Genomic DNA, 48,897 nt, shown 5'->3' with positions numbered 1-48,897 from the left:
TGTTTTACCGTGGTCAACGTGGCCGATAGTACCAACGTTAACGTGCGGTTTCGTACGTTCAAATTTTTCTTTAGACACGATCGTGTTCCTTCCTAGTTATGATTCGTCGTGATCATTATTGATCGACGACGCGCCAGAAATTGTTATTTTATGCGCCAACGCCCGTTAGCGCAATATTTGGACGCCCTGATCTCGCAAAAAGTCGTAAACTTTTTGCAGTTCAATCGTCAATTAGTAACCACGCTCTGCAATAATTTTATCTGCGAAGTTTTTCGGCACTTCAGCGTACTCGTGAAACTCCATAGAGTAAGACGCACGGCCTTGAGTTGCAGAACGTAGATCAGTTGCGTAACCGAACATTTCGGATAGTGGTACTTGAGCACGGATGATCTTAAGACCAGCCACACCTTCGTCCATGCCTTCAATGATACCGCGACGACGGTTTAGGTCACCAACAACGTCACCCATCCAGTCTTCCGGAGTGGTTACTTCGACATTCATCATAGGTTCTAGAATCACAGGTTGTGCTTCTAGTGCACCTTTCTTGAATGCCATCGAGCCAGCGATCTTAAACGCCATCTCGCTTGAGTCTACATCGTGGTAAGAACCATCAAATAGTGTAGCTTTAATATCTAGTACAGGGTAACCCGCTAGAACACCACTATTCATTTGCTCTTCGATACCTTTCGATACCGAACTGATGTATTCCTTAGGAATCACACCGCCCACGATTTCGTCTACGAATACGAAACCTTCACCAGGCTCAGAAGGCTCAAGTTTGACCCAAACATGACCGTATTGACCACGACCACCTGATTGACGAACAAACTTACCTTCAACTTCCGCTTTACCACGAATGGTTTCACGGTAAGCAACCTGAGGTTTACCAACGTTACAATCAACGCTGAATTCACGCTTCATACGATCAACGATAATGTCTAGGTGAAGTTCACCCATACCTGAGATCAGAGTCTGACCTGATTCGTCGTCCGTTTCCACGCGGAATGATGGATCTTCCGCTGCTAGTTTACCTAGCGCGATAGCCATTTTCTCTTGGTCTGCCTTAGAACGAGGCTCTACAGCAATCTGAATAACTGGTTCAGGGAACTCCATGCGCTCTAGAATCACTTTGTGGTTCTGATCACACAGCGTGTCACCTGTGGTTACGTCTTTCAGACCGATAGCAGCTGCAATATCACCAGCGCGAACTTCTTTCACTTCTTCACGCTTATTCGCATGCATCTGAACGATACGACCGAAACGCTCTTTCTTCTCTTTTACTGAGTTGTAAACAGCGTCACCCGAGTTTACAACACCGGAGTAAACACGCATGAAAGTTAACGTGCCCACGAATGGGTCAGTCGCAATCTTAAACGCTAGCGCAGAGAAAGGTTCGTTGTCGTCAGCATGACGCTCAACTTCATTTTCTCTTTCGTCGACACCTTTAATTGCAGGTACGTCAACTGGCGATGGCAAGAACTCAACTACTGCATCCAGTACCGCTTGAACACCTTTGTTCTTAAACGCACTACCACAAGTAGCCAGTACGATTTCGTTATTTAGTGTGCGAGTACGTAAAGCTTGTTTGAGCTCAGCTTCAGTCAATTCACCTTCTTCAAGGTACTTGTCCATCAGCTCTTCGCTAGCTTCAGCAGCGGATTCAACCATGTGGTTGCGCCACTCTTCAGCAAGTTCAATCATGTCAGCTGGGATGTCTTCGTAAGTAAACGAAGTGCCTTGATCGGCATCATTCCAGTTGATCATTTTCATCTTGATAAGGTCGATGACACCTCTGAACTCATCTTCCGCACCAACGTTCAGCTGGATTGGAACAGGAGTCGCACCAAGACGATTCTTAATTTGGTTCACAACGCGTAGGAAGTCTGCGCCCGCACGGTCCATCTTGTTTACAAATACCAAACGTGGAACGTGGTATTTGTCTGCTTGACGCCATACAGTTTCAGACTGAGGTTCAACACCAGATGAGCCACAGAACACAACCACAGCACCATCAAGTACACGAAGAGAACGCTCTACTTCGATAGTAAAGTCAACGTGTCCAGGGGTATCAATGATGTTTACGCGATGCTCAGGGAACTGTGCTTCCATACCACGCCAGAATGTAGTAGTCGCAGCGGATGTGATAGTGATACCACGCTCCTGCTCCTGCTCCATCCAGTCCATGGTTGCTGCACCATCGTGAACTTCGCCGATTTTGTGAGAAAGGCCAGTGTAGAACAGAATACGCTCAGTTGTGGTTGTTTTTCCTGCATCTACGTGAGCACAGATACCGATATTACGGTAGAGCTCAATAGGAGTTTTACGAGCCACGATTGTATCCTCTTACTAAGGTGTACCTTAGAGTATAGAAAAGTGCTGCGAGAGAACCTCGCAGCACAGAAGGTATTACCAACGGTAATGAGCGAACGCTTTGTTTGCGTCAGCCATGCGGTGAACGTCTTCACGTTTCTTAACCGCAGTACCTTTGTTCTCAGACGCGTCTAGCATTTCAGCAGCTAGGCGTTGAGCCATAGATTTTTCACCACGCTTGCGCGCAGCTTCAACCAACCAACGCATAGCAAGTGCGTTACGGCGAACCGGACGTACTTCTACAGGTACTTGGTAAGTTGAACCACCAACACGGCGAGATTTAACCTCTACCGCTGGGCGAACGTTTTCAAGAGCTTCTTCAAAAATAGCTAAGTGGTCTTTACCAGACTTTTCAGCCATAGCATCTAGTGCAGTGTAAACGATTTTCTCTGCAGTAGATTTTTTACCGTCAACCATTAGGATGTTAACGAATTTTGCCAGCAATTCAGATTTGAATTTTGGATCTGGAAGGATCTTACGCTGACCAATGACGCGACGACGTGGCATGGATTTATCTCCGTTGTCTTCTTCAGGTTTTATCCAAAACTTTTCAGTTTTTTCAAAAAATTAAAAATAATTTAGTGTTTGGCCTTACTTAACGGAATCCATTAAGACTTAGGACGCTTCACACCGTACTTAGAACGACCTTGTTTACGGTCATTTACGCCAGCACAGTCTAGTGCGCCGCGAACAGTGTGGTAACGCACACCTGGAAGGTCTTTAACACGACCACCACGGATTAGAACAACTGAGTGCTCTTGAAGGTTGTGACCTTCACCGCCGATGTACGATGTAACTTCGAAGCCGTTTGTCAGACGTACACGACAAACTTTACGAAGTGCTGAGTTAGGTTTTTTAGGTGTAGTAGTGTAAACACGAGTACATACACCACGTTTTTGTGGGCACGCTTCTAGTGCAGGCACGTTGCTTTTAACAACTTGCTTTGCACGTGGCTTACGTACCAACTGGTTAATAGTTGCCATTAACTAGCTCCTGATTTACTTGAAAGTAAGCTTTGTGAAAAATCTATCCCCAACTGCCAATGCAGTTAGGGACGCAAAATTCTATGCAGCAGTGAGAGGTGTGTCAAGAAATATACGGATCTTTTTTGTTCAATTAGAACAATTCATCCGTAAAGCTTTGTCGACAGCAAATCTTGTTCAATCCCAAGTTAGGGATTTATCCTGTTTTGCTGTTAGTTCAACGAAGCCTGAGTAATTCACAATCGTCAGCGATGGACTGATACGATTTGCAATACCGCGAGCTTGCGCATCGCTCTCTAACACAAATACGCTGCGGTTTTTTAGATGGGAAAATGCTTTATGTTGCGAGTTAGCAGCGTACACTGCATCTTCTATAAGTAAGATGTCATCCTGTTCACTGCATAAGGGCATGGCGTCTTCTAGAGCAGAGACTGTTTTTATGATGTGTAACATAACTTCCTCAAAAAGACAGTAGCTTGCCAGCGTGTTGTAACTTATCTTTGAGCTGTTCTGAGCTTAACGCTTGGGCTTCAATGACTAAATCCGCTTGCGCCAAACCTCGCTGGGTTAACGACTCTGAACACACAAAGACTTGTTCGATGTCGTATAAATCGAAAAGCTTTAACATCGGCGCGTAATCTTTACTCAAAATATTGTTGGGGTCTTGTCCGAGTAGAAGCTGGTATACCCCGTCACCCATGAAAATGACGCTGATATCTTCACAGTAAGCCGACGCGGCTAACAGTGCATCCACACCTTCACGACCAGCTGCACTGCCATGTGGCGCACTACGAAATAGATAAGTTAACTGACTCAAAACTGTACCACTCTGTCTTGGGTTAACATCGCTTCAGCTAGGCTACCTAAGCCTGCTTGTTCAAAACCATCGGCTAGATTGTTCTGAACCAAACCATGTTGATTCGCTTCTTCTTCACTTACAATCCCGCGACGCAAAGCGGCCGCGACACAAGTTTCTAGGCGAACACCATGCTCTTTAGCCAAAGACTGCCACGCCTTATTGAGATCAAATTCATCGTTGGCTGGCACACTCAAAGCAGTACCATTAGTCACACCATCTTGATAAAAGAAGACGCTCACTAGCTGATGGCCTTGCTCTATCAACGCTTTGGCGAACTGATAAGCACTGCGCGCTGACTGGCTGCCATAAACGGGACCATTCACCACTAACGTGTAAGTCAGTTTACTCACCTTTCATCATCCTCGGTTTTACGTTGACGAATGTACAAGTAAACGGTGTGTTTTGAAATATTAAGGCGATCCGCAACACGGTTGATGGCATCTTTAATATCGAAGATACCTTTGTCGTACAACTCCATCACGATCTGGCGATTTTTGGTGTTGTTAGACACGGACTTATCCGCATTGATCTCTTCGATGGTGCGTTCAACAGTTTGGTCCACCAGCTCTTCTACATCACTAGCAAAGTTGACCGAGGAAGCCGCTTCTTTCGCTTCTTGCGTCGGCATGAAAGACTGAAGGACTTGCGAGAAAGGCGCATCCAAGTTGACGTTGATACACAACAAACCAATCACGCGATTTTCGCCATTACGAATGGCGACAGTAATCGACTTCATCAACACGCCACCTTTTGCACGGGTAAAGTACGAACGTGAGAAGTTGCGCTCCGAGCCTTCGATGTCTTTTAGCATCTTAAGCGCTAAATCGGTGATTGGTGAGCCGACTTGGCGCCCCGTGTTTTCACCGTTAGCGATTTTAATTGCAGAGGTATTTAAGTCTTCTAGAGAGTGAAGAACGATTTCACAAAATGGACCTATCAGGCTGGCGATACCATCCACGACCGCCTCATAAGATCTTAAAATGATTTTGTCGTGCTCGGTAAACGGCATCACGTTAACGGATTCCATTTCGAGCAACATCTCCGCGTTTATTGTTTCTGTAGTTGTCATAAGCCTTCGAGCGAAAAATCAACAAATTGGTGTAAGTTTATCAGAAAATTTGAAAAGCAACCTAGCAAACTCACCAACTAGTGACCTAGAACAAAAAAGGCCCGTTAAACGGACCTTTTTCAATAACTTATCGCAGCTTATTGTTATTGCTCTGCGTTGTCGTTCTCAACTTTTAGCAGCTCAACTTCAAATACTAGCGTTGAGTTAGCAGGAATGCTTGGTGTGTCTTGGTCACCGTATGCTAGCTCTGGCGGGATAACGAATTTGAATTTAGAACCCACAGGCATTAGCTGAACACCCTCTGTCCAACCTGGGATTACACGGTTAAGTGGGAACGTTGCAGGTTCACCACGATCGTATGAGCTGTCGAACTGAGTACCGTCGATCAGAGTACCTTTGTAGTGTACTTGAACCGTATCAGTGTCTTTTGGCTTCTCACCTTCAGCTGGTGTCATTACTTGGTATAGAAGACCTGTATCTGTCTTCACTACGCCTTCTTGCTTCTCAAACTCAGCTCGGAAATCATCGCCAGCTTTTTTCGCTTCAGCTGCTTTCTCAGCCGCTTGTGCTTGCATCTTTTCTGCAACGCGCTTGTCTAGAGATTCTAGTGCTGCACGTGTTTCTTCTTCATTCAATTCAGCATTGCCTTTGAAGACGTCTTCGATACCTTTTAGTACCAAATCTTTGTTAAGATTAATGCCGATTTCGCTTGGCTTGTCGATGCTTGTGCTTAGGTAGTTAGCAAATGAAACACCGATTGCGTATGCCGCTTTGTCGTCGTCGGTTTTAAAGTGAACCGCTTTACCGGTTTCTGCTTGAACTTGTTCTGCTTGAGGTGCGGTTTCTGTTTTAGTTTCTTCTTTCTGACAACCTACCGCTAGCATAACTGTTGCAGCAAGTAGCGACACTTTTAAAACTGATTTCATTAAATTCTCCCAATAATGGCTCTGCCATTGGTTGTTGTGCACAAATCTTCTATGAGACTAGTGAAGACAATCGTTATACCAATATACTAGCTATATGTCTTAAGACACAAACCGGATTATTAGATGTGATGCAAAGAATTTTTCATTTATTCCTATATTTAATTGTCATCACCACGTTAAATGGTTGCTTTTTCGCCGAGCGTGAAGTGCAGCGTTGGCCGATAGAACCTCAAGGTGCGACGAGCTTCGCACTTAGCAGAGATGGACGGTTTGCTCTGCTCTATTCTCAACAACGTCATTTGATGTTGTGGGACCTAGAGCAAAATGAACAACTAGCCAACCTGGGTGAACTCGATGCCGATGCCAATGTGGTTTCCCATATCCGCATATCTGACAATGGTCGCTACGCAATTACAGCAAGCCAAATGAACTTCGCAGTTTGGGACCTAGGCTGGACGCAATCCGAAGGCCTTTGGTCTATTTCTGATGCGCTCATTCGCGACGTTGATATCACCAGTAATGGTGAACAAGTTCTGCTTGGGTTATCCAACGGTAAAGCAATTTATGTCAACTTAGTCACCGGGCGTCGCATGGAGTTCCTTGCGCATCGTGAAAAAGTCAATTCCGTGGCCATTTCTCCTAATGGGCGCTTCGCCCTAACCGGAGGTAATGACTATAAAGCGTATCTGTGGGATACCGAAACCGGACAAGTACTACGAACCTTCGAACATGAACAACGAATTGTTCGCGTGGCCCTGCAAAGAGATGGAAAATTAGCAATGACATCTGATGGCGGAAACCAAGCGATTGTTTGGAATTTAAAAACTGGACAAGAAGTCACACAGTTGAGCAGTTGGTCACGCCAATTAATTTTCTCTACCGCACGATTTTCTGACGACGGGACTCAACTAGTCACAGGAAGCCCTTCTGGCCGTGTGTCGATATGGGATACTCAAACCGGAAAACGAATGAGTGGATTTGAAGTGGAGCCCAAAAAAGACACTCGCCCTCCCCGTGCGGTCGTGTATGATGCAGCCTTTGATTCAAAACAACGCGTAATTACTGCTACTTCAGCAGGTATTGCCCAAGCTTGGCAGTTAGAGAACGGATCATGACAGAAAAAATCATTCAGCAATTGGAAGCACGCATTAATGACTTAGAATGTCAGCTTGCGTTCCAAGAACAGACTATTGAAGATCTGAACGGAGCTTTATCGCAGCAACAACTGCAAATTACCAAGATGCTCGATCAGATGAAATATGTGGTAGGTAAAGTAAAAAATATGGACTCGTCGAATTTAGCCGATCCGTCAGAAGAAACCCCACCACCGCATTATTAAAATGCAGGCTCAAATAGCATAAAGCCCAGAACATGTTCTGGGCTTTGTTGTATTAATTACTTAAGAAGGTACTCAAGAGGAAGCTATTCGTCGGCGTAGATTTTAACGCTCAGCTCGCCTTGCGTATTAATGCCTGCTCGGTACATGCCAGAACTGTTCATCGCAAAGTGCATCTCACCTTTAGCATCAATGGCAATCAAACCGCCCTCTCCGCCCATCTGTTTGAGATCACCTTGGATAATGTGTTCACAAGCCGTATGAATATCTTCTTGTAAGTAACGCATACGTGCTGCAACGTCTTCCGCAACACGTTTACGAATAAAGAACTCGCCGACACCCGTAGTGGAAACTGCCACGACGCCATTTTCGGCCACCGTACCACAACCAATAAGAGCCGAATCTCCGACTCGGTTGTATTTCTTATTCGTCACGCCACCCGTACTGGTGGCAGCGGCTAAGTTGCCTTGTTGATCTAACGCTACCGCACCAACCGTACCGTGCTTACGGTCATCTGGGTAACGAGATTCCGACAAAGCAAACAGTCCTTTCTCACGCATAGACAGCAACTGCTCATAACGGCGATCAGTAAAGAAGTAATCTTGCTCGGTATACTCATGGCCTTGCTCAAAAGCAAACTTCTCTGCGCCCTCACCCACCAACAGCACATGATTGCTGTTTCGCATCACGTCACGAGCGAGCTCAATTGGGTTTCTGATATGACGAACCCCAGCGACCGCGCCTGCTGCAAGGTTTCGCCCATCCATCACAGAAGCGTCCATTTCAACCATTTCGTTGTTGGTCAGCACTGAGCCTTTACCCGCATTAAAGTTAGGAGAGTCTTCCAATACTTTCACTGCCGCTACGACGGCATCTAAGGCTTCACCGCCCGTGTCTAGAATTTGATGTCCCGCTTTTACCGCAGCTTCTAAATCCGCCAAGATGGATTGTTGCAGCTCATCGCTCATCTGTTCACGCAAGATGGTGCCCGCACCACCATGAATGGCAATCGAGAAAGGTTTCGTCATCACTTTGTCCAACTGTTATTCCTTGTATGGTTGGCACTACACCTTAGATAAACAAAAAGCGCAAGTTGAAAACTCAACTTGCGCTTTTCAAAGCTTTGCTAGATAAGATTATCTAGTGAAGGCGCTTATGATTAGTGAGAACCACAGCTACCGCCGCCACAGCAGCCGCCTTCTTCTTCGTGATCGTGGTCATGATCGTGACCACCACAACAGCCACCACCTTGGTGGATGTGACCGTGTTCGATCTCTTCTGCTGTTGCTTCACGTGTAGACATAACTTCTACTTCGAAAGTTAGTGTTTGACCAGCTAACATATGGTTACCGTCAACAACCACTTCGTTGCCGTCAACTTCTGTTACTTCAACAGGGATTGGACCTTGGTCAGTGTCAGCTAGGAAGCGCATGCCCACTTCGATTTGCTCAACGCCTTGGAACACGTCCGCAGGAACGCGCTGTACTAGCGCATCGTTGTGCTCACCGTAAGCTTCTTCAGGAGCTACCGTTACTGAGAACTTGTCGCCAGCCACTTTACCTTCAAGTTCTTTTTCAAGACCTGTGATTAGGTTGTTGTGACCGTGAAGGTAATCTAGAGGTGCTTCTGCTGTTGATTGATCAACAACGACACCGTCTTCCATCATTACTTTGTATGCAAGGCTTGCAACAACGTTCTTTTCAATTTTCATACTAACTCCAGGGAGATTAATTGACTTAACCTGAATGGGGTTAAGTACTGAGATATCTGGGTGTATTATGGGGATCAATTATCGAAGTTCAATTACTCCGGCTTAAAAATTCCGATCATTTCCTGATCTGAGTGTTTATTTTTCTCTACAGATTGTGGTTTACGCTGCTCTGTAAACTCACACTCGACACACTCAACTAATTCGATGTTATTTTCAATCCACCAGCGCAGGGTATCTTGCTGGCTGCAATTTGGGCAGCTAGCGCCGGCAATAAAACGTTTCTTGATTTTCACGCTATTTCCTTAGCTTGAGTCTTGGCTCAAGTACTACTTCCAATGATTAGGTGACTGATGGTCGCTCTCCATTTCACGACCAAATATTTCTTCTAGCTCTTTGCGGGCCTCTTTCGCTCTTTGAGCTAATTTCTTATCTTCATTGTGTTGAGGCAATAAGTCCTTAAGCATAGCATTATCTAACTTGCGAAAATGTGCTTCTGCCCGCTTTGCTTGATAAGGATGCATACCCAGTTCTACGAGCGCTTGGCGACCGAGATCTAGCGCCCCTAAAAATGTTTCACGAGAGTAATTCTCTACACCATGACTCATTAACTGGTAAGCCTCGACACGGCTTCTTGCTCGGGCTAACAACTTAAGTTTCGGGAAGTGCACGCGACAAATGTCCACGATGGCCATCACCTCATCAGGTGAATCAGTACAAATAATCAATGCTTCCGCTTTATCAGCGCCAGCAGCCCTCAATAGGTCAATTTGTGTAGCATCGCCATAAAACACTTTGTAACCATACTTACGTAATAGGTGGATTTGGCTGGCATCACTTTCTAATACTGTCACTTTGATTTTATTGGCATACATTAAACGTCCGACGATCTGACCGAAACGTCCAAAGCCTGCAATGATAACGCGTGGTCGGCGATCCACGACTTTCGTGGTCATGCCCTCTTCTTCTTGATTCAGGGTATGAGCAAACCACTTCTTTTGTCCCATCAGCAAAAGAGGAGTCGTCACCATGGATAGACTGACCACCACCAACAGAAACGCCACTTGCTCTTTGGACAAAATGCCCTCTTGGCTCGCCGCGGTAAATATGACAAAGGCAAACTCACCGCCTTGGCTCAAAATTGCAGCCATACGGCTTCTCGCTTTGGCTCCGACACGGGCAGCTCTCGCCAATGCATACAAAACCAAACCCTTAACCACGACCAAAGCCACCACCGCACCGAGAATCTCTAAAGGGTGTAATGCCAATAACCCCAAGTTTACCGCCATGCCCACCGCAATAAAGAATAACCCCAACAACAGACCTTTAAATGGCTCGATAGCGATTTCCAGCTCATGGCGATACTCACTCTCTGCCAGCAAAACGCCTGCTAAAAAAGTCCCCAATGCCATCGAAAGGCCGAGCTTTTGCATCACGACCGAAATGCCAAGCACGACTAAAAGTGCAGCAACGGTAAAGAGCTCACGAACGCCGCTCATCACGACAAAACGAAATAGCGGACGTAGTAAAAAGTGACCACCAATCAACAGTGCTACCACACTGCCTAAAATAGTGAAGACATCCAACCAACTTCCACCACTATGCCCGCCTGCTAGCAAGGGCAACATCGCCAGCATCGGGATCACTGCAATATCTTGAAAGAGCAGCACCGCAAAACCAGATTGCCCCGTTTCGGTACCATTAAGCCCTTGCTCTTCAATGACTTTAAGCGCAATCGCCGTCGAGGACAGCGCCAACCCCATCCCGATCACCAAACTCACTTGCATGCTTACGCCAAACATACTGACGACACTACCAATCACGGCGGTCGTGACCACAACCTGCGCACCGCCTAAACCTAAAATCGGCCCTCGCATCTGCCACAATTTTTTAGGGTTTAATTCCAGCCCTATCAAAAACAGTAACAACACAACCCCAAGCTCGGCAAAATGCAAAATGGCATCAACGTCGCTAATTAAGCCAAGCCCCCATGGGCCAATCAACACACCAGCGAGTAAATAACCTAAAACCGAGCCAAGCCCAAGGCGCTGAGCAATCGGCACCGCAATAACCGCAGCCGAAAGAAAGACCACACTGCTTTGAAGAAACTCACTGGTGATCGCCATACTGACCTCCTCGCTCTGCCGCTTGCCAGTTTTCAAGTGGGTTACTCAGCCATCCACGGTACAACTCGGCATGTTCGTAGCGTTCAATATCTGAAACATTTCTTGACCAATACAACACCAGTGGTTCAATCCAGTGCATTTGACATAGGGCTGCCGTCAGTTCAAACGGTTGCAAGATTTGCTCAAGTGGGTATTTGTTGTACCCCTTCGCGCTGAAGGCTTCTTCTTTACCACCTGTTGTAATGACACTGCGCCAGTATTTTCCTTCTAGCGCCGCACCTCCGCCAAACGCAAAGCCTTTACCTAACACTCGGTCTAGCCACTCTTTTAATAGGGCTGGACATGAATACATATAAAGTGGGTGGTGAAATACAATCACATCGTGAGCGAGCAACAACTCATGTTCGTAATTCACATCAATAAAGAAATCGGGGTAAACACCGTAAAGATCGTGCACAGTGACGTGATCAAGCGACTGAGCTTTTTTTATCATCACTTGATTGGCAATCGAGTTATGTGGCTCTGGATGAGCATAAATGACCAGAACTTTTGGGAGAATAGACGGTGCAACAGCCAAATGGTCGTCCTTGTGGTTATTTTTATCCGTTATCAAATTGTTATACTTTTTTGTACAGCATAATGCAATTAAAGCGAATCAATCGACTTTTCCGGCCAATACCCCTACTATTCACCGCTAGATATATACCCAAGTGGCTTTAAAAACGATTGAAACCACTTCGCTATGTAACCAAGCAACGCGCACTGCGCAAAGTGAATGAAAACTTTATGATTACCTTCTCTGATATTCAGTTACTGCGTGGCGGTAAACCTCTTTTAGACCAAGCTTCTGCGACTATTCACCCTGGCGATAAAGTCGGTCTTGTGGGCAAAAACGGCTGCGGTAAATCAACGCTGTTTGCCCTACTGAAAGATGAACTGTCAATTGATGCTGGCTCATTTAGCCAACCTCAACACTGGGAGTTGGCCTGGGTCGCACAGGAAACGCCTGCGCTAGAGCGCACTGCACTGGAATACGTCATTGATGGTGATCGCGAGTACCGCGCTCTCGAAAAGCAGTTAGCTGAAGCAGAAACACAAGACAACGGAACCCTAGTTGCCGAGATACACGGTAAAATTGAAACCATTGGTGGTTACAGCATTCGCGCTCGCGCTGCCGAACTGCTTGATGGTCTAGGCTTTAGTCAAGAGCAAATGAGTTGGAACCTGACTCAGTTCTCGGGTGGTTGGCGTATGCGCCTTAACTTGGCTCAAGCGCTATTATGTCGTTCTGATCTACTGCTACTCGACGAACCAACCAACCACTTGGATTTGGACGCGGTAATGTGGTTAGAGCGTTGGCTACAAAACTACCCTGGCACGCTGATTCTGATCTCGCACGACCGTGACTTCTTGGATCCGATCGTTGGTCGCATCATTCACATCGAGAATCAGCAGCTGAACGAATACACGGGTAACTACTCGTCATTCGAAAACCAACGCGCACAAAAGATGGTGTTACAACAAGCGATGTTTGAAAAGCAACAGAAGCAGATGTCTCACATGCAAAGCTACATCGACCGCTTCCGTTACAAAGCCTCTAAAGCACGCCAGGCTCAAAGCCGTATTAAAGCTTTGGAGCGCATGGAGAAAGTGTTACCAGCTCAATTCGATAACCCATTTAGCTTCCAATTCCGTGAGCCAGCTGCGCTGCCAAACCCAATCATGATGATGGATGAAGTATCTGCAGGTTACGGTGACAACCTCATCTTAGAGAAGATCCGCTTGAACTTGGTTCCTGGCAGTCGTATTGGTCTACTCGGCCGTAATGGTGCGGGTAAATCGACATTAATCAAGCTGCTCTCTGGTGAACTTAACGCGCAAGGTGGTGACCTAACTTACTCACAAGGCGTGAAAATTGGTTACTTCGCTCAGCACCAGTTAGAAACGCTTCACCCTGAAGAAACGCCGCTGCAACACATGATGCAAATCGCACCCGATCAAACCGAACAGCAGCTACGTGATTACCTAGGTAGCTTTGGCTTCCAAGGTGACAAAGCACTAGAAAAAGTTGCGCCGTTTTCTGGTGGCGAAAAAGCCCGTTTGGTATTGGCTTTAATTGTGTGGCAAAAGCCAAACCTATTGCTACTTGATGAACCGACCAACCACTTAGACTTGGACATGCGCCAAGCACTTACGATGGCACTGCAAACATTCGAAGGTGCGATGGTGATTGTTTCGCACGACCGCTATTTACTGCGCGCTACGACCGATGACTTGTATTTAGTGCATGATCGACAAGTTGCTCCGTTCGACGGTGATTTAAATGACTATTATAAATGGTTAACCGAACAACAAAGAGCGGAACGCAAAGAAGCGCAGGCTGCGCAGCCAAGCAAAGATACGGCCAACAGCGCAGCTGCGAAGAAAGAGCAAAAACGTCGCGATGCAGAGTTTCGAAAACAGACAGCGCCAATTCGCAAAACGCTGACACAACTAGAAAATAAAATGGATAAGTTAGGTGCTGCACTGGCCGAAGCTGAAGAACAATTGGCGGACAACTCACTGTATGCGGCCGAAAATAAAGCTAAACTTAACCAAGTGCTGGCACTTCAAGCTTCCAGTAAAGCTGAGCTCGAAGAAATTGAAATGGAATGGATGTCTGCTCAAGAAACGTTGGAGCAGATGGAGCTAGAGTTTAATCAATGAGTAATCAACACGCTGAATACACACTCACCCTAGAACACCTTTGGCAGTTTAGTCTGCAATTTTATGGTGTGCGAGAAGTGAAAGAGGCGTGTTTATCATTACAGAACAACTACCACGGTAACGTGAACCTACTCCTGCTGCTCAGATGGCTCGATGAGCAGCAACTCATTTTCCAAGAAAAAGACTGGCCCTTGGTGCAAGACTGTCTAGGTAGGAGCGAAACTTTACTTCACTCCTTTCGCGACCTTCGTCGCCACCTTAAGTCTCAAGTCAATGACGCTTTGTATCGTGAGACCTTGCAGTTTGAGCTGCAACTAGAAAAGCAGCAACAAGCGGATTTGGTGGACTGCATTAACTCACTTGCACTACTCAAAAATGATGGTGACCCATTGACGTTGAGATACTGTCGTCAACTCGGTGGGGAGCATTTGCAGCAAGCCTTTGCTATGCCGGTGCCAAACATTCAACCACCAAAACGCCCATAAATCTGTAGAATACCTATAATCTTTATAAAGGATTATATTAATAAGTTCTTCAACGGACACCGAAGGACCGCATAAGAGCAGTTAGGTATGACACAATTTTTCGCAGCCGCCGGGATCAAAAACCCGCATCTCCAAACGCTTTTGCCGCGTTTTATTCGCAAAAAAGCGTTGTTTACGCCGATTTGGCAAACCCTCGATACATCCGATGGCGACTTTCTCGATCTCGCGTGGAGCGAGGACCCAACCCAAGAGCCTGCACAAAAAAAGCCGATTTTTGTTTTATTTCATGGATTAGAGGGGTGCTTCTATAGCCCTTATGCCAATGGGCTAATGAATGCATTTGCTCAATCTGGATGGCTGTCGGTGATGATGCATTTTCGTGGCTGCAGCGGTAAACCAAACAAAAAAGCACGAGCTTATCACTCGGGAGAAGTGACGGATGCTCGTTACTTCCTAGAGCACCTTGAACAACGCTTTCCTGATAACCCCAAGGTTGCGGTTGGTATTTCTCTTGGCGGTAACATGTTGGCGAATTATTTAGCCCAATATAAAGACCACCCTATTTTGAATGCAGCGACTATTATCTCAGCGCCTTTAGACCTAGCGGCGTGTGCGAACCGTATAGAACAAGGCTTTTCAAAAGTGTATCGCCGTTATCTGCTTTCTTCACTGAAACGTAACGCGTTACAAAAGCATCATCTACTGCATGGCGAGCTGGCGCTGTCCTACAACTCAATCAAACGTGTCACACGGCTGTATGAATTCGATGATTTGATTACCGCACCATTGCATGGCTTTAAAGACGCACAAGATTATTACGACCAATGCTCTGGCTTAAGTAAACTACAGCAAATCACGCTACCCACACTGATCATCCATGCCAAAGACGATCCGTTCATGACCGATGATGTGATACCGAAGTTTGTTCTGCCAGATAACATTGATTACCGTCTCTTTGAGCACGGTGGCCATGTTGGCTTCCTGACAGGAACGGCGTTAAAACCTAAGTTTTGGTTGGAGGAAGCGCTGCCCGCGTATTACGAAAGTATCGCCGCAGATTACCTTTCTGCTGTATCCAAGCAACGAACGCAGTAAACTAGCCGCTCATCATAAAAGTTAGAGGTATTTATGATCATTCCATGGCAAGACATTGCGCCGGAAACATTGGAAAACTTAATTCGTGAATTCGTCTTACGCGAAGGAACGGATTACGGAACCGTCGAGGTTTCTTTGCATGACAAAATTGATCAAGTTAAAGCTCAATTGGAAAAAGGTGAAGCGGTTATCGTGTTCTCTGAGCTACACGAAACCGTCGATATTCAGCATAAAACAAAATTTTAGACCCTTCACATTTTACCGTATCCCACTCGATGACAAGGTATTGTTACGTGCTATAGTGGGATATCGACCGTGCAGTAGTAACTCTACTGCACATTACAGGTAAGTAATTTTCGACAAGGTTTGTCATGTCAGCTAAACACCCAATTATTGCGGTTACTGGTTCGTCCGGTGCCGGCACGACCACTACATCTGAAGCCTTCCGTAAAATGTTCAATATGATGAACGTTAAACCCGCATGGGTTGAAGGCGATAGCTTCCATCGCTTTACTCGCCCAGAAATGGACATCGAAATTCGCAAAGCCCGCGAGCAAGGTCGACACATTAGCTACTTTGGCCCACAAGCTAATGACTTCCCGGGACTAGAAGAGTTTTTCCGTAAGTTCGGGCATGATGGCACTGGCAGCGTGCGCCGTTATCTGCACACGTTTGACGAAGCGGTTCCCTACAATCAAATGCCAGGCACGTTTACGCCGTGGCAAGACTTACCCGAAAACAGCGACGTGCTGTTTTATGAAGGGTTACATGGTGGCGTGGTGGATGGTGATGTTAATGTTGCTCAACATGTGGATTTCTTAATTGGCATGGTGCCGATTGTGAACTTAGAGTGGATACAAAAATTCGTACGCGACACTCGCGATCGCGGCCATTCGCGTGAAGCGGTAATGGACTCAATCGTGCGATCCATGGACGATTACCTCAACTATATCACTCCTCAGTTTTCTCGTACTCACATCAACTTCCAGCGCGTACCGACCGTTGATACTTCCAACCCACTTAATGCAAAAGGCATCCCTAGTTTGGATGAGAGTTTTGTGGTGATTCGCCTACGCGGTATCAAGAATGTCGACTTCCCATATCTGCTGGCCATGATTGATGGCTCATTCATGTCACGCCACAACACGATTGTCGTACCCGGCGGTAAGATGAGCTTTGCAATGGAGCTCATAGTTCGGCCTATCCTACAACAGCTCATCGAAACAGGGAAAATTGGCTAAAAACCTGCCTGCGAAGATGTTTACTTTTCATACCGTGATCATGTGCACAGTTTTGCTTACAAAATCTCAATCATGGCACGATTAAAATCAAGAAATCGTTTTCGAAAAAGGATACTATTTCTTACCGAAACACAAGAGAGCTTGCAGCATATAAAAAGTGCTCTTATTCTAGTAGGCCTAATTCAGGCTTAGCTAAAATATGGATAGCGCAAGCGTACCCTGCAGAGGAAGTGAGATATTATGGTTCTAGGTAAACCTCAAACCGACCCAACATTAGAGTGGTTTCTTTCACACTGTCATATTCATAAGTACCCTTCAAAGAGCACGCTAATTCACGCGGGCGAAAAGGCAGAAACTTTGTACTACATCGTTAAAGGTTCTGTTGCGGTTCTTATCAAAGACGAAGAAGGTAAGGAGATGATCCTTTCTTACCTAAACCAAGGAGACTTTATTGGTGAACTTGGTCTATTCGAGGAAGACCAAGAGCGCACAGCTTGGGTTCGTGCTAAATCTCCTTGTGAAGTTGCTGAAATTTCTTTCAAGAAGTTCCGTCAGCTTATCCAAGTAAACCCAGACATCCTAATGCGTCTTTCTGCGCAGATGGCTCGTCGTCTTCAAGTAACTAGCCAAAAAGTGGGTGACCTGGCGTTCCTAGACGTAACTGGTCGTATCGCTCAGACGCTTCTGAACCTTGCAAAACAACCAGACGCAATGACTCACCCAGACGGCATGCAAATCAAGATCACTCGTCAAGAAATCGGTCAAATTGTTGGCTGTTCTCGTGAGACAGTAGGTCGTATTTTGAAGATGCTAGAAGAGCAGAACCTAATCTCTGCTCACGGTAAAACCATCGTGGTTTACGGTACTCGTTAATCTCAAACTAGAGTGACACGAACAAAATTATAAAAGCCACCAATGGCAACATTGGTGGCTTTTTATTTGCTCATGACCAAATGAGATAGGGTGCAGCGAACACTAATGAGTAAGCTTAACAGGTTAACCCTAAAACTTAGCCATTCGTACTTTCAAAGATTTTGTCAGCTGAAGCGGCCACGAAACCTGGGTACAAATCACCATTTTCCATCGGATAGCGCTTAGCAAATTCATAAAACCCGCCAGGGATAATTTCAGTGCCTTCGCTAAAACGAACCGCTACTTTATCTGCCATGGTCGATGACTGCTCTAGCAACACCTCAGGAGTGCCCTTCACTTCACCACCATTTTCATTAATGGTAAACCCAGCGGTACGCAGATGATCGTTTACCTGCTTCACTTCTTCATATTCATTGAGCTGGTTAACGCTCACCGTGAAGTGGTTTGCTCCGTAACCATGCGCCGCAAGCCAAGATGCGTACTCACTTTCTTTAGCCAACGTTTGGTAATCAGCAAAGCTTAAATCCCACAAGCGTCCACCATGTAAGAATGCGCTATCGTTCAGCTTGTCAGCATCGACTTGTGCCACCAAATTTTTCACAATCTCTTGTAGCTCAGACGAGCACTCTTCAACTTTTAGCTCACTAATAAATACTTTAGGTTGCTTCGGATCTGGGTGCTCATAGTGCTTAGCAACCAGCTTTTTGCTTTCGAAAACGTAATCACCACACGCCTTGTAACCAATAGCTACAAATGGCTTAGCTAGAGTTTCAATACCAAGAGGCGCGATATTGAAGGTACGTAAAGCTATATGATCATTAATCAGAGGCTCATCTTCTTGAAGCAGCTGATGCACTTTAGCAGCCGAAGGGCAAAGACGTTGAATGTAATCTTGCCATAGCGATTCAAATAACACATCGGGCGTCATAACGACTCCTTGTTACGAGATGTAGAGTTTAAAGGTAAGCGGAAGTTGGCTGCTCGTTCACAACAAAAGTTGTCCAGAACAATGAACGAGCAACCATCAACCTGTGACGGTAAATGCCAGTCAGTCAACACGCTTTTCCGAGTCTTTGCTCACTTTTCGTGTTCTGCCAACGATCACTACAACCCATACCTAAATGATGCGCCGGCAAGGTGAGCCGCAATGCATAGTTGCGACTCTATTATTAAAACTTATAGCGCTACACCTGGACTCAATGTTGCAGGCAAGACAGTCTCTTGACCTTCCATTGATGCCATTGGGTACGCACAGTAATCTGCTGCGTAGTAAGCGCTTGGGCGCAAGTTACCCGACGCCCCCGGACCACCAAATGGCGCATCACCGCTTGCACCAGTGAGCTGGCGGTTACGGTTCACGATACCTGCACGAATGTGGTCAACGAAGTATTCCCATTCTTGGTCGTCGGTTGAGACCAAACCAGCAGATAAGCCAAAGCGCGTATCGTTTGCTAGCGCCACGGCTTTGTCTAACCCTTCGTAACGCACCACTTGCAGAAGTGGGCCGAAGTATTCTTCATCTGGTAACTCAGCAATGTTGGTTACATCAATGATGCCAGGAGAAACAAACGCCGCCTCTCCTGCTTTCGCTTCAATCAAGCTTTCACCGCCAAGAGACTGTAGATTAGCTTGTGCATCAAGAATAAACTTGGCTGCCGCGACCGAAATTTGCGGTCCCATAAATGGCGCAGGTTCTGCAAATGGTTGGTCTACGCGAATATTGCGTGTCGCTTCAACGAGCTTGGTGATAAGCGCATCGCCTTTTTCACCCAATGGCACATACAAACGACGAGCACACGTACAACGCTGCCCAGCACTGATAAACGCTGACTGGATGATGGTATAAACCGTGGCATCCAAATCACCGTATTTATCAGAGATCACCATCGGGTTATTACCCCCCATTTCTAGTGCGAGCATCTTGCCCGGTTGACCAGCAAATTGACGGTGTAATACATGTCCCGTATTCGCGCTACCCGTAAACAGTACGCCATCAATGCCTTTAGCGTCAGCGAGGGCGATACCAGTTTCTTTCGCGCCTTGAACAAGGTTAATCACGCCTTTCGGCAGACCGGCTTCTTCCCATAGCTTCATTGCCAATTCACCCGTCCATGGCGTTTGCTCAGACGGTTTGAAGACTACCGTGTTACCAGCCAGTAGCGCAGGCACAATGTGACCATTTGGTAGGTGGCCTGGGAAGTTGTAAGGACCAAACACCGCCATCACGCCCAATGGGCGGTGGCGCAATACGATTTGGTTGCCTGCTGCTTCACGGCTCGCCTCACCAGTGCGGTCATGATAAGCGCGAATCGAAATGGCAATTTTACCTGCCATTGCCACTGCTTCAGTGCGCGTTTCCCAAATTGGCTTACCAGTTTCTTTGGCAATGACTTCGGCGATTTTTTCGCTGTTCTCTTTTACTTTCTCCGCAAAAGCCAACACGATTGCCTCACGCTCTGAAAATGGACGCTTTTTCCAGTCAATAAACGCTTCACGCGCTGAAGATACCGCCTGGTTCACCTGCTCTGCCGTTGCACCTTTGCCTTGCCAGATCACTTCTTGGTTGTACGGCGACAGAGACGTAAATGCTTCACCCTGACCTTGTACCCATTCACCTGCAATCCAATGTGTCATTGTTTCTATCCTTAAATTCTGTCGTCTGTTACTGCGGAAGAAGGCGAACGAAATCCCCTTCCTCAACCGAAATTGCATCCGCAACGTCTGGTGCAATCATCACGCTTTGTGTTTCTGCGTCATACGCCGCTTTAGTGACTGTCGCACGGAAGTTCTCGAAAGATGAATTACACATCAAGAAGTCTTGTGTGCTGGAATGTTCAGAGATTTTGACTTGCGCACGGAATGAATGACGTACCGACTCAATATTACGCAGATCACACTCAACCGTTGGGCCACCGTCGAAGATGTCGACGTAGCCTCGGTTGGTAAAACCTTCACGCTCAAGCAGCTTCAGCGCTGGACGCGTGTTGTCATGTACTTGACCAATCACGGCTTGCGCTTCTGGGCTGAGCAGGTTGATGTAAATAGGCAGTTTCGGCATCAAGTCGGCGATAAAGCCTTTCTTGCCGATACCTGTTAGGTAATCTGCAAGCGTAAAATCGATAGAGAAGAAATGCTCTTGGAGCCATTGCCAGAATGGTGAATTACCCTCGTCGTCTGAAACGCCACGCATCTCCGCAAAGATCGTTTCAGAGAAGCGCTCTGGGTGCTCTGCCATCATTAGGAAACGACACTTCGACATTAGACGACCATTCAGACCTTGGCGGAATTTCTCACGCAAGAACAAGGTACAAATTTCGCTGTTACCCGTGTAGTTATTACCAAAAGTAAGCAGTTTAACGACGTTGTTAACGCCAAGCTTTGGCGACGAGTGCACGACTTTACTAATGTGATATGAGTAAAATGGGACATCCCAGCCGATAGATGCTTCGATTCCGGTGGTACCCGCAACCTCACCCGTTTCAGAGTCAAAGCCAACCATCAGGTAGCCTTCATCGCCTGGTTCTGCCACATCAGGCTTACCAAAGCTGTACTCTGAATGTTTGATTCGATTGGTTAACAGTTCTTCGTTAACCGGTAGAGATGTAAATCCGTGACCAGACTCCACCGCACAAGTGTGCAGTGCGTCGTAATCCGACATCGCGATAGGGCGAACTACTAGCATCAATACTCCCTCCAGATGCAAGAAGATCCTAACTATATTGTAGGAACAATTCCCCCATCAGAGATCCTTGACGGGGGTGTCTGCGTTGACGTTTAAACTGATATCGCGCTTAAACTAAAGTCGCGATCGCTTTATCCAGTTTCGCCAAGCCTTCTTCAATTTCTTGTTGTGTGATAACGAGTGATGGTGTGAAACGTACGACATTGGCACCCGCAACCAATACCATGAGACCTTGTTTACCTGCAGCAACCAGCACGTCACGCGCACGGCCTTGCCATTCTTCATTTAGTGCAGCGCCAAGTAATAGGCCTTGACCGCGCACTTCTGAGAAGATGTTGTACTTCGCGTTGATCTTCTCTAGACCTTCACGGAACATTGCTTCGCGTTCTAGTACACCAGCCAACAACTCTGGCTTAGTAACTTCATTTACAACCGCTTCTGCAACCGCACACGCTAGTGGGTTACCGCCATATGTAGAACCGTGAGTGCCCACTTTCATGTGCTCTGCCAATTTTGCTGTCGTTAGCATTGCACCGATTGGGAAACCGCCACCAAGTGATTTCGCAGTACTTAGAATATCTGGCGTGATACCTAAACCTTGGTAAGCGTAGAAGTTACCTGTTCGGCCATTACCAGTTTGCACTTCATCGAAGACCAGTAAGGCGTTGTGTTTGTCACACAGCTCGCGAACCGCTTGAGCGAACTCAGGCGTTGGTGGCACGATGCCGCCTTCACCTTGTAGTGGCTCCATCATGACCGCACAAGTACGATCAGACATGTGTGCTTGTAAAGCTTCGATATCGTTGTAAGGAAGGTGTGTCACGTCGCCTGGCTTAGGACCGAAGCCGTCAGAGTATGCCGCTTGGCCACCAACCGTTACGGTAAAGAATGTACGACCGTGGAAACCTTGTTTGAATGCAATGATTTCAGATTTCTCAGTGCCATGAACGTCTGCTGCATAACGACGTGCCAGCTTCAAAGCGGCTTCGTTTGCTTCTGCGCCAGAGTTAGCAAAGAACACTCGCTCAGCAAAACTCACTTCTGTTAGCTTTTTCGCCAGACGAAGGGCTGGTTCGTTCGTCATAACGTTACTTAAGTGCCAAAGCTTGTTAGCTTGCTCTGTTAGCGCGTTTACCATTACTGGATGACAATGGCCAAGACAGCTCACTGCAATACCACCAGCAAAGTCGATGTATTCATTACCTTCCTGATCCCAAACACGTGAACCTTCACCTTTAACAGGGATCATTTCCATCGGGTTATAGCAAGGTACCATTACCTCATCGAATAAACCGCGCTCTACTTTAATTTCCGTTGTCATTGCACATTCCTTCTTGATACCGCATGCGTAGCAGATAAGCGAATTTAACCGGCTCTCTTTGCCAGCAAATAATGTTTTGCATTTAAGCTATTGCGGCATTGTATTTACATTTAATTAACCATTTCAATAGTGATTTATTCTTTTCGTTCTCGAAAGCAACTTCCATTAATCACTGCTTGTGACTATTTATGCATCAAGAAAGTAAAATAGAGAAGCGATTTTTTATAAATGTTATGTAATACAGGGGATAGAAGGTTTAAAAAGACATGAATAGACAAAGAGACTCGAGAGAACCGCATAGTTTTGCAATCCGCTCACCTCAGCAAAAAGATGAATGATTTGTTAAGAAAAGTGATCGCGATCAGATCGCTTTGCGTGCTAAAAAGTTCGCAAGCAACTCGTGACCTTGCTCAGTTTTGATTGATTCTGGGTGAAACTGCACCGCATCAATTGGCAAGGTTTTATGTTGGTAACCCATTATTTCATCCATGCTTCCGTCTGGCAGTTCTGTCCATGCAGTCAGTTCAAACACGTCGGGTAAAGTACCGTTTTTCACCACAAGAGAGTGATAACGGGTTACCGTGAGTGGGTTATTCAGATTTTTAAACACACTACGACCGTTGTGATGAATCGGCGAGGTCTTACCGTGCATCACTTGTCGTGCACGTACCACTTCGCCCCCAAACACTTGCGCTATCGCTTGATGGCCAAGGCAAACACCCAATATTGGAAGCTTACCAACGAAGTGTTCTATCGCTTTCAGTGAAATACCTGCTTCGTTCGGCGTACATGGCCCTGGCGAGATCACCAAATGAGTTGGGTTGAGCGCCTCAATGCCTTGGATATCGATTTCATCGTTACGCACCACCTTTACGTCTGCACCAAGCTCGCAGAAGTATTGGTAAAGGTTGTAGGTAAAAGAGTCGTAGTTATCGATGATCAACAACATAAAGGGTCGGTTGCTCCAATCCGTTTTGGCAATGCTTACGTAGTGAATCGCCACGTTCGTGACAATCAAGGGCGGTATTTTGCTATACCAAGCAAGAAAGGCAAGTTTTTGCTGAATAAAAAGGCCAGCATAGGCTGGCCTTTGGTCTTTACAGCTATTTAGGAACTGTTTGTCAGAAAGTAAATTCGCTTAGCGGCGACGACGGAATAAGCCGAGACCTAGCAGCGCAAATAGCGCGCCAAAACCAAACGAACCACCATCTGAATCCTTCGACCCTTCTGTTCCAGTTTCAGTTTGCGTCATTGAAACATCACGAACAGAGCTAAACTTCACGATATTACCTGTCGAGTCAGTCACTTTCTCTTCTAACTGATAATTACCTTGCTCTGGCGTTTGTTCAAACTCAATATTCACGCTACGCGCATCAATATCAGCTTGAACTAAGGTTTGGCTAGCCGAGTAAGCTTTCGTATCGCTGCTTGCCGCAGCCGCTTGTGTGGATGGCGTTAAGTTCACCGTAACAATATCACCTACAACCGCCGTTGGTGGTAAACGGACATCGACGGCTAAGTTGTCACCTGCTTTCGGTAAATCGATGTCATCATCTGGTAAATCAATCGCGATGATCACTGGATCGTGGTCAGAGGCAGAGAACGCATCTTTGTACTTCGGCATATCACCTGTGTACTTGCTGCTGTATTCGAACAAGTTACTCTCTAGTGAGTTGATGTGCCAATCTTCAATTGCTACCACTTTTTGCGCTAGGCTACTGCTTGCCAATGCGTGGTCCAAATTACCCAGCTCGCCCGAATAGGTGTAAGAAAACGTATCAGTGCCGTGCAGCAACGTGTTTAAGTTGTGCAGACCGTAACCTTTTTCAATTTTGGTCTTCTCTACTTGAAGTTCACCATCACCAATGGTTGTGTAAGCAGCAGTATAAATGTCACGGCCGTATTTCTCTTTCGAGTAATCAGTCAGTGTCAGAAGTGGGTCTTCCATGCCATAAGCATTGAGGTCGCCCATGAGCAATACATCGCCTTTCACCTCTTTCAACGCTTCACCCACTGCGTGCGCAGCAGAAACGCGGAAGTTGTTACAGTTGCCTTGCAGATCCTCTGGCTCAGAATCTTCTACACCAGCAATCCACTCTTCAATACACTCAGAGCCTTTCGACTTAAAGTGGTTTACGACAATAGACAAATCTTCACCCGTCTCTTTCACCGTAAAGGTCTGAAGTAGACTGTGGCGTTGGTACTTATCGTAAGCAGGGTTACTTTCTGTGCCCTCTTTACGAGTAATTGTGTTTTCTGCAATGTGCTGCTCTGGCGTGATGATCACTTTTGCAGCGTCTTTTGGCGTTACTGCGTTAGCACGATATAAAATCGCCACCATGATCGCATCACTGCCAAAGTATTCGTCTTGGTATTTGTCTTGCTCTTCGATTTCGACATACGTGTAATGATCTTCAGCGTCATCAATCTCAGCATTTAGGGCATCAACTAAGTTTTGGATAGCACTGCCATCACCAAAGCCGTTGTTTTCCACTTCCATCAAACCAATAACGTCTGCGTCCATCTTGTTCATCGCCGCAACGATTTTCGCTTGCTGGATCAGGAATTCGTCTAGATTAGTCGCACCACGGTTTTGTCCGGTTGGGTTTTCATGACCACTGTCAGCCACGGAGTTGAAGTAGTTCAGTACGTTGAAGCTTGCAATACGCAAATCTGAGTCCGCAATCGCTGGGGCATCTTTACGAGCCACGTCGAAGCCTTCACCTGAAGTCACGAAGTTGGTGTTATCAACTTCATTGGTCGCAATCAGGCGGTATTCGTTGTAGCTGTAAGCCACGACGCCCTGCAGACCCTCTACTCGCGAACCAAGGCGAATGTGCTGCTCAGAAGAGCCATCTTGGTCTGCATCTTTTGCAAAATCTGGGTAGTAAGGGATTTGGCCGTTTGGTGCTTTGCCATCAGATTCTAGGTATACGCGGTTCGCTGCGTTGTCTTTTGCTAGCTCAAAGGCTGCATCGCTCTCTGCTGCGTGCAATTGAGTCGGCTTAAACAATGGCGCTTCATGAGACAACATCATGTTGTTACGACGTGAATCGTAGTCGTAAGAGAAGTTGCGAGTTACAAACAAGTCACTTGCCGAAGTTAGTTCAACTTGCATGCCTTCATGACGCTCTAGCGCATCACGTAGTGTTTCACCTTCTTTGATAACAAGATCGGTAACTCGAGGAATATCCGATGTGCCTGTTTTCACATAGCTGTTAGCATCAGAAGCTAGCTGAGTATTGCTGTAGTACTCTTGAACTTTACCTTTCACACAAACAACGTCACCAGCTTTCAGCGCCATGTCTGCCGCGTCAGTATGAATGAACAAACCTTCTGAGGTCTTGTCGTTGTTGTCGCTTTCTAATGCTTGTAGGTAGAAACCTTTGGTTAGGCCAGTGGTAACAGCAGTCACGACACCAGTTACGAAATGATCTTCGTCAGTAATGTATGGGTAACCATCAATGAATGGAGACGTATCGCCTTCACCTTGAATATCTTGGATGGTAGTGAAGTTAGGTTGCTGACCGTCGACTTCACAAGCGAATGGTGCTGGTGGCTCAGTCGCATTTAGCTCACCAAGGCCGTCAATGTTGTCTTTCTCAAATGCCGTCCACTGAGATGCATCATAAGTAGCAGAAGGGGTTAGTGCATCACTGTTACGAACTAATGTGGTGTCTTTACCAAAATCTACGTCACCCATCACACCGATGATGTCGTGCACTTCACCATCTTTAAGCAGTGCGATCGGGTCGTCACCGTTAAAGTTCGCAACGCTTTTATCTGTGATATCCGCGACAGCTTTGATGGCATCGCTCGCGTCACCATGCGCCAGTACATACACTTGGTTAGCTTGTATCGTCACTTGGCTAAGGTCGAATGTGCTGCCCCAAGTACCACCACCGTTTGATGATTTCGCCAACTCGTAGCCAGTGAGTGTCACCGCAGTATCACCCGTATTAGCGATCTCTACCGCTTTATTATAAGCGCCGCCTTCTACGTATTGGGAAATAATAATCTCTGCGTTCGCATTTGCACTAAGTGCACTGGCGATGGTTAATGCGAGTATTGAGGGTTTGATTAACGTGTCCATTGTCATACCTGATATTTATGTAAATGCAAACTTAGCTCTGGTTAGAGCCTGCCATTTGCGTCTACTATCAGGTTTATTTATGAAATAAATAAGAATGAGTAATTAAAGCCGTGAAATGAATCACATGTGAATATAAGAAAATATGCCAGAGCATCCCATTCAAACATTTTTTGTAATAAATACAGAGCGCTATTGATAAACAAGTCAGAATTTAGATTGATTACTCAGTTTACTTTTTCACTTCATGTTAAGGAGTAGAAAATACATCACTTGTTGAGTTGCTTATTAACCCAACCGTTCCGTTACAAATAAAAAATATAATTAGTCACTAATTTAGAATGCTTTAATTTTCACTTGTATCACTGTTCAAGCCCAAGAATCTATTACTCGCTTCGTTCTCTCTTATACAGGCCCCTCATACTTCAAAGTTTTCATGATTTATTCAATAACTTTTCATTACTCACTAGCCAAAAACATACACAAAAGATATAACACCTGCGCGAGACAATAAGATCTCATTAGCTGTAAACCCAGGAACGACAAATGAAAAAAATTCAACGCAGTGTGCTAGCTCTCTCCCTACTTGGCTTGATAGCGGGGTGTCAGTTGACCGCCAGTGAGCCACTTCAACCTACGGCGAATCAAGACATCATCGAATCAGCCAAAAATGAACTGGATGGTATTGAAGAGCTAGAAGTCAGTGACGAGGGTGTTATTACCTTTACTCAGCGTCTAAGAACGCCAGGAACCTACTGGATTCCAGCGAGAATTAAAGAACTCAGCTACGATATATCATGCGTACAGCTTAGTTACTTCATTGATAGAGGCATGGTTGTGAAGTCTGCCTTTCTAGGGGCTCGAGGACGTGTTGAATATTACGACATGGAACGCTGTATGAAAGACACACCATTTCAGTAATACAGGCATAAAAAAAGCTCCACCAAAGTGGAGCTTTTTCGTATTCGTTCTTAGCAACTATGGGCGAGCTACAAAACCTACTGCTTCGTATGCTTTCTTAAGCGTTTCAGCCGCTCGTGCCGAGGCTTTCTCAGCGCCTTGCTGCATTACCTCGTCCATGTAAGCACGATCAGCGCGAATACGGTGATATTCTGCTTGAATTGGCTCAAGCATTGCTACAACTGCCTCACCAACATCTTTCTTAAATGGGCCATACATTTCTACGCCTTGGTACTTCGCTTCAATCTCTTCGAAGCTCATGCCTGTCGCCGCGGAGTACAGACCCATTAGGTTAGCAATGCCCGCCTTGTTCTCGATATCATGACGGATACTTGGTGGCGTTTCGGTATCGGTTTGCGCTTTGTTGATCTTCTTAAGGATCGACTTAGGCTCTTCCAGCAGCGTGATAACGTTCTTACGGTTGTCATCAGATTTAGACATCTTCTTCGTTGCGTCTTGAAGGCTCATTACACGCGCATTTACTGTCGGAATGTAAGGCTCTGGAACTTGGAAGATTGGCTGCTCTGGCGAGTAAATATTGTTGAAACGCGTTGCGATATCGCGCGCTAATTCTAGATGTTGCTTCTGGTCACTGCCTACAGGTACTTGGTGTGCACCGTAAAGCAAAATGTCAGCCGCCATCAACACCGGGTAGTCAAATAGACCGACGTTTACGTCATTCGCGTAACGTGCCGATTTGTCTTTAAACTGAGTCATACGGCTCAGCTCACCCATTTGAGTGTAGCAGTTAAGAAGCCAACCTAATTGAGCATGCTCTGGTACATGTGACTGAACAAATAGCGTGCTCTTCTTCGGGTCAACACCAACTGCCAGACAAATTGCCAGTGCGTCTAGAGTTGCTTCATGCAGCGCTTTAGGGTCCTGACGAACCGTAATCGCGTGAAGGTCTACCACACAATATTGGCAATCATAATCGTCTTGCATCTGCTGCCATTGACGTAGAGCACCCAAGTAGTTACCGATACTTAGTTCACCTGAAGGTTGAACACCACTCAATACAATGGGTTTGCTCATTAGAATGATTCCTTTGACTTCTTAATCTAATTAAATGAAAAAAACCGTGCAGTAATAGGTGCACGGTTTACTCAGTGTACTCATTAACGAGTATTTTGGAAGCTCTTTTGTAGCCGTTATGCAGAAACCGCTACAACGTCCAATAATTCTGCCAAACTGTCAGCGACGAAATCTGGATTTGATGCTGAAATAGGTTCACCGTGGTTGTAACCATATGTCAGACCAAATGAGGCACAGCCTGCATTCTTTGCTGCGAGAATGTCGTTTTTCGAGTCGCCAACCATCAGCATTTCACTTGGTTGGATTTGGTGCTTTTCCATCAACCAGTTCAATGCTACTGGGTTTGGTTTTTTCTCTGAGAATGCATCACCGCCAAGGACATCAACGAAGTATTTTGCGATGTCGTGCTTTTCCAAAACGTCAGGCACAAACTTTGAAGGTTTGTTAGTCACCAACGCCATAACAAAGCCCGCTTTGTGCAGCTCTGCTAGTGTCTCTTTTACCGTTGGGTAAAGATGACTTAGCTTGTGACCGCTTTGCTCGTAGTAATCATCAAACAATACACGCGCTTTAGCACGAAGCTCTTCACTCAGCTCTGGGTTGATGGTCAGGCTTTGGCTTAATGAGCGACCAATAAGCACGTCTGCGCCGTTACCCACGTAATCACGAACTTGTTCTTCTGAAACCGATGGAAAGCCAAGCGCCTGTACTGCTTGGTCTGCCGCGACAGCTAGATCTGGCACGCTATCAAGCAAAGTGCCATCTAGATCGAAGGCGATGAATTTAATGTCTTGTTGAGTCATAACTTCCCTGAGGATTTTTATTTATAAATCGGTGAAAACGACAAAGGATGGCACCCCATCCTTTGTTTTTATCATTATGTCTGATTCGGCAGTAACTGTTTGTTTCGTCGTTACTTTGCAGCAATACGCTGACGAACTGCCTCAAACAAACAGATGCCGGATGCCACAGATACGTTCAAGCTTGAAACGCTACCAGCCATTGGGATCTTAATCAAATCGTCGCAGGTTTCACGAGTCAGACGACGCATACCGTCACCTTCTGCCCCCATTACGATAGCAAGGGGTCCAGTCAGTTTTGCTTGGTAGATGTCGTGCGTTGCTTCGCCCGCCGTACCAACAAACCAGATACCTTGCTCTTGCAGTGTACGCATAGTACGAGCCAAGTTAGTCACTCGGATCAATGGCACGACTTCAGCTGCACCACAAGCCACTTTGCTTACGGTTGCGTTCATCGGTGCAGAACGATCTTTCGGTACGATGATCGCCGCAGCACCTGCCGCATCTGCGTTACGTAAACACGCACCAAGATTGTGTGGATCGGTCACGCCGTCTAACACTAATAGCAGTGGTGATTCGTGCTGCGCCAGGATGTCATCTATATCGTTCTCATTCAGCTGCTTCGCTGGTTTCACACGAGCGATGATGCCTTGGTGATTTGCACCGCGCGCTTTGTCATCCAAGGTTTTACGTGTCATCGGCTGAATAGAAACGCCACAAACCTGAAGATCATTTAGGATTGGCATTAGGCGATCATCTTGACGACCTTTTAAAACGTACGCCTCGATAAAACGCTCTGGTTCGCGCTCCAATACCGCCTTCACTGCGTGAATGCCGTAGATAAATTCGTTACTCATTGTTTAACCTGTTGTTCTGGTCGTATTGCCTGCGCCAACCGAGTTTGAACTAAGTTGGCGCTTCAACCTACTGCGCTTCTTTTTTAGTGCGCTTGGTTTTCTTCGGCTTACTGTGCGGCTTCTTTTTACGTGCTTTTTTCACTTTAGGCTTCTCGTTGCCTTCGGCGTCACCACGTTTTGGGCCATTACGCTTACTCGTTGCACCCGTTTCTTCTGGGCGTTTAGTTGGCTCTATCGCAGGAACTGCACGAGCCGCGCCACCTTCTTTCGATGAAGAGCGAGTCGCAGCGCGTTTTTTATCTTTCGCTTTGCGTTTTGCTTCCGCTGCGCGTTTCTTCGCAGTCTTACCTTCGCCGCGTAGCTTACGACTTGTTTCGACCAATTCAAAGTCAATTTGCTTATCATCGAGGTTAACAGCCAGTACTTTTACTTTTACTGCATCACCTAAGCGGTAGATGTTACCGAAACTTTCACCAATAAGTCGTTGACCAATCGGGTCAAATTGATAGTAGTCGTTCGCAAGGGTAGAAATATGTACCAAACCATCGATGTGCAAATCCGTTAAACGTACAAAGAAGCCAAAGCTAGTGACATTAGCAATAACACCGTCTAGTTCGTCACCGACGTGGTCTTGCATATATTCACACTTCAGCCAATCCGCAACATCACGTGTTGCATCATCAGCACGGCGCTCTGTCATCGAACATTGTTCGCCGTAAAAATCCATGTCGTCAAACGAGTAATGATAGCCACCTGTTGGTGTCCAGCGATCTTGATTACGACCTTCTTCTTTAGCAATCAGATACTTGATTGCACGGTGAAGTAACAAGTCAGGGTAACGACGAATTGGCGACGTAAAGTGCGCATAGCGTTTCAATGCCAACCCAAAGTGCCCCGCGTTATCTGCGTTGTATACCGCTTGCTTCATTGAGCGTAGCAGCATGGTCTGAATCAACTCTTGATCTTGACGCCCGGAGATTTGACGTGCGAGATCAGCATAGTCCGTTGGTGAAGGCTCTAAACCACCTTTTAGCTCAAGACCAAGTTCACTTAAGAAGTCACGGAAACCTTGCAGGCGTAATTCACCTGGAGATTCATGGATACGATAAAGCGCGGGCTCTTTCGCTTTTTCTACCAGCGATGCCGAAGCAATGTTGGCTAAAATCATACATTCTTCGATGATCTTATGCGCGTCATTACGAATTACTGGCTCAATGCTTTCGATTTTACGTTCCGCATTGAAAATAAATTTGGTTTCAACGGTTTCAAATTCGATTGCACCGCGTTGATCTCGTGCTTCTTTCAGCACTTTGTACATCTTGTGCAACTCTTCTAGATGAGAAACAAGCGGCTGGTAGCGCTCACGTAGTTCTTCATCCCCTTCTAGAATCGCGCTCACTTTGCTATATGTGAGACGAGCGTGCGAGTTCATCACCGCCTCGTAGTGCTTGTAACCAGACAGCTTACCGGTATCAGAAATGGTCATTTCGCACACCATACACAAGCGATCTACTTGCGGGTTGAGCGAACATAGGCCGTTCGATAGTACTTCTGGCAACATCGGCACAACTTGGGACGGGAAATATACTGAGTTACCACGATTGATCGCTTCTTTGTCCAACGCAGAGTCAGGACGAACGTAGTAACTGACGTCAGCAATCGCTACCCATAAACGCCAACCACCTTCTTTGTTCTTTTCACAGTAAACCGCATCATCAAAGTCTCGTGCGTCTTCGCCGTCAATGGTCACTAGTGGCAAATCACGTAGATCCACACGACCAACTTTCGCTTCTTCTGGTACTTCTTCGCCTAAGTTTTCGATTTGTTTATCGACGGCTTCTGGCCATTCGTGAGGGATTTGGTGTGTACGAATCGCAATTTGTGTTTCCATACCTGGTGCCATATTTTCACCAAGGACTTCAACCACTTTACCCATCATGCCGCGTGAGCGTGAGCCACGATCAGTAATTTCAATTACGACTACGTTACCCATGCGTGCACCCGCTTTGTGCTCATTTGGGATCAGGATATCTTGGCTGATACGCGAGTCATCTGGGACAACGTAGGAGTATCCATATTCAAGGAAAAAACGACCGACGATTTGATCATTACGCTCCTCTAGCACACGCACCAAACGTCCTTCACGGCGACCGCGCTTGCTGTTGTCTGTCGGTTGCACTAAGACAAAATCACCGTGGATGATGTTCTTCATCTGATGGTGCGGTAACAGAATATCATCATCCTTGCCGACGCTGCCTTCTGGACGTACCCAACCATGGCCATCACGATGACCAATCACGTAACCTTTCACCATTTCAAGTTTTTCAGGCAATGCATAGCACTGACGGCGGGTAAACACCAGTTGGCCATCTCGCTCCATCGCACGTAGCCGACGACGCAACCCTTCGTATTGCTCTTCGCCCTCAAGCTTTAGTGCCTCAAACAAGTCGTTACGATTCATTGGAACGCCCGCTTGCTCTAGAAACTCGATGATAAACTCTCGGCTTGGAATTGGATTTTCGTAATTTTTGGATTCACGATCTGCAAAAGGATCGTTTGGAATATTGTCTGACATAGGCACGCCTATCTAGCAAGGAAGGTATATGGCTAGTATATCTGAGTCTCTCGATAAGCTACAGAATTGCTTTGAAAAAAGAATGATCGAGATCGACTCTAGGCATGCAAATGAGTTAAGGACGAGCCAGCAAGATCAAAAGTTCAGAATTGTCACTGAGCAAGGATTCAATCGTGCAATCATCCAACTCCGCCAGAAAGGCACTTTTTGCTTTCGCCAATTTATCTTTGAGGCGGCAAGCAGGGGTAATATGGCAAAAATCCACACCACAGTTGACTAAATCTAACGGCTCTAAATCGCGCACAACACCACCGACTGTGATTTCAGATGCTGGCTTCATCAGCCGGATACCACCGTTTTTTCCGCGCACGGTATGGACATAACCCAACTGTCCTAACCGATTGATAACTTTAACCATATGGTTGCGCGACACACCAAATAAATCCGTCACTTCGGTAATGCTGGTTAACTCATCTTCCGGCAACGAAGCCAAGAAAATTAAGGTTCTCAACGCATAATCAGTGAAACTAGTTAACTGCATATTCTCTCCCAAAGTGCGACTCAATAACCCGCTGGTGATACTAAAACCCCAAACTTGAGCTATCGATAAAAGTGTAAATCTTTTCTTGATCGAAAGATACATTTGAGATACAACTTTAAACATGCATTATAAATACAACTTAAAGTAGGAAGCCCTTATGCTCAGCAATCAAACTATCGAGATCGTCAAAGCGACCGCACCACTCATCGCCGAAACAGGACCAAAACTGACCGCGCACTTTTACGAGCGTATGTTTACTCATAACCCTGAGTTGAAAGATATTTTTAACATGAGTAACCAGCGTAACGGCGATCAGCGTGAAGCATTATTCAACGCTATCTGTGCCTATGCTGCCAATATTGAAAATTTGCCAGCTCTGCTTGGCGCAGTAGAGAAAATTGCGCATAAGCACACGAGCTTTTTGATCACAGAAGATCAGTACCAAATCGTTGGTAAGCATTTACTTGCAACAATCGATGAGCTTTTTAATCCAGGTCAAGAGGTGTTGGATGCTTGGGCTGAGGCTTACGGCGTACTTGCGAATGTATTTATTCAGCGCGAAGAACAAATTTACCAACAAAATGAAGCTTTGGAAGGCGGCTGGCGCGGTCTACGCGAATTTGAATTAGTCGATAAAAAGATTGAGAGCAAACACATTTGCAGCTTTGTGTTCAAGCCAACCGATGGCCAAAAAGTGGCGCCGTATAAACCGGGACAATACCTTGGCATCTACATCAACAGTGACCAGTTAGAAAACCAAGAAATTCGCCAATATAGCCTGTCTTCTGCGGTCCAAGAGAACACCTACCGTATCTCAGTAAAACGTGAAGAAGGCGGAAAAGTGTCGAACTACCTGCACGATAGCCTGAACATTGGCGAAAAAGTGCAGCTTGCAGCCCCTGCCGGTGATTTCTTTATGGATGCCGAACCACAAACACCCGTTGTTCTAATTTCTGCTGGTGTGGGACTTACTCCAACGCTGTCAATGCTAGAAAGTCTCTCAGCACATCAAGCACCTGTAACTTGGGTTCATGCAACAGAAAATGGCCAACAGCATGCTTTCAAGCAACACGTAAACCAACTCGTTGCAGAAAAAGAAAATATGAACGCGCTCATTTGGTATAACCAACCAACGGCAGAAGACAAACTAGGTGAAGACTTCCACTTCACGGGCTTTGTCAATCTGTATGAAATTGAAGCTGCATTAAAGCAAGATAACGTGCAGGTTTACTTCTGTGGCCCTGTAGGATTTATGCAGCACATAGCGAAACAGCTATTAGAACTTGGCGTACCAGAAGAGCAATTCCATTACGAATGCTTCGGTCCACACAAAGTGGTTTAAGCGCTATCAGCTATCGGGAAAACAACAAAGCCCACGTGACGTGGGCTTTGTTGTATGAAGTTGTTTGCAATATTGAAGCGTTACCAAAAGGTGTCTCGCCGTTTAGCTCGAGCAATAACGTTTTGTGGCATGCGCTGTTCAAGGCCGTTTCTCAATACAGTTATGCGCTTATGCTGCCGCTTATCTGCTGTGACAGAGTTATATAACCAACGATACGCATCTTCGTAATCGAGTGGACTGCCATAATCACGTAAAAGCAACTCGGCCAGATGAATACGCGCGTTTAGGTTTCCCATTGACGCAGCTTCTCGCAAATATGGAATTGCACGTTCTTTATCTTGCTGTACTAAAGTGCCACGCGAATAGTATCGGCCAATCTGCTCTAGTGCAGCTGGTAACCCCTGATGCGCTGCATTTTCGATGTAGTAAAGACCCAGTTCGACATCTTGCTCGACACACACACCCCAAGCCAACATATCTCCGTACAGAAATTCATAAGCGGGTAAGTTAATTCGAGTCGCACGAGCTACGATATCCTCCACCAGCTGGCAGTTATCAGCGCGCACACGTTGTAAGTGCTTATTTTGCTCAATAAGCTTTATCAGCTCTGCTTCGGTATAGATCGGAACTGGTGCCCCCACATCAGCAACATTGGCTTTCACTGTGGTAGCAACCAAGGTCAACAACAGTGAAGCAGCCACTGTTCGTAACTTCATAAACGTACCCTTAAGGTATCTAAGAAACCAAAGATCGGTGAAGGATCTCCTCTGCTTGATAACCTTATCGGCAAAAAACAGCTAAGCTTTAGACAATTTTTGCCTCTGATTTAGGCTCAGCGGCAAAAGCTTGCCATATGAGAGTCACGCTGTTTTTGTTCAGATACAAAAAAGCCGACCAGAAGGTCGGCTTTTGCAATCTTTAACGGCTATCAATTAAGCTTCGAATGGGTGAACTTTGATGATAGTTTCGTTACGGTCAGGACCTGTAGAGATGATGTCTACTGGAACGCCAGTTAGCTCTTCAATACGCTTGATGTAGTCAAGAGCGGCTTGTGGTAAAGCATCTAGTGACTTAGCACCAAATGTGTTCTCAGACCAACCAGGCATTGTTTCGTAGATTGGCGTTGCTTTTTCGAATGCTTCAGCAGCCATCGGAGAAACTTCTAGCACAGAGCCATCTTCCATCTTGTAACCAGTACAGATTTTTAACTCTTCTAGACCATCTAGTACGTCTAGTTTAGTTAGACAGAAACCAGATACAGAGTTGATTTGGATTGCACGACGCATAGCAACAGCATCGAACCAACCTGTACGACGTAGACGACCAGTTGTCGCACCGAACTCGTGGCCAACTTCACCTAAGTGCTTACCAATTGGATCTTGCTTATCTAAACCGTCGTATAGTTCAGTCGGGAATGGACCAGCACCAACGCGAGTACAGTACGCTTTCGCGATACCCAAGATGTAACCGATGTGACGAGGACCAAAACCAGAACCTGCAGCAACACCACCAGCAGTCGTGTTAGAAGACGTTACGTACGGGTAAGTACCGTGGTCGATATCAAGTAGTGTACCTTGTGCACCTTCGAACATGATCTTGTCGCCGCGCTTACGTGCTGCGTCTAGTTCGTCAGTTACGTCGATAACCATTGACGTTAGTAGTTCAGCGTAGCCTTTAGCTTGCTCAAGTACTTCTTCGTAGCTTACTGGTTCCGCTTTGTAGAAGTTAACTAGTTGGAAGTTATGGAACTCCATGACTTCTTTTAGCTTCTCTGCGAAAGTCGCCATATCGAATAGGTCGCCAACGCGTAGACCGCGACGAGCAACTTTATCTTCGTATGCTGGACCGATACCACGACCAGTAGTACCGATAGCTTTTTTACCGCGAGCGATTTCGCGAGCTTGGTCCATTGCAACGTGGTAAGGAAGAATTAGCGGACATGCTTCAGAAATGAAAAGACGCTCGCGTACTGGAATACCGCGCTCTTCAAGAGGCTTCATTTCTTTAAGTAGAGCTTCAGGTGATAGTACAACACCGTTACCGATAACACATTTTACGTTATCGCGAAGGATACCTGATGGAATTAAGTGAAGAACGGTTTTTTCACCGTCAATTACGAGAGTGTGACCTGCGTTGTGACCGCCTTGGTAGCGTACCACGTATTTTGCATCTTCAGTTAAAAGGTCTACGATTTTACCTTTACCTTCGTCACCCCATTGGGTGCCTAGAACGACTACGTTATTTCCCATCTTTCCAAGTCTGATTGCTAGTTAAAAATGGATTCTAGCACCGAATCACGCTTCTTGCAGTCATTTTTTGTTCACAGAGTTGCTACCAGAATGTCATCTTGCCGCTTTGTTCATTTTGAAATCAGCATATCACTGATAGTATTTAGCTTTCTCTATTCGACTGGAAAGCGCTATGTCTGAATCCATATGGTTGGCGATTGGGCTCGTCTTGATCGTGGAAGGCATTGGGCCACTGATTGCTCCTAACGGTTGGCGGAATATGGTGGCTCAATTAAGTGAACAACCCAACAATCAGCTACGACGCATCGGTGGCTGCCTAGTAGTTGCTGGAGCCGTAATCGCTATCATGATGAGCTAGCACTTAGCATCAGATACAAAAAAGGCTCCCTAAGGAGCCTTTTATTTCAATGAGACGCGGAGATTATTTCTCCATGCTGCCCTTCGACTGGTTCATGTATTGGAAGAACTCACTCTTCGGATCAAGCACCAGAATATCGCTCTTAGAGCTGAAGGACTTCTCATACGCACGTAGCGAGCGTAGGAAGCTAAAGAACTCAGGGTCTTTGTTGTACGCTTCAGCATAAATCTTCGCAGCCTCAGCATCCGCTTCACCTCGTGTCACACGCGCAGTTTTATCAGCTTCAGCTAGAATAGTTGCTACTTCTAGTTCTGCTTGAGCACGAATAACTTCCGCCTTTTCACGACCTTGAGAACGGTGCTTACGAGCAACGGACTCACGCTCCGCACGCATACGACGGTAGATAGACTCACTGATTTCATCAGGCAGGTTGATTTTCTTCATTCGGAAATCAACGACACGAACACCCAAGTCTTTCATTGCGCTTTCACGCGTGTCTTTCAATACTTCAGACATGATTAGGTCGCGTTCACCATCAATCTCAAGCGCCTCACGAGCCGCTTCAGTTGCGACAACATCGGCACTTGCGTCTTCTGGTAGCACATCATCGTTACGTGGACCAGATACGATCTGTTTGATTTCACGAGCACCGATTTCAGAACGAAGCACGTCCGTCACTTTACGCTCAAGTAGTGCCTCTGCCGTTAGCGAGTTACCACCGCCTGTCGCGAGGTAGTAGCGACCAAAATCTTCAATACGCCACTTCACGTAGGTATCAATGATAACGTCTTTTTTCTCAGACGTTACGAAACGGTCTGCACGACCATCCATTGTTTGGATACGTGCATCAAGTTGTTTCACACGGTCAAACAAAGGCATCTTGAAATGCAGACCAGGCTCGTAAATTCGAGTGATGTCGTTATTGTCTTTCAAGACACGACCAAATCGAACCACTATACCGCGCTCACCTTCAGGAATCACAAACAAAGACATCAACATTAATGCCAGTGCGATTACCAGTACAGGGATCATTAACTTACGCATTCTTAGTATCTCCCTTGACGTGAACCTGTTGAACGAGACTGCGTGTTCGAAGTGTCTTCTTGTGTACGATCAGACTCAAGTTGAATTTGATCATAAGTTGAAGATGACTTCGATTTACGTTTGGTATCTGCTTTGCCCTCTTGTCCCGCCAACTTATCGATTGGAAGGTAAAGAAGATTGCCGCTTGATTCCGAGTCAATCAACACTTTCGAAGTGCTTGAGTACACCTCTTCCATTGCGTCAATGTACAGACGATCACGCGTTACACCAGGCGCTGCTTGGTATTCTGGTAGTAGTTTTTCGAACTGTGCTACCTGACCAAGAGCCTCGTTAGTGACACGCTCATTGTAACCTTGTGCTTCTTTCTTCAAACGCTCTGCACGACCCGTTGCCTTAGGCAAGATTTCGTTCTTGTATGCTTCAGCTTCACGAATGAAACGCTCTTCATCCTCACGTGCTGCGATTGCATCATCAAACGCATCTTTCACTTGCTCTGGTGGACGAGCAGACTGGAAGTTCACATCAACAAGTACCAGACCCATATCATAGCTATCAATGATTTGGTTCAGTGTTTCTTGCGTAGTTTGACGAATTTGCTGACGACCACTGGTTAGAATGCTATCCATCAATGAGTCACCAATTACTGCACGTAGTGCAGAATCCGTTGCTTGACGCAAGCTGTCGTCTGCATTGGTTACACGGTACAAGTATTTGTATGGGTCAGTCACTCGGTACTGAACATCCATCGCAACTGTTACAACGTTTTCATCTTTGGTCAGCATTAGACCTGATGCACGTAGTGAACGAATCGCTTGTACGTTTACCGCTTCGTACTCATCAATAAAGCGAGGACGCCAGTTAAGACCTGGGTCTACGATACGATCGTATTTACCTAAACGCAGTACAACACCACGCTCTGCTTCACCGATGGTGTAAAAACCAGCGAAGAACCAAACTGCAACAGCAATCAGAGCAATCACGCCAAAGCCAATTGCACTACCACCACCGCCGCCGATTGGAGAACCACCGCCGCCTTTTTTACCAAACTTGCCGCCCAGCTTTTGACTCAGTTTGTTGAACACTTCATCTAAATCTGGCGGACCTTGATCTCGGCCACCAGGACGCTGGCCACCACGATTATTATTACCCCAAGGGTCATTATCGCGGCCATTGTTGCCGTTGTTATTTCCAGGCTCATTCCACGCCATTAGAAAGCTCCATCATTTGATATGACGTTATACTGTAGCAGTCCTTTAAGTGACTATAAAGCCAGTCAAAACTGCCCCTTCTCTTTTTTCAAGTCTAGACCAATCTACTTGCTGCATTCGAATATCGATCAACAAGTTACCATCCTGGTCATATTCCTCACGTTGAATACACTTCATTTGGAAGAAGGTACTACGGAATCGTCCTTGATACTGTGGAGGAATTCGCAACTGATGCTCGACCATTTGTGACGCCAGACGTTCCGTCAGCGCCTCAAACAGGACATCAATGCCCAACCCATCCATTGCTGAAACCCAAACTGCACGAGGTACGCCTTCCTCGTCTCGTTCTATACGTGGTTTCTGCGAATCTAGATTGTCGATTTTGTTCATGACAACCAGAGTCGGCACTTCATGCGCGTCGATCTCTTCTAGTACTTCATGAACAGCTTGAATATTCTCACGAAAACGCTCATCACTGGCATCAACAACATGTAACAAAATGTCAGCTTCTTGCGTTTCCTGCAAGGTTGCCTTGAAGGCCGCAACCAAGTCGTGTGGCAAATGTCGAATAAAACCAACCGTGTCTGCCAAGATGGCAGGACCAACATCTGCTAACTCTATCTTACGTAAAGTCGGGTCCAAAGTAGCAAATAATTGATCAGCCGCGTACACGCCAGCTTCTGTAATACGGTTGAAGAGTGTCGACTTACCCGCGTTGGTGTAACCCACAAGTGAAACCGTTGGGATTTCAGCTCGATTTCGGGCGCGGCGCCCTTGTTCACGCTGCTTCGCTACTTTGTCTAAGCGTCGCAGGATGGCTTTGATTCTGTCACGCAATAAGCGACGGTCGGTTTCCAGCTGGGTTTCACCCGGGCCACGTAAACCGATACCACCTTTCTGCCTTTCAAGGTGCGTCCAACCACGAATCAAACGAGTAGAGATATGACGAAGTTGAGCCAGCTCTACCTGTAGCTTACCTTCGTGTGTTCGAGCTCGTTGAGCAAAGATATCGAGAATAAGACCAGTGCGGTCGAGAACTCGACATTGGCACAGTGCTTCGAGGTTACGTTCTTGGGCAGGAGAGAGGGCGTGATTAAAAATCACAATTTCGGCACCCGTTGATTGTACCGCTGTAGCAATCTCTTGGGCCTTACCCTCTCCGACATAGTATTTCGGGTGTGGGGATTGACGACTACCAGTTACTACTTGTAGCGCCTCTACCCCAGCAGAAGAAACCAGCATTTCGAACTCAGCCAGATCTTCCCATTCACCTTCTTGCGTGAAGTTGATATGAACAAGTACGGCTCGCTCACCGGATTCATAACGGTCAAACAAGCAATCAACTCCTTATTTTAAAAATACTCGATGAAGAATTAATCTTCTGATTTCTCTTGTGGACGCTCACCTTGTGGACGTTCACCGCTGTGATGGCTCACTGGACGAGCCGGCACAACTGTTGAGATCGCGTGCTTGTACACCATTTGGTTAACAGTATTCTTCAGCAGGATCACAAATTGATCGAATGATTCGATCTGACCTTGTAGTTTAATACCATTCACAAGGTAGATAGATACCGGGATACGCTCACGACGTAGCGCGTTTAGAAATGGGTCTTGTAGAGATTGCCCCTTAGCCATTTTATTTTCCTTATTTAATTTGTAGTTGTAATTATTTAGCTAGTGGTGCAATGCAAAAGATACGGCTTTTGCATCTGAGCTAAACGAATCAAAAATGCACTCTAAGTAATTAGCAGCATAGTATAAAAACCGCCAACAACAGATCCTTTGAGAGTGCGTTCACGCAAAAACGATCACATTATACACAGCTATGTCAATCAGATGCTATTGCTTCCGACATCGTTTCTAATGCCTGTTCAATGTTCTCGCTATCCAACCAAGTTAAATCATCCCAGCTGCGTAACCAGGTGATTTGACGCTTGGCCAATTGACGAGTCGCGCATACGCCACGAAATACCGCTTCGTCACGTGTACACTCCCCATCTAAATACTCCCACATCTGTCGGTAACCGACGCATCGTATGGAAGGAAGATCGGGGTGAAGATCTTTTCGCGAATGTAACGCTTTCATTTCTTCTTCAAAGCCCGCTTCCATCATCATCTCGAAACGGAGTTCAATCCGACGGTGAAGTTCTGCCCTATCCTTGGGAGCTATTGCAAACTGCTTGACTCGGTATGGTAGGCTTTCACCTTTCGTTTGAGTCAATTCAGTCAAAGTTTTACCTGAAATGCGAAAAACTTCCAATGCCCGAGATAAACGTTGGGGATCATTGGGATGGATTCTCGCAGCTGACACAGGATCAACCTCTTTGAGTTCATCGTGCAACACTGACCAACCTTTAGTCAATGCCTCTTGTTCAATTTGCTGACGAATTTCAGGATTTGCAGCAGGAAGTGGTGATAAACCTTCAAGTAACGCCTTGTAATACAGCATTGTTCCACCCACAAGAAGTGGGATTTTTCCTTCTGCAACAATATCATCCATCGCTTTCAATGCATCTCGACGAAAGTCGGCGACAGAGTAAGATTCACTTGGATCCAAAATATCTATCAAGCGATGAGGCGCCAAACTTAACTCTTTTTCATCCGGTTTCGCCGTACCGATATCCATCCCTTTGTAGATCAAAGCAGAATCAACACTGATGATCTCAACCGGAAATTTTTGACGAAGACGAATCGCCAGCTCAGTTTTGCCTGATGCAGTTGGCCCCATTAAAAATAGCGCCAAAGGTAGTTTATCTGTCATGGTTTTAATTTGGCTATCGTGGCAGAGAAATCAACAGCGGATACGAATTTTGTATCTTCTAATGGCAATTGACCATGTCTTAGCTGTTCAAGTTCCGCAATAATTTGAATGGCTTCAGAAAAAGTATAGTGACTCTTCACTGTCGTGACCTGTAATGCGAGCCAATCTATCAACTCAGACAGCATCTGAGCCGCTGCTATACCTTCGTTCACACAAGATTGCGCGTAAGATAACAGATCTGGTACTAAATTTTGTAAGTTTTGTTGACGCAGCGGAGCTGGGACGCCCATCACCATTAAGGCGTGCTCGTTTCTCGCTTTCAATTGAATACCAAGCAATGCCAAATCTTGTTGATAATCTTGGGCCAGTCTCACTAATTCGGCCTCTAACTTAATAGATAGAGGAACAAGCAGAGGTTGTGCCTTAAGTGCACCATCGCTTGGAGTGAGCTGGCCTTTTATACGATAAAATTCTGCTCTAGGTAACGAGACTAACGCCGCCCCACTGTCACTGCTCATCAAAACAAATTGTTCATCGACCACCATCAGCGCTTTGCCTAATGCAGTAATCGATGGCATTGATGTGTGCGAAGTTATCGTTTGGGGCGCTATTGGAGTGACTGCCTGAGCCTCAAACTCTGGCGTTTTCAACAGCTCGTGATAAGCGCGTACTTCTTGTTTAGTTGGCGCTGGTTCTACGTGGCGCTCTTTACTGTGACTTGGCTTTGGTGCAGGTTTGGATTCCACCCAATCATTACGTTTGAATGACTCCACTACGCGCGCCTCTCGCACGGAGGTTTCACTAGGACCGCTATTACGAGGCTTCACTTCATAATCACTGCGTCCAGGATAAGCCGGTGTACTCTCTATCGCTTGATAAACCCGTTCTGGTACTGGTGAAGATGCTGGCTCTTGTACTTTTTCAGGCTCTGGCGAATGCTCAATCTCTTCGGACTCAGTCGGTTCCACGCGATGAAATGCCGATTCATTCACCTGTGGTTTATCAATCACGGCGCTTTGTGAAAGTGCATCCGTCAAAGCTTGATAGATGAAATCATGCACCAAACGAGCTTGGTGGAAACGCACTTCATGCTTAGCAGGGTGAACATTCACATCTACTTGGTGCGGATCTAGCTCAATAAAGAGCACATACGCAGCAAACTGATCTGGCTTTAAGCTCATTTCATAACTTTGACGAATCGCGTGATTGATTAATTTGTCACGCATCATTCGGCCATTCACATAGCAATATTGTAAATCGCTTTGCTGCCTTGCTCCCTCTGGTGTGGTAATCCACCCATGTAACTTTAACCCTTGATGCTCAAGCTCGATTCTGAGCATATGCCGCACAAACGCATTACCGCAGACAGCAGCAATACGCTTTTCGGTTTGAAGCTGATTTTTCGCCGCGCGATATTGACGGATGATCTTGCCGTTATGACGCACATTGATGGTGACATCAAAGCGGCTTAACGCAATGCGTTTCAATAACTCATCAATATGAGCAAATTCGGTTTTCTCCGTACGAAGAAACTTGCGACGCGCTGGAGTATTAAAAAATAAGTCCAACACCTCAACGGTAGTGCCAATCGGGTGCGCTGCTGGCTTAAGCTTCACCTGCATATCACGCCCTTCGGAGTAGGCACTCCAGGCTTCTTCTTGTGCCGCAGGACGCGACGTGAGCGTCAAACGCGAGACTGAGCTAATACTGGCTAACGCTTCACCGCGAAAACCTAGACTCATAATGGCTTCGAGATCATCTAAGGTATGTATCTTAGATGTCGCATGACGACTGAGCGCTAAGCCGAGTTCATCTTTCGCGATACCTTTTCCGTTATCACGAACACGAATCAGCTTTGCGCCTCCTTTCTCGATATCGATATCGATTCGAGTTGCGCCAGAATCAAGACTATTTTCAACCAGCTCTTTAATCACAGAAGCAGGTCTTTCGACCACTTCCCCTGCGGCGATTTGGTTTGCAAGTCTGGCTGGCAAAATTTTAATCGTCATAATGAGTTAGAAGCTCACCTACTTGTTTGGAATGATCAGGACTTGCCCAACCGCTAGCTGATCAGAGCGTAAGTTATTCGCTTTACGAATGCTCGATACGCTAACGCCGTATTTGGACGCTATTTTGCCAAGGAACTCACCCCGAGAAACCTTGTGCTTACGAATCGGTTTATCTTTTACCGCGACCGTTATCTTCAACTTTTGCCCTACCCACAAGGTATCTGACTTCAAGTTATTCTCTCGGCGGATATCTGAAACCTTCACTTTATAGTGATTCGCAATCTTACCTAAGAACTCACCAGACTTAACCTTGTGCGTAATGGTTTCTGTCTCAACAGTAATCGGTTTACTTGGCACTTTAATCGTACCAGCAGAAGGAATGTTGAGCTTCTGACCAATTGCCAAGCCTGTCGACTTCAAGTTGTTTGCCGACATCAGCGCTTTAGAGCTAAGCCCATATTTGTTCGCGATCACCGATAATGACTCGCCACGCTTTACAATATGTACCATTGGCTTCGCTGAAGGCGAGAACACCGTACCCTCTGGTGGGTTATCTTTTAAGTACTTGACGACCGCCTTAGTGATAGCCTGAGCTAACTTATCTTGGTGCGCTCGTTGAAACAGTAAACGCTCTTCTGTTGGGTTAGAAATAAAGCCCGTTTCCACTAGCACAGACGGAATCTGTGGAGAGCGTAAAACCGCAAGGCTGGTGTTGATCGGTTTGGTGTTATGCAGGTGCGCAACACGTCCCATCTCACCTAGGATTTCTGTTGCCAACTTATAGCCTTCTTTTTGTGAATGACTAAACTGCAAGTCCAACAAAGTTTGGTTCACGTTACGATCTTTTGTCTTCGTGAAGAACGCATTACCCGAGCCGCCCAATAACTCAGACTGTTTCTCATGGTTCTCGACCCAACGAGCAATTTCGGTATTTGCACGACGAGTATTTAGTACGAAGACCGATCCACCGCGAGGCTTCGGTGAAGTAAACGCATCTGCGTGAATGGAAATCAGCAAGTGCGCATCATTTTCACGAGCAATCGCGACACGACGGTTTAAGTTTACAAAATAATCTCCCGTACGAGTCATGCGCGTTTTAATACCAGGAGTCGCATCGAGCTGAGCAGCAATTTTTCTTGAGATACTCAATACCGCATCTTTCTCGTACTTACGACGTGAAGGGCCAATAGAGCCAGGGTCTTCCCCACCGTGACCAGGATCGATAACAATTAACACTTCTTGAGCTCGTTGAACTGAACTCATGTCTTTGCTGGCCGCCGCTGGCTTACTCGGTTTAGAGGTCGATGCCTTCTTACCGTGCGGTAAATCAATCACCAAGCGGTGACCATACTGCCCACCTGGTGTTGGGCTTAATTTAAATAATTCCGCTTGAACGCTCTTTTTTAGTTCAAACACCAAACGATAAGTGCCCTTCTCTGGAGGCGAGCTTTTTCGTACCAGTTTTAAAACAGGGCTATCCGTAACAGTAACAGGCAGTTTGGCCTGCATCGTCGTGCTTTTTAAATCCACGACAAGGCGATCCGGCCCTGATAAAGAGAAATAGGAATAGTCAGCTTCCGAGCCTAAATCGATGACAACACGTGTTTCATCAGGTGAAGGCCAAACTCGAAAACTCTTAACGACGTTAGCAAATGCTAAATTGGGGATGAGAAGGAGAAAAGTGGCGACAAACGTCGCCACTACTCTAAAATTTGAAAAACTCAACATAGCTCCAATCGACTGAGTAACTGCACACCATAATCATTATTAGCTGTTAGTTCGGCTACACGTTGCTCACCTTGGTAGCGAATGTTTACATCAAGATCCGGTTGTGGCAGTAAGCCATGCCCTTTTTCAGGCCATTCAACCAAGCAAATCGCATCGTCTGTGAAATAGTCTCGAATCCCCATAAACTCAAGCTCTTCAGGATCCGCAAGACGATAAAGGTCGAAGTGATATACTTGCCACTGATCCAACTGGTACGGTTCGACTAGAGTATAAGTTGGACTTTTCACGTTACCTTGATGACCAAGAGCACGGACAAAACCACGACTAAAGGTTGTTTTACCTGCACCCAAATCACCATGCAGATAAATTGTGGTTTGCTGGGAACAAAGCTGAGCCAAAGCGGTGCCTAGTGCAACCGTTTCATGCTCATCTTTTAAATTGAATTGTTTCGTGCTCATTGATGCTTCTCTAACTAATGATCGTTGACTATATAAAAATCAAAAGAACAGGAATAGTAAACCGTGTTGGTTTTGAGAGACAAGCTTTCAAATGTCATATGTGCGAAAAAAGTATCCAATAAACGGTATCTTAATCATCTTAGTATCGACCTAGATTTAGAATATATGCAAATGACTTCAATAAGCAGTATTCACAACATCAAAAACGTACCTAACTGGGTAGCACCAAAGCCAGAGATCCGTTAAGATCCGCCCCCCTTTATTCCGGTGGTTAACATGAACTACGAACAACTCGCACAACAAATCAAAGTTTGGGGAAAAGAACTCGGCTTCCAAAAAGTTGGGATCTGCGACGTTGATCTGAGTGAACATGAAGCAGCACTACAAAAATGGCTTGATGCAGGCTATCACGGCTCCATGGATTGGATGGCTCGTCACGGTATGATGCGTGCTAGACCCCATGAGCTACTCCCGGGAACCGTTCGTGTTATCAGCGTCCGGATGGACTATCTGCCACCAGAGGCTCAATTCGCTTCGAACCTCGCGAATAAAAGTCATGCCTATATTAGCCGCTACGCACTAGGGCGCGATTATCACAAGCTCGTCAGAAAGCAGCTAAATAAGCTCGGCAAACTTATTGAACAAGAGGTTGGTCAATATGGTTACCGACCTTTCGTTGATTCCGCACCAATATTAGAGCGACCTCTCGCCCAAAAAGCGGGCTTAGGTTGGACCGGGAAACATTCCCTGATTTTAGATCAAGACTGTGGATCGTGGTTCTTTTTAGGTGAACTACTTATCGACTTACCACTACCCGTAGATGAGCCAAGTGTTGATCAGTGCGGTAAATGCAAAGCATGCATTACATCATGCCCAACACAAGCCATCGTTGAAGACAAAATTGTCGATGCCAGGCGTTGTATCTCTTATCTCACCATCGAGTTCGATGGCGTGATTCCTGAAGAGTTTCGAAAGCCAATGGGTAACCGCATTTATGGTTGTGACGACTGTCAATTGGTTTGCCCATGGAACCGCTACGCCGACATAACGGAGCAAGATGATTTCCACCGTCGTGACAGTTTCAAAAACCCTGACCTCGTCGACATGTTTAACTGGGATGAAGCGACTTTTCTAAAAAATATGGAAGGCTCCGCTATCCGTCGTATTGGTCATATACAGTGGCTACGTAACATCGCTGTCGCACTTGGTAATGCAGAATATAGTCAGCGAATCATAGATGCGCTGGAAAGTCGGCAAGGTGAAAATAAATTACTTGATGAGCACATTAAATGGGCTTTGACAGAGCAACTGAATCAACTCCCCACTGAGAGTAATTCATCTATAGAGACGAAAAAGCAACGCTTAATAAGGATAGTCGAGAAGGGACTGCCGAGAGACGCATAGAGCGTAGTCTATATGCAAGAGATTGAAAGTACTTTTGCATGTTCAATTCATGACCTTGTTCTCAATTTTGTAATGTGGAAAAAAATTTGAGATTCAAGAAAAACAAGCTAGCAGAAAAAAGTTAAACACAGCTCGGAGAAATGACTAGGATCAAAAAAATACCAGTTAATGATCGTATTTTAACGTACTCGATCCGACAAAAAACTTATTTTTTCTTTATATAACAACGATTTAATTGATATTTCTTTGTTGTTTCAACTTCACTTTAGAGAAAAGATCTTTCTTCCCCATCATAAAAAGTCAAGCTAAAAACACTTTATCAACCAACTTATCCACAGAACGACGTATGTGGATAACTCTGTTAATTAAAGTAGATAAAACACGCGAAGCCTCATCATACTTGTACGTCAGCCGATTCATATCGTGTTTTAAACACAAACGAAATCGTCCGACATCATATGATGCGGATAAAAGTTTAGCTTTTGGGGATTCATGCTTCGCAGCATTATGAAAAGAGCGATGTGATTGGTTGCGAGAAGCAGGCGTTGAATCAAGCGGCGCATCCGTAGACGACTTAACAATTGTATACTAAATAAGTACTCAATCTATCGTCTTGTATTTGGTTGCGGGGGCCGGATTTGAACCGACGACCTTCGGGTTATGAGCCCGACGAGCTACCAAGCTGCTCCACCCCGC

At 45.9% G+C, this 48,897-nt stretch carries 46 protein-coding genes; 12 read left to right on the top strand and 34 right to left on the bottom strand.

All coding sequences use genetic code 11. The features are described from left to right. Positions 1–231: 231 nt before the first annotated feature. From fusA to fkpA, 8 genes are all read right to left on the bottom strand, one after another. The gene (gene fusA / locus R7Q09_RS22415; protein WP_005382794.1) at positions 232–2,331 is read right to left on the bottom strand and encodes an elongation factor G; all 2,100 of its coding nucleotides are present in this window, start codon (positions 2,329–2,331) and stop codon (positions 232–234) included. Between the two features lie 75 nt (positions 2,332–2,406). Continuing rightward, complete coding sequence (gene rpsG, locus R7Q09_RS22410; RefSeq protein WP_005382796.1) at positions 2,407–2,877, bottom strand: 30S ribosomal protein S7; 471 nt, start codon at positions 2,875–2,877, stop codon at positions 2,407–2,409. Between the two features lie 101 nt (positions 2,878–2,978). Further along, positions 2,979–3,353 (bottom strand): 30S ribosomal protein S12, encoded by a 375-nt coding sequence (gene rpsL / locus R7Q09_RS22405; protein WP_004399892.1) that lies wholly within the window; start codon positions 3,351–3,353, stop codon positions 2,979–2,981. A 177-nt stretch (positions 3,354–3,530) separates the two neighbouring features. Then, the gene (gene tusB / locus R7Q09_RS22400; RefSeq protein ID WP_005382799.1) at positions 3,531–3,806 is read right to left on the bottom strand and encodes a sulfurtransferase complex subunit TusB; all 276 of its coding nucleotides are present in this window, start codon (positions 3,804–3,806) and stop codon (positions 3,531–3,533) included. Positions 3,807–3,813: 7 nt separating this feature from the next. After that, a complete protein-coding gene (gene tusC, locus R7Q09_RS22395; RefSeq protein WP_005382801.1) occupies positions 3,814–4,170 on the bottom strand; it encodes a sulfurtransferase complex subunit TusC in 357 nt (118 codons plus the stop codon). Beyond that, positions 4,167–4,562 (bottom strand): sulfurtransferase complex subunit TusD, encoded by a 396-nt coding sequence (gene tusD / locus R7Q09_RS22390; RefSeq protein ID WP_017633744.1) that lies wholly within the window; start codon positions 4,560–4,562, stop codon positions 4,167–4,169. The genes tusC and tusD overlap by 4 nt, the downstream gene beginning before the upstream one ends. After that, complete coding sequence (locus R7Q09_RS22385; protein WP_005382804.1) at positions 4,559–5,281, bottom strand: transcriptional regulator; 723 nt, start codon at positions 5,279–5,281, stop codon at positions 4,559–4,561. Before R7Q09_RS22385 ends, tusD begins: the two co-directional genes overlap by 4 nt. Positions 5,282–5,424: 143 nt before the next feature. Continuing rightward, the gene (gene fkpA / locus R7Q09_RS22380; protein ID WP_017821751.1) at positions 5,425–6,207 is read right to left on the bottom strand and encodes an FKBP-type peptidyl-prolyl cis-trans isomerase; all 783 of its coding nucleotides are present in this window, start codon (positions 6,205–6,207) and stop codon (positions 5,425–5,427) included. Positions 6,208–6,335: 128 nt separating this feature from the next. On the opposite strand from fkpA, the gene R7Q09_RS22375 reads away from it, so the two are divergent. Together R7Q09_RS22375 and R7Q09_RS22370 are read left to right on the top strand one after the other, a co-directional pair. Then, on the top strand, positions 6,336–7,322 hold the full coding sequence (locus tag R7Q09_RS22375; protein ID WP_017633742.1) for a WD40 repeat domain-containing protein: 987 nt from the start codon (positions 6,336–6,338) through the stop codon (positions 7,320–7,322). Further along, positions 7,319–7,546, top strand: a complete 228-nt coding sequence (locus tag R7Q09_RS22370; protein WP_005381455.1) for a SlyX family protein — start codon at positions 7,319–7,321, stop codon at positions 7,544–7,546. Before R7Q09_RS22375 ends, R7Q09_RS22370 begins: the two co-directional genes overlap by 4 nt. Before the next feature lie 83 nt (positions 7,547–7,629). On the opposite strand, the gene R7Q09_RS22365 is transcribed toward R7Q09_RS22370, so the two are convergent. The 5 genes from R7Q09_RS22365 to kefG form a co-directional block, all read right to left on the bottom strand. Beyond that, the gene (locus tag R7Q09_RS22365) at positions 7,630–8,571 is read right to left on the bottom strand and encodes an isoaspartyl peptidase/L-asparaginase family protein (RefSeq protein WP_031812779.1); all 942 of its coding nucleotides are present in this window, start codon (positions 8,569–8,571) and stop codon (positions 7,630–7,632) included. 131 nt (positions 8,572–8,702) lie between these two features. After that, on the bottom strand, positions 8,703–9,254 hold the full coding sequence (gene slyD, locus R7Q09_RS22360) for a peptidylprolyl isomerase (protein WP_005381451.1): 552 nt from the start codon (positions 9,252–9,254) through the stop codon (positions 8,703–8,705). Between the two features lie 92 nt (positions 9,255–9,346). Continuing rightward, a complete protein-coding gene (locus R7Q09_RS22355) occupies positions 9,347–9,547 on the bottom strand; it encodes a YheV family putative zinc ribbon protein (protein WP_005381449.1) in 201 nt (66 codons plus the stop codon). A 33-nt stretch (positions 9,548–9,580) separates the two neighbouring features. Continuing rightward, positions 9,581–11,377 carry a glutathione-regulated potassium-efflux system protein KefB gene (gene kefB, locus R7Q09_RS22350; RefSeq protein ID WP_017633740.1) on the bottom strand — a complete coding sequence of 599 codons (1,797 nt, stop codon included), beginning with the start codon at positions 11,375–11,377 and terminating at the stop codon, positions 9,581–9,583. Then, complete coding sequence (gene kefG, locus R7Q09_RS22345; RefSeq protein ID WP_017821749.1) at positions 11,361–11,954, bottom strand: glutathione-regulated potassium-efflux system ancillary protein KefG; 594 nt, start codon at positions 11,952–11,954, stop codon at positions 11,361–11,363. The genes kefB and kefG overlap by 17 nt, the downstream gene beginning before the upstream one ends. Positions 11,955–12,163: 209 nt before the next feature. Between kefG and R7Q09_RS22340 the strand changes: the two genes are divergently transcribed. The 6 genes from R7Q09_RS22340 to crp all read left to right on the top strand — a co-directional run bounded on the left by R7Q09_RS22340 (position 12,164) and on the right by crp (position 17,777). Then, positions 12,164–14,083 (top strand): ABC transporter ATP-binding protein, encoded by a 1,920-nt coding sequence (locus R7Q09_RS22340; RefSeq protein WP_136977022.1) that lies wholly within the window; start codon positions 12,164–12,166, stop codon positions 14,081–14,083. Then, positions 14,080–14,568 carry a TIGR02444 family protein gene (locus R7Q09_RS22335; protein ID WP_005382813.1) on the top strand — a complete coding sequence of 163 codons (489 nt, stop codon included), beginning with the start codon at positions 14,080–14,082 and terminating at the stop codon, positions 14,566–14,568. Before R7Q09_RS22340 ends, R7Q09_RS22335 begins: the two co-directional genes overlap by 4 nt. Positions 14,569–14,655: 87 nt before the next feature. Then, positions 14,656–15,663 carry a hydrolase gene (locus tag R7Q09_RS22330; RefSeq protein ID WP_033907159.1) on the top strand — a complete coding sequence of 336 codons (1,008 nt, stop codon included), beginning with the start codon at positions 14,656–14,658 and terminating at the stop codon, positions 15,661–15,663. 33 nt (positions 15,664–15,696) lie between these two features. Beyond that, positions 15,697–15,909 carry a YheU family protein gene (locus R7Q09_RS22325; RefSeq protein WP_005381436.1) on the top strand — a complete coding sequence of 71 codons (213 nt, stop codon included), beginning with the start codon at positions 15,697–15,699 and terminating at the stop codon, positions 15,907–15,909. A 125-nt stretch (positions 15,910–16,034) separates the two neighbouring features. Then, positions 16,035–16,904 (top strand): phosphoribulokinase, encoded by an 870-nt coding sequence (locus R7Q09_RS22320; RefSeq protein ID WP_005381434.1) that lies wholly within the window; start codon positions 16,035–16,037, stop codon positions 16,902–16,904. Positions 16,905–17,144: 240 nt separating this feature from the next. Then, positions 17,145–17,777, top strand: coding sequence for a cAMP-activated global transcriptional regulator CRP (crp, locus tag R7Q09_RS22315; protein WP_005381432.1), 633 nt, complete (start codon positions 17,145–17,147; stop codon positions 17,775–17,777). 136 nt (positions 17,778–17,913) lie between these two features. On the opposite strand, the gene R7Q09_RS22310 is transcribed toward crp, so the two are convergent. The 6 genes from R7Q09_RS22310 to R7Q09_RS22285 form a co-directional block, all read right to left on the bottom strand. Further along, positions 17,914–18,705, bottom strand: coding sequence for a DUF1338 domain-containing protein (locus tag R7Q09_RS22310; protein WP_005381426.1), 792 nt, complete (start codon positions 18,703–18,705; stop codon positions 17,914–17,916). Between the two features lie 248 nt (positions 18,706–18,953). Then, on the bottom strand, positions 18,954–20,411 hold the full coding sequence (gene astD, locus R7Q09_RS22305; RefSeq protein ID WP_318071207.1) for a succinylglutamate-semialdehyde dehydrogenase: 1,458 nt from the start codon (positions 20,409–20,411) through the stop codon (positions 18,954–18,956). A gap of 28 nt (positions 20,412–20,439) precedes the next feature. Next, the gene (astA, locus tag R7Q09_RS22300) at positions 20,440–21,459 is read right to left on the bottom strand and encodes an arginine N-succinyltransferase (RefSeq protein ID WP_318071208.1); all 1,020 of its coding nucleotides are present in this window, start codon (positions 21,457–21,459) and stop codon (positions 20,440–20,442) included. Positions 21,460–21,568: 109 nt separating this feature from the next. After that, positions 21,569–22,780, bottom strand: a complete 1,212-nt coding sequence (locus R7Q09_RS22295) for an aspartate aminotransferase family protein (RefSeq protein WP_318071209.1) — start codon at positions 22,778–22,780, stop codon at positions 21,569–21,571. 361 nt (positions 22,781–23,141) lie between these two features. After that, positions 23,142–23,729 carry an aminodeoxychorismate/anthranilate synthase component II gene (locus R7Q09_RS22290; RefSeq protein ID WP_318071211.1) on the bottom strand — a complete coding sequence of 196 codons (588 nt, stop codon included), beginning with the start codon at positions 23,727–23,729 and terminating at the stop codon, positions 23,142–23,144. Between the two features lie 189 nt (positions 23,730–23,918). After that, positions 23,919–26,873 (bottom strand): ExeM/NucH family extracellular endonuclease, encoded by a 2,955-nt coding sequence (locus tag R7Q09_RS22285; RefSeq protein ID WP_318071210.1) that lies wholly within the window; start codon positions 26,871–26,873, stop codon positions 23,919–23,921. A 543-nt stretch (positions 26,874–27,416) separates the two neighbouring features. Between R7Q09_RS22285 and R7Q09_RS22280 the strand changes: the two genes are divergently transcribed. Then, positions 27,417–27,791 carry a hypothetical protein gene (locus tag R7Q09_RS22280; protein ID WP_005381401.1) on the top strand — a complete coding sequence of 125 codons (375 nt, stop codon included), beginning with the start codon at positions 27,417–27,419 and terminating at the stop codon, positions 27,789–27,791. Positions 27,792–27,848: 57 nt separating this feature from the next. On the opposite strand, the gene trpS is transcribed toward R7Q09_RS22280, so the two are convergent. The 5 genes from trpS to nsrR all read right to left on the bottom strand — a co-directional run bounded on the left by trpS (position 27,849) and on the right by nsrR (position 33,638). Next, a complete protein-coding gene (gene trpS / locus R7Q09_RS22275; protein ID WP_005381398.1) occupies positions 27,849–28,865 on the bottom strand; it encodes a tryptophan--tRNA ligase in 1,017 nt (338 codons plus the stop codon). Positions 28,866–28,981: 116 nt separating this feature from the next. Next, the gene (locus R7Q09_RS22270; protein WP_213871900.1) at positions 28,982–29,668 is read right to left on the bottom strand and encodes a phosphoglycolate phosphatase; all 687 of its coding nucleotides are present in this window, start codon (positions 29,666–29,668) and stop codon (positions 28,982–28,984) included. A 110-nt stretch (positions 29,669–29,778) separates the two neighbouring features. Beyond that, positions 29,779–30,522 carry a 23S rRNA (guanosine(2251)-2'-O)-methyltransferase RlmB gene (gene rlmB / locus R7Q09_RS22265; RefSeq protein WP_213970973.1) on the bottom strand — a complete coding sequence of 248 codons (744 nt, stop codon included), beginning with the start codon at positions 30,520–30,522 and terminating at the stop codon, positions 29,779–29,781. Between the two features lie 67 nt (positions 30,523–30,589). Continuing rightward, complete coding sequence (gene rnr / locus R7Q09_RS22260; RefSeq protein WP_017821742.1) at positions 30,590–33,097, bottom strand: ribonuclease R; 2,508 nt, start codon at positions 33,095–33,097, stop codon at positions 30,590–30,592. A gap of 115 nt (positions 33,098–33,212) precedes the next feature. Continuing rightward, the gene (gene nsrR / locus R7Q09_RS22255) at positions 33,213–33,638 is read right to left on the bottom strand and encodes a nitric oxide-sensing transcriptional repressor NsrR (protein ID WP_005381392.1); all 426 of its coding nucleotides are present in this window, start codon (positions 33,636–33,638) and stop codon (positions 33,213–33,215) included. Between the two features lie 157 nt (positions 33,639–33,795). Here nsrR and hmpA point away from each other — a divergent pair, with 157 nt between their 5' ends. Next, on the top strand, positions 33,796–34,980 hold the full coding sequence (gene hmpA / locus R7Q09_RS22250; protein WP_213970972.1) for an NO-inducible flavohemoprotein: 1,185 nt from the start codon (positions 33,796–33,798) through the stop codon (positions 34,978–34,980). An 80-nt stretch (positions 34,981–35,060) separates the two neighbouring features. Here the strand turns inward: hmpA and motX are convergent, their stop codons facing one another. Together motX and R7Q09_RS22240 are read right to left on the bottom strand one after the other, a co-directional pair. Continuing rightward, complete coding sequence (motX, locus tag R7Q09_RS22245; RefSeq protein ID WP_005381388.1) at positions 35,061–35,696, bottom strand: flagellar protein MotX; 636 nt, start codon at positions 35,694–35,696, stop codon at positions 35,061–35,063. Between the two features lie 216 nt (positions 35,697–35,912). After that, positions 35,913–37,229: an adenylosuccinate synthase gene (locus tag R7Q09_RS22240; RefSeq protein ID WP_005381385.1), complete on the bottom strand. Its 1,317-nt coding sequence runs from the start codon at positions 37,227–37,229 to the stop codon at positions 35,913–35,915. A gap of 172 nt (positions 37,230–37,401) precedes the next feature. Between R7Q09_RS22240 and R7Q09_RS22235 the strand changes: the two genes are divergently transcribed. Continuing rightward, entirely contained in the window at positions 37,402–37,587 is a 186-nt protein-coding gene (locus R7Q09_RS22235) for a DUF2065 domain-containing protein (protein ID WP_005381383.1), read from the top strand. A 63-nt stretch (positions 37,588–37,650) separates the two neighbouring features. Here R7Q09_RS22235 and hflC read toward each other — a convergent pair whose 3' ends face one another. The 8 genes from hflC to tsaE form a co-directional block, all read right to left on the bottom strand. Then, the gene (hflC, locus tag R7Q09_RS22230; protein WP_005381382.1) at positions 37,651–38,631 is read right to left on the bottom strand and encodes a protease modulator HflC; all 981 of its coding nucleotides are present in this window, start codon (positions 38,629–38,631) and stop codon (positions 37,651–37,653) included. A gap of 2 nt (positions 38,632–38,633) precedes the next feature. After that, a complete protein-coding gene (gene hflK, locus R7Q09_RS22225; RefSeq protein ID WP_017633728.1) occupies positions 38,634–39,839 on the bottom strand; it encodes an FtsH protease activity modulator HflK in 1,206 nt (401 codons plus the stop codon). Positions 39,840–39,884: 45 nt separating this feature from the next. Next, positions 39,885–41,174, bottom strand: coding sequence for a ribosome rescue GTPase HflX (hflX, locus tag R7Q09_RS22220; protein WP_005381380.1), 1,290 nt, complete (start codon positions 41,172–41,174; stop codon positions 39,885–39,887). A 38-nt stretch (positions 41,175–41,212) separates the two neighbouring features. Beyond that, positions 41,213–41,476, bottom strand: coding sequence for an RNA chaperone Hfq (hfq, locus tag R7Q09_RS22215; RefSeq protein WP_005381379.1), 264 nt, complete (start codon positions 41,474–41,476; stop codon positions 41,213–41,215). A gap of 193 nt (positions 41,477–41,669) precedes the next feature. Beyond that, positions 41,670–42,602 carry a tRNA (adenosine(37)-N6)-dimethylallyltransferase MiaA gene (miaA, locus tag R7Q09_RS22210; RefSeq protein ID WP_213969935.1) on the bottom strand — a complete coding sequence of 311 codons (933 nt, stop codon included), beginning with the start codon at positions 42,600–42,602 and terminating at the stop codon, positions 41,670–41,672. Continuing rightward, positions 42,599–44,611 (bottom strand): DNA mismatch repair endonuclease MutL, encoded by a 2,013-nt coding sequence (gene mutL / locus R7Q09_RS22205; RefSeq protein WP_213904072.1) that lies wholly within the window; start codon positions 44,609–44,611, stop codon positions 42,599–42,601. The genes miaA and mutL overlap by 4 nt, the downstream gene beginning before the upstream one ends. An 18-nt stretch (positions 44,612–44,629) precedes the next feature. Beyond that, positions 44,630–46,339 (bottom strand): N-acetylmuramoyl-L-alanine amidase, encoded by a 1,710-nt coding sequence (locus tag R7Q09_RS22200; RefSeq protein ID WP_005381374.1) that lies wholly within the window; start codon positions 46,337–46,339, stop codon positions 44,630–44,632. Then, a complete protein-coding gene (tsaE, locus tag R7Q09_RS22195; protein WP_005381372.1) occupies positions 46,333–46,797 on the bottom strand; it encodes a tRNA (adenosine(37)-N6)-threonylcarbamoyltransferase complex ATPase subunit type 1 TsaE in 465 nt (154 codons plus the stop codon). The genes R7Q09_RS22200 and tsaE overlap by 7 nt, the downstream gene beginning before the upstream one ends. A 276-nt stretch (positions 46,798–47,073) precedes the next feature. Here tsaE and queG point away from each other — a divergent pair, with 276 nt between their 5' ends. Next, complete coding sequence (queG, locus tag R7Q09_RS22190; protein ID WP_213868912.1) at positions 47,074–48,201, top strand: tRNA epoxyqueuosine(34) reductase QueG; 1,128 nt, start codon at positions 47,074–47,076, stop codon at positions 48,199–48,201. The last annotated feature ends 696 nt before the right edge of the window (positions 48,202–48,897 follow it).

The organism is Vibrio sp. 2130-1 (genome assembly GCF_033339515.1).
This window is presented reverse-complemented; position numbering and strand designations above follow the sequence as displayed.

Excerpts from the sequence above, each read along its gene's own strand:
- rpsG (WP_005382796.1), bottom strand. The coding sequence starts at position 2,877 with ATGCCACGTCGTCGCGTCATTGGTCAGCGTAAGATCCTTCCAGATCCA.
- rpsL (WP_004399892.1), bottom strand. The coding sequence starts at position 3,353 with ATGGCAACTATTAACCAGTTGGTACGTAAGCCACGTGCAAAGCAAGTT.
- tusB (WP_005382799.1), bottom strand. The coding sequence starts at position 3,806 with ATGTTACACATCATAAAAACAGTCTCTGCTCTAGAAGACGCCATGCCC.
- R7Q09_RS22385 (WP_005382804.1), bottom strand. The coding sequence starts at position 5,281 with ATGACAACTACAGAAACAATAAACGCGGAGATGTTGCTCGAAATGGAA.
- fkpA (WP_017821751.1), bottom strand. The coding sequence starts at position 6,207 with ATGAAATCAGTTTTAAAAGTGTCGCTACTTGCTGCAACAGTTATGCTA.
- R7Q09_RS22375 (WP_017633742.1), top strand. The coding sequence starts at position 6,336 with ATGCAAAGAATTTTTCATTTATTCCTATATTTAATTGTCATCACCACG.
- R7Q09_RS22370 (WP_005381455.1), top strand. The coding sequence starts at position 7,319 with ATGACAGAAAAAATCATTCAGCAATTGGAAGCACGCATTAATGACTTA.
- R7Q09_RS22365 (WP_031812779.1), bottom strand. The coding sequence starts at position 8,571 with ATGACGAAACCTTTCTCGATTGCCATTCATGGTGGTGCGGGCACCATC.
- slyD (WP_005381451.1), bottom strand. The coding sequence starts at position 9,254 with ATGAAAATTGAAAAGAACGTTGTTGCAAGCCTTGCATACAAAGTAATG.
- kefB (WP_017633740.1), bottom strand. The coding sequence starts at position 11,377 with ATGGCGATCACCAGTGAGTTTCTTCAAAGCAGTGTGGTCTTTCTTTCG.
- R7Q09_RS22340 (WP_136977022.1), top strand. The coding sequence starts at position 12,164 with ATGATTACCTTCTCTGATATTCAGTTACTGCGTGGCGGTAAACCTCTT.
- R7Q09_RS22335 (WP_005382813.1), top strand. The coding sequence starts at position 14,080 with ATGAGTAATCAACACGCTGAATACACACTCACCCTAGAACACCTTTGG.
- R7Q09_RS22330 (WP_033907159.1), top strand. The coding sequence starts at position 14,656 with ATGACACAATTTTTCGCAGCCGCCGGGATCAAAAACCCGCATCTCCAA.
- R7Q09_RS22325 (WP_005381436.1), top strand. The coding sequence starts at position 15,697 with ATGATCATTCCATGGCAAGACATTGCGCCGGAAACATTGGAAAACTTA.
- R7Q09_RS22320 (WP_005381434.1), top strand. The coding sequence starts at position 16,035 with ATGTCAGCTAAACACCCAATTATTGCGGTTACTGGTTCGTCCGGTGCC.
- crp (WP_005381432.1), top strand. The coding sequence starts at position 17,145 with ATGGTTCTAGGTAAACCTCAAACCGACCCAACATTAGAGTGGTTTCTT.
- R7Q09_RS22310 (WP_005381426.1), bottom strand. The coding sequence starts at position 18,705 with ATGACGCCCGATGTGTTATTTGAATCGCTATGGCAAGATTACATTCAA.
- astD (WP_318071207.1), bottom strand. The coding sequence starts at position 20,411 with ATGACACATTGGATTGCAGGTGAATGGGTACAAGGTCAGGGTGAAGCA.
- astA (WP_318071208.1), bottom strand. The coding sequence starts at position 21,459 with ATGCTAGTAGTTCGCCCTATCGCGATGTCGGATTACGACGCACTGCAC.
- R7Q09_RS22295 (WP_318071209.1), bottom strand. The coding sequence starts at position 22,780 with ATGACAACGGAAATTAAAGTAGAGCGCGGTTTATTCGATGAGGTAATG.
- R7Q09_RS22290 (WP_318071211.1), bottom strand. The coding sequence starts at position 23,729 with ATGTTGTTGATCATCGATAACTACGACTCTTTTACCTACAACCTTTAC.
- R7Q09_RS22285 (WP_318071210.1), bottom strand. The coding sequence starts at position 26,873 with ATGGACACGTTAATCAAACCCTCAATACTCGCATTAACCATCGCCAGT.
- R7Q09_RS22280 (WP_005381401.1), top strand. The coding sequence starts at position 27,417 with ATGAAAAAAATTCAACGCAGTGTGCTAGCTCTCTCCCTACTTGGCTTG.
- trpS (WP_005381398.1), bottom strand. The coding sequence starts at position 28,865 with ATGAGCAAACCCATTGTATTGAGTGGTGTTCAACCTTCAGGTGAACTA.
- R7Q09_RS22270 (WP_213871900.1), bottom strand. The coding sequence starts at position 29,668 with ATGACTCAACAAGACATTAAATTCATCGCCTTCGATCTAGATGGCACT.
- rlmB (WP_213970973.1), bottom strand. The coding sequence starts at position 30,522 with ATGAGTAACGAATTTATCTACGGCATTCACGCAGTGAAGGCGGTATTG.
- rnr (WP_017821742.1), bottom strand. The coding sequence starts at position 33,097 with ATGTCAGACAATATTCCAAACGATCCTTTTGCAGATCGTGAATCCAAA.
- nsrR (WP_005381392.1), bottom strand. The coding sequence starts at position 33,638 with ATGCAGTTAACTAGTTTCACTGATTATGCGTTGAGAACCTTAATTTTC.
- hmpA (WP_213970972.1), top strand. The coding sequence starts at position 33,796 with ATGCTCAGCAATCAAACTATCGAGATCGTCAAAGCGACCGCACCACTC.
- motX (WP_005381388.1), bottom strand. The coding sequence starts at position 35,696 with ATGAAGTTACGAACAGTGGCTGCTTCACTGTTGTTGACCTTGGTTGCT.
- R7Q09_RS22240 (WP_005381385.1), bottom strand. The coding sequence starts at position 37,229 with ATGGGAAATAACGTAGTCGTTCTAGGCACCCAATGGGGTGACGAAGGT.
- R7Q09_RS22235 (WP_005381383.1), top strand. The coding sequence starts at position 37,402 with ATGTCTGAATCCATATGGTTGGCGATTGGGCTCGTCTTGATCGTGGAA.
- hflC (WP_005381382.1), bottom strand. The coding sequence starts at position 38,631 with ATGCGTAAGTTAATGATCCCTGTACTGGTAATCGCACTGGCATTAATG.
- hflK (WP_017633728.1), bottom strand. The coding sequence starts at position 39,839 with ATGGCGTGGAATGAGCCTGGAAATAACAACGGCAACAATGGCCGCGAT.
- hfq (WP_005381379.1), bottom strand. The coding sequence starts at position 41,476 with ATGGCTAAGGGGCAATCTCTACAAGACCCATTTCTAAACGCGCTACGT.
- miaA (WP_213969935.1), bottom strand. The coding sequence starts at position 42,602 with ATGACAGATAAACTACCTTTGGCGCTATTTTTAATGGGGCCAACTGCA.
- mutL (WP_213904072.1), bottom strand. The coding sequence starts at position 44,611 with ATGACGATTAAAATTTTGCCAGCCAGACTTGCAAACCAAATCGCCGCA.
- R7Q09_RS22200 (WP_005381374.1), bottom strand. The coding sequence starts at position 46,339 with ATGTTGAGTTTTTCAAATTTTAGAGTAGTGGCGACGTTTGTCGCCACT.
- tsaE (WP_005381372.1), bottom strand. The coding sequence starts at position 46,797 with ATGAGCACGAAACAATTCAATTTAAAAGATGAGCATGAAACGGTTGCA.
- queG (WP_213868912.1), top strand. The coding sequence starts at position 47,074 with ATGAACTACGAACAACTCGCACAACAAATCAAAGTTTGGGGAAAAGAA.